The 57,671-nt window shown below is 35.2% G+C and carries 56 protein-coding genes, 3 pseudogenes and 3 riboswitches; of the genes and pseudogenes, 49 read left to right on the top strand and 10 right to left on the bottom strand.

The features are described from left to right. Positions 1–465 precede the first annotated feature (465 nt). The 5 genes from MHH85_RS10045 to MHH85_RS10025 all read left to right on the top strand — a co-directional run bounded on the left by MHH85_RS10045 (position 466) and on the right by MHH85_RS10025 (position 5,255). Complete coding sequence (locus MHH85_RS10045) at positions 466–2,100, top strand: spore germination protein (protein WP_340706931.1); 1,635 nt, start codon at positions 466–468, stop codon at positions 2,098–2,100. Next, complete coding sequence (locus MHH85_RS10040) at positions 2,090–3,298, top strand: Ger(x)C family spore germination protein (protein ID WP_340706930.1); 1,209 nt, start codon at positions 2,090–2,092, stop codon at positions 3,296–3,298. Before MHH85_RS10045 ends, MHH85_RS10040 begins: the two co-directional genes overlap by 11 nt. A 6-nt stretch (positions 3,299–3,304) precedes the next feature. Beyond that, a complete protein-coding gene (locus MHH85_RS10035) occupies positions 3,305–3,538 on the top strand; it encodes a hypothetical protein (RefSeq protein WP_193739488.1) in 234 nt (77 codons plus the stop codon). A gap of 36 nt (positions 3,539–3,574) precedes the next feature. Further along, on the top strand, positions 3,575–4,669 hold the full coding sequence (locus MHH85_RS10030) for a GerAB/ArcD/ProY family transporter (RefSeq protein WP_193739489.1): 1,095 nt from the start codon (positions 3,575–3,577) through the stop codon (positions 4,667–4,669). A 283-nt stretch (positions 4,670–4,952) separates the two neighbouring features. Next, positions 4,953–5,255 carry a DUF3784 domain-containing protein gene (locus tag MHH85_RS10025; RefSeq protein ID WP_340706929.1) on the top strand — a complete coding sequence of 101 codons (303 nt, stop codon included), beginning with the start codon at positions 4,953–4,955 and terminating at the stop codon, positions 5,253–5,255. 433 nt (positions 5,256–5,688) lie between these two features. Here the strand turns inward: MHH85_RS10025 and MHH85_RS10020 are convergent, their stop codons facing one another. From MHH85_RS10020 to msrA, 3 genes are all read right to left on the bottom strand, one after another. Then, positions 5,689–6,441, bottom strand: a complete 753-nt coding sequence (locus MHH85_RS10020) for a class I SAM-dependent methyltransferase (RefSeq protein WP_340706928.1) — start codon at positions 6,439–6,441, stop codon at positions 5,689–5,691. 438 nt (positions 6,442–6,879) lie between these two features. Continuing rightward, a complete protein-coding gene (locus MHH85_RS10015) occupies positions 6,880–7,749 on the bottom strand; it encodes an AEC family transporter (protein ID WP_445684124.1) in 870 nt (289 codons plus the stop codon). A gap of 170 nt (positions 7,750–7,919) precedes the next feature. Next, positions 7,920–8,447, bottom strand: a complete 528-nt coding sequence (gene msrA / locus MHH85_RS10010) for a peptide-methionine (S)-S-oxide reductase MsrA (RefSeq protein ID WP_340706926.1) — start codon at positions 8,445–8,447, stop codon at positions 7,920–7,922. Positions 8,448–8,559: 112 nt separating this feature from the next. On the opposite strand from msrA, the gene MHH85_RS10005 reads away from it, so the two are divergent. From MHH85_RS10005 to MHH85_RS09965, 9 genes are all read left to right on the top strand, one after another. Next, complete coding sequence (locus MHH85_RS10005; RefSeq protein ID WP_193739494.1) at positions 8,560–9,504, top strand: LCP family protein; 945 nt, start codon at positions 8,560–8,562, stop codon at positions 9,502–9,504. A gap of 87 nt (positions 9,505–9,591) precedes the next feature. Then, positions 9,592–10,797: an AI-2E family transporter gene (locus MHH85_RS10000; protein ID WP_193739495.1), complete on the top strand. Its 1,206-nt coding sequence runs from the start codon at positions 9,592–9,594 to the stop codon at positions 10,795–10,797. A 316-nt stretch (positions 10,798–11,113) separates the two neighbouring features. Then, positions 11,114–12,148, top strand: a complete 1,035-nt coding sequence (gene argC / locus MHH85_RS09995) for an N-acetyl-gamma-glutamyl-phosphate reductase (RefSeq protein WP_340706925.1) — start codon at positions 11,114–11,116, stop codon at positions 12,146–12,148. A 15-nt stretch (positions 12,149–12,163) separates the two neighbouring features. Then, positions 12,164–13,390, top strand: a complete 1,227-nt coding sequence (argJ, locus tag MHH85_RS09990) for a bifunctional glutamate N-acetyltransferase/amino-acid acetyltransferase ArgJ (RefSeq protein ID WP_340706924.1) — start codon at positions 12,164–12,166, stop codon at positions 13,388–13,390. Beyond that, a complete protein-coding gene (gene argB, locus MHH85_RS09985) occupies positions 13,353–14,132 on the top strand; it encodes an acetylglutamate kinase (RefSeq protein ID WP_340706923.1) in 780 nt (259 codons plus the stop codon). Before argJ ends, argB begins: the two co-directional genes overlap by 38 nt. Further along, positions 14,129–15,262: an acetylornithine transaminase gene (locus tag MHH85_RS09980; protein ID WP_340706922.1), complete on the top strand. Its 1,134-nt coding sequence runs from the start codon at positions 14,129–14,131 to the stop codon at positions 15,260–15,262. The genes argB and MHH85_RS09980 overlap by 4 nt, the downstream gene beginning before the upstream one ends. Positions 15,263–15,424: 162 nt before the next feature. Next, positions 15,425–15,928, top strand: coding sequence for a hypothetical protein (locus tag MHH85_RS09975; RefSeq protein WP_340706921.1), 504 nt, complete (start codon positions 15,425–15,427; stop codon positions 15,926–15,928). A gap of 218 nt (positions 15,929–16,146) precedes the next feature. After that, on the top strand, positions 16,147–17,082 hold the full coding sequence (locus MHH85_RS09970) for a nuclease-related domain-containing protein (RefSeq protein ID WP_340706920.1): 936 nt from the start codon (positions 16,147–16,149) through the stop codon (positions 17,080–17,082). Positions 17,083–17,145: 63 nt separating this feature from the next. Beyond that, positions 17,146–17,565, top strand: coding sequence for a hypothetical protein (locus MHH85_RS09965; protein ID WP_340706919.1), 420 nt, complete (start codon positions 17,146–17,148; stop codon positions 17,563–17,565). Between the two features lie 76 nt (positions 17,566–17,641). Here MHH85_RS09965 and MHH85_RS09960 read toward each other — a convergent pair whose 3' ends face one another. Then, a complete protein-coding gene (locus MHH85_RS09960; protein WP_340706918.1) occupies positions 17,642–18,817 on the bottom strand; it encodes an aminotransferase class I/II-fold pyridoxal phosphate-dependent enzyme in 1,176 nt (391 codons plus the stop codon). Positions 18,818–19,546: 729 nt separating this feature from the next. Between MHH85_RS09960 and MHH85_RS09955 the strand changes: the two genes are divergently transcribed. The 7 genes from MHH85_RS09955 (at position 19,547) to deoD (ending at position 27,497) form a co-directional block, all read left to right on the top strand. Then, positions 19,547–20,182: a sugar transferase gene (locus tag MHH85_RS09955; RefSeq protein ID WP_340706917.1), complete on the top strand. Its 636-nt coding sequence runs from the start codon at positions 19,547–19,549 to the stop codon at positions 20,180–20,182. A 317-nt stretch (positions 20,183–20,499) separates the two neighbouring features. After that, positions 20,500–21,630: a glycosyltransferase family 4 protein gene (locus MHH85_RS09950; protein ID WP_340706916.1), complete on the top strand. Its 1,131-nt coding sequence runs from the start codon at positions 20,500–20,502 to the stop codon at positions 21,628–21,630. Between the two features lie 148 nt (positions 21,631–21,778). Further along, entirely contained in the window at positions 21,779–22,834 is a 1,056-nt protein-coding gene (galE, locus tag MHH85_RS09945) for a UDP-glucose 4-epimerase GalE (RefSeq protein ID WP_340706915.1), read from the top strand. Between the two features lie 176 nt (positions 22,835–23,010). Continuing rightward, positions 23,011–23,118, top strand: a riboswitch (SAM riboswitch). A 96-nt stretch (positions 23,119–23,214) separates the two neighbouring features. Then, positions 23,215–24,123 (top strand): homoserine O-acetyltransferase MetA, encoded by a 909-nt coding sequence (gene metA, locus MHH85_RS09940; RefSeq protein ID WP_340706914.1) that lies wholly within the window; start codon positions 23,215–23,217, stop codon positions 24,121–24,123. A 169-nt stretch (positions 24,124–24,292) separates the two neighbouring features. Further along, positions 24,293–24,934 carry an alpha/beta hydrolase gene (locus tag MHH85_RS09935; protein ID WP_340706913.1) on the top strand — a complete coding sequence of 214 codons (642 nt, stop codon included), beginning with the start codon at positions 24,293–24,295 and terminating at the stop codon, positions 24,932–24,934. Positions 24,935–25,367: 433 nt separating this feature from the next. Continuing rightward, positions 25,368–26,741: a purine-cytosine permease family protein gene (locus tag MHH85_RS09930; protein ID WP_340706912.1), complete on the top strand. Its 1,374-nt coding sequence runs from the start codon at positions 25,368–25,370 to the stop codon at positions 26,739–26,741. A 45-nt stretch (positions 26,742–26,786) separates the two neighbouring features. Further along, complete coding sequence (gene deoD, locus MHH85_RS09925; protein WP_340706911.1) at positions 26,787–27,497, top strand: purine-nucleoside phosphorylase; 711 nt, start codon at positions 26,787–26,789, stop codon at positions 27,495–27,497. Between the two features lie 109 nt (positions 27,498–27,606). Here the strand turns inward: deoD and MHH85_RS09920 are convergent, their stop codons facing one another. Further along, the gene (locus tag MHH85_RS09920) at positions 27,607–28,215 is read right to left on the bottom strand and encodes a TetR/AcrR family transcriptional regulator (RefSeq protein WP_340706910.1); all 609 of its coding nucleotides are present in this window, start codon (positions 28,213–28,215) and stop codon (positions 27,607–27,609) included. A 194-nt stretch (positions 28,216–28,409) separates the two neighbouring features. Between MHH85_RS09920 and MHH85_RS09915 the strand changes: the two genes are divergently transcribed. Beyond that, entirely contained in the window at positions 28,410–29,597 is a 1,188-nt protein-coding gene (locus tag MHH85_RS09915; RefSeq protein WP_445684123.1) for a YhgE/Pip domain-containing protein, read from the top strand. A gap of 219 nt (positions 29,598–29,816) precedes the next feature. On the opposite strand, the gene MHH85_RS09910 is transcribed toward MHH85_RS09915, so the two are convergent. From MHH85_RS09910 to MHH85_RS09895, 4 genes are read right to left on the bottom strand one after another with little or no spacing between them, the layout of a single operon-like run. Beyond that, positions 29,817–30,665: an energy-coupling factor ABC transporter ATP-binding protein gene (locus MHH85_RS09910; RefSeq protein ID WP_340706908.1), complete on the bottom strand. Its 849-nt coding sequence runs from the start codon at positions 30,663–30,665 to the stop codon at positions 29,817–29,819. Beyond that, entirely contained in the window at positions 30,658–31,452 is a 795-nt protein-coding gene (cbiQ, locus tag MHH85_RS09905; RefSeq protein ID WP_340706907.1) for a cobalt ECF transporter T component CbiQ, read from the bottom strand. The genes MHH85_RS09910 and cbiQ overlap by 8 nt, the downstream gene beginning before the upstream one ends. Before the next feature lies 1 nt (position 31,453). After that, a complete protein-coding gene (locus tag MHH85_RS09900; RefSeq protein ID WP_038181494.1) occupies positions 31,454–31,756 on the bottom strand; it encodes an energy-coupling factor ABC transporter substrate-binding protein in 303 nt (100 codons plus the stop codon). After that, complete coding sequence (locus MHH85_RS09895; RefSeq protein ID WP_340706906.1) at positions 31,753–32,514, bottom strand: energy-coupling factor ABC transporter permease; 762 nt, start codon at positions 32,512–32,514, stop codon at positions 31,753–31,755. The genes MHH85_RS09900 and MHH85_RS09895 overlap by 4 nt, the downstream gene beginning before the upstream one ends. Before the next feature lie 201 nt (positions 32,515–32,715). Continuing rightward, positions 32,716–32,899: riboswitch (cobalamin riboswitch) on the bottom strand. Positions 32,900–33,142: 243 nt separating this feature from the next. Further along, positions 33,143–33,333, top strand: a riboswitch (cobalamin riboswitch). Between the two features lie 199 nt (positions 33,334–33,532). Here MHH85_RS09895 and MHH85_RS09890 point away from each other — a divergent pair. From MHH85_RS09890 to MHH85_RS09810, 17 genes and pseudogenes are all read left to right on the top strand, one after another. Continuing rightward, positions 33,533–33,898 carry a (2Fe-2S) ferredoxin domain-containing protein gene (locus tag MHH85_RS09890; RefSeq protein WP_340706905.1) on the top strand — a complete coding sequence of 122 codons (366 nt, stop codon included), beginning with the start codon at positions 33,533–33,535 and terminating at the stop codon, positions 33,896–33,898. A 28-nt stretch (positions 33,899–33,926) separates the two neighbouring features. Then, positions 33,927–35,600, top strand: coding sequence for a precorrin-3B C(17)-methyltransferase (cobJ, locus tag MHH85_RS09885; protein ID WP_340706904.1), 1,674 nt, complete (start codon positions 33,927–33,929; stop codon positions 35,598–35,600). Positions 35,601–35,621: 21 nt separating this feature from the next. After that, the gene (locus MHH85_RS09880) at positions 35,622–36,536 is read left to right on the top strand and encodes a sirohydrochlorin chelatase (RefSeq protein ID WP_340706903.1); all 915 of its coding nucleotides are present in this window, start codon (positions 35,622–35,624) and stop codon (positions 36,534–36,536) included. Beyond that, complete coding sequence (gene cobK / locus MHH85_RS09875; RefSeq protein WP_340706902.1) at positions 36,533–37,303, top strand: precorrin-6A reductase; 771 nt, start codon at positions 36,533–36,535, stop codon at positions 37,301–37,303. The genes MHH85_RS09880 and cobK overlap by 4 nt, the downstream gene beginning before the upstream one ends. Positions 37,304–37,315: 12 nt before the next feature. Beyond that, on the top strand, positions 37,316–37,966 hold the full coding sequence (locus MHH85_RS09870; RefSeq protein ID WP_193739518.1) for a precorrin-8X methylmutase: 651 nt from the start codon (positions 37,316–37,318) through the stop codon (positions 37,964–37,966). A 2-nt stretch (positions 37,967–37,968) separates the two neighbouring features. Beyond that, positions 37,969–39,081 (top strand): cobalt-precorrin-5B (C(1))-methyltransferase, encoded by a 1,113-nt coding sequence (locus MHH85_RS09865; RefSeq protein ID WP_340706901.1) that lies wholly within the window; start codon positions 37,969–37,971, stop codon positions 39,079–39,081. After that, a complete protein-coding gene (cbiE, locus tag MHH85_RS09860) occupies positions 39,059–40,279 on the top strand; it encodes a precorrin-6y C5,15-methyltransferase (decarboxylating) subunit CbiE (protein ID WP_340706900.1) in 1,221 nt (406 codons plus the stop codon). Before MHH85_RS09865 ends, cbiE begins: the two co-directional genes overlap by 23 nt. Further along, positions 40,272–40,979: a precorrin-2 C(20)-methyltransferase gene (gene cobI / locus MHH85_RS09855; RefSeq protein ID WP_340706899.1), complete on the top strand. Its 708-nt coding sequence runs from the start codon at positions 40,272–40,274 to the stop codon at positions 40,977–40,979. Before cbiE ends, cobI begins: the two co-directional genes overlap by 8 nt. Further along, on the top strand, positions 40,979–41,761 hold the full coding sequence (gene cobM / locus MHH85_RS09850) for a precorrin-4 C(11)-methyltransferase (protein WP_340706898.1): 783 nt from the start codon (positions 40,979–40,981) through the stop codon (positions 41,759–41,761). Before cobI ends, cobM begins: the two co-directional genes overlap by 1 nt. Further along, positions 41,758–42,885 (top strand): cobalt-precorrin 5A hydrolase, encoded by a 1,128-nt coding sequence (locus tag MHH85_RS09845; RefSeq protein ID WP_340706897.1) that lies wholly within the window; start codon positions 41,758–41,760, stop codon positions 42,883–42,885. Before cobM ends, MHH85_RS09845 begins: the two co-directional genes overlap by 4 nt. Before the next feature lie 65 nt (positions 42,886–42,950). Further along, complete coding sequence (locus tag MHH85_RS09840; RefSeq protein ID WP_340706896.1) at positions 42,951–44,321, top strand: cobyrinate a,c-diamide synthase; 1,371 nt, start codon at positions 42,951–42,953, stop codon at positions 44,319–44,321. Then, positions 44,297–44,965 (top strand): precorrin-2 dehydrogenase/sirohydrochlorin ferrochelatase family protein, encoded by a 669-nt coding sequence (locus MHH85_RS09835; RefSeq protein ID WP_340706895.1) that lies wholly within the window; start codon positions 44,297–44,299, stop codon positions 44,963–44,965. The genes MHH85_RS09840 and MHH85_RS09835 overlap by 25 nt, the downstream gene beginning before the upstream one ends. After that, positions 44,956–45,726 (top strand): uroporphyrinogen-III C-methyltransferase, encoded by a 771-nt coding sequence (cobA, locus tag MHH85_RS09830; RefSeq protein ID WP_340706894.1) that lies wholly within the window; start codon positions 44,956–44,958, stop codon positions 45,724–45,726. The genes MHH85_RS09835 and cobA overlap by 10 nt, the downstream gene beginning before the upstream one ends. Before the next feature lie 45 nt (positions 45,727–45,771). Then, complete coding sequence (locus MHH85_RS09825; RefSeq protein ID WP_340706893.1) at positions 45,772–46,335, top strand: nitroreductase family protein; 564 nt, start codon at positions 45,772–45,774, stop codon at positions 46,333–46,335. A 22-nt stretch (positions 46,336–46,357) separates the two neighbouring features. Next, on the top strand, positions 46,358–46,894 hold the full coding sequence (locus MHH85_RS09820) for a cob(I)yrinic acid a,c-diamide adenosyltransferase (protein ID WP_340706892.1): 537 nt from the start codon (positions 46,358–46,360) through the stop codon (positions 46,892–46,894). A gap of 11 nt (positions 46,895–46,905) precedes the next feature. Continuing rightward, the gene (locus tag MHH85_RS09815) at positions 46,906–48,405 is read left to right on the top strand and encodes a cobyric acid synthase (RefSeq protein ID WP_427772830.1); all 1,500 of its coding nucleotides are present in this window, start codon (positions 46,906–46,908) and stop codon (positions 48,403–48,405) included. Positions 48,406–48,802: 397 nt separating this feature from the next. After that, positions 48,803–48,985, top strand: a pseudogene (locus tag MHH85_RS09810) (peptide ABC transporter permease); the annotation flags it as partial. 117 nt (positions 48,986–49,102) lie between these two features. On the opposite strand, the gene MHH85_RS09805 reads toward MHH85_RS09810, so the two are convergent. Beyond that, the gene (locus tag MHH85_RS09805; RefSeq protein WP_340706890.1) at positions 49,103–51,145 is read right to left on the bottom strand and encodes a prolyl oligopeptidase family serine peptidase; all 2,043 of its coding nucleotides are present in this window, start codon (positions 51,143–51,145) and stop codon (positions 49,103–49,105) included. A gap of 300 nt (positions 51,146–51,445) precedes the next feature. Here MHH85_RS09805 and MHH85_RS09800 point away from each other — a divergent pair, with 300 nt between their 5' ends. The 10 genes and pseudogenes from MHH85_RS09800 (at position 51,446) to MHH85_RS09760 (ending at position 57,061) form a co-directional block, all read left to right on the top strand. After that, positions 51,446–51,904 carry a sodium:solute symporter family transporter gene (locus MHH85_RS09800; protein WP_340708149.1) on the top strand — a complete coding sequence of 153 codons (459 nt, stop codon included), beginning with the start codon at positions 51,446–51,448 and terminating at the stop codon, positions 51,902–51,904. 12 nt (positions 51,905–51,916) lie between these two features. Then, positions 51,917–52,084 (top strand): hypothetical protein, encoded by a 168-nt coding sequence (locus tag MHH85_RS09795; RefSeq protein WP_340706889.1) that lies wholly within the window; start codon positions 51,917–51,919, stop codon positions 52,082–52,084. Next, a pseudogene (locus MHH85_RS09790) lies at positions 52,050–52,298 on the top strand (AMP-binding enzyme); the annotation flags it as partial. The gene MHH85_RS09795 and the pseudogene MHH85_RS09790, both read left to right, overlap by 35 nt. Before the next feature lie 4 nt (positions 52,299–52,302). Beyond that, entirely contained in the window at positions 52,303–53,037 is a 735-nt protein-coding gene (fabG, locus tag MHH85_RS09785; RefSeq protein ID WP_340706887.1) for a 3-oxoacyl-ACP reductase FabG, read from the top strand. Positions 53,038–53,324: 287 nt separating this feature from the next. After that, positions 53,325–53,984 (top strand): hypothetical protein, encoded by a 660-nt coding sequence (locus MHH85_RS09780; RefSeq protein ID WP_340706886.1) that lies wholly within the window; start codon positions 53,325–53,327, stop codon positions 53,982–53,984. A 315-nt stretch (positions 53,985–54,299) separates the two neighbouring features. Then, positions 54,300–54,552, top strand: a pseudogene (locus MHH85_RS09775) (FadR/GntR family transcriptional regulator); the annotation flags it as partial. A 218-nt stretch (positions 54,553–54,770) separates the two neighbouring features. Then, positions 54,771–54,920, top strand: a complete 150-nt coding sequence (locus MHH85_RS09770) for a hypothetical protein (RefSeq protein WP_245639454.1) — start codon at positions 54,771–54,773, stop codon at positions 54,918–54,920. Next, positions 54,896–54,964: a hypothetical protein gene (locus MHH85_RS22275; protein ID WP_403979874.1), complete on the top strand. Its 69-nt coding sequence runs from the start codon at positions 54,896–54,898 to the stop codon at positions 54,962–54,964. Before MHH85_RS09770 ends, MHH85_RS22275 begins: the two co-directional genes overlap by 25 nt. A gap of 299 nt (positions 54,965–55,263) precedes the next feature. Continuing rightward, entirely contained in the window at positions 55,264–56,112 is an 849-nt protein-coding gene (gene accD, locus MHH85_RS09765; protein WP_340706885.1) for an acetyl-CoA carboxylase, carboxyltransferase subunit beta, read from the top strand. Then, positions 56,105–57,061 carry an acetyl-CoA carboxylase carboxyltransferase subunit alpha gene (locus MHH85_RS09760; RefSeq protein WP_340706884.1) on the top strand — a complete coding sequence of 319 codons (957 nt, stop codon included), beginning with the start codon at positions 56,105–56,107 and terminating at the stop codon, positions 57,059–57,061. The genes accD and MHH85_RS09760 overlap by 8 nt, the downstream gene beginning before the upstream one ends. Positions 57,062–57,671: the final 610 nt, after the last annotated feature.

Genomic DNA, 57,671 nt, shown 5'->3' with positions numbered 1-57,671 from the left:
TAGGAATTAAATCATTGTCCCAATATGTCCCTTCGTTTCGTTTTGTTTTCGGATATTTGTTAAGTGAACTAATTATCATAATAGCCAATTGTACATACTTTGGATTGAAATAAATATAATTATAAATTTCCTCACAGAATAGTGAACCAAAACGGAAATAGCTAATATATTATAATAAAGTTTCCTTAAGGAAATAAATTTTCTGTAAGGAATAAAAAGGGGAGTTGATATGTCATGAAGTGGATGGAAATATATATGCCAAAAACTTATGGGTTAATATCAATATGTGGCAAGCTTCTACCTCATAAGAACAGGAAACAACATCGGTAATGGATGATCGATTCAAAAAGTTTAGTAATAATAAAATGATGATTTTTAAATATTAAACCCCACTTTCACCAATTTTGATTGGTAGAAGTGGGGTTTTAAAGTTAATAAATTTTATTCAATAACAAATTTTGTTTAATGACTTGTAAACAAGTACATACTTTTTCTAATACTAATATCCAATTGAAAGGGGAATTCAAATTGAGCTTTTCAAAAAATAATAATTCAAATTCTCCTGAATCCAAAAAGAATAAATCTAAGGATCCGCTTCTTAAAAGTCTTGCTGATAATGTGAAAATCATCAAGAAAGCAATGGGGAACAGTAACGATATTATTATTCGAGAAGTAGACATTCTTAAAACAGATAAACAACGGATTGCAATTATTTATGCTGATGGTCTCGCAGATAAAACTGCAATTACAGATTTTATCATGGAATCACTTATGCTAGATATAGATTCGACACCCGAAACGCGTGAAGAAGATATCATTCAATATTTGAAGAATTTCTGCTTAACAGTAGGTGATGTGGAAGATGTAAATGATCTTCAGAGTGTATATCGTGCTGTTTTAAATGGAGAAACAGTCATTCTTTTAGAAGGCCAAACAAAAGGTATTGCTACAAGTACTAAAAGTTCAAAAGATCGAGCAATATCACAACCAAGTACGGAATCAGTAATTCGAGGACCACAGGAATCATTTACAGAAACACTCCGTACGAATACGGCACTTATTCGCCGTAAGATAAAAGACCCGAACCTTTGGATAAAATCAAGAGTTATTGGAGATATAACACAAACAGATGTTGCGATTATGTACATCAATGGAATAGCAAACGATAAAATCGTAAAAGAAGTTCTTGAAAGATTAGATCAAATTGAGATAGACGGCATACTGGATAGCGGCTATATAGAAGAGTTAATTCAAGATTCTCAATTCACCCCGTTCCCGACCGTTTATAATTCAGAGCGACCAGATGTTATTGCAGCAGCATTGTTAGAAGGAAAAGTGGCTATCATTGTTGATGGCTCTCCTTTTGTTCTTATTGTTCCAGCATTGTTTCCTGCGTTTTTACAAGCAGCAGAGGATTATTACCAACGATCGATTATAAGCTCATTAATTCGTATTTTACGATATGGCGGAATATTTGTTTCGTTAATAATTCCTTCTTTGTACATTTCAATCACTACATTCCATCAAGAAATGATACCAACTCCCATGTTGATTAGTATTGCACTTCAACGAGAAGGGGTTCCATTTCCAGCTTTTATCGAAGCAATTCTTATGGAAATAGCATTTGAAATATTAAGAGAAGCCGGCCTACGAATGCCAAGAGTCATTGGTCCAGCAGTATCCATAGTCGGGACATTAATCATTGGGCAAGCTGCAGTAGAGGCTGGGATTGTTTCAGCAGTAATGGTTATTATTGTGTCAATAACAGCCATTTGTAGTTTTTTATCACCAGCGTATGCAATGTCAAATTCAATTCGAATGCTAAGATTCCCTTTAATGATTTTAGCTGCGATGTTTGGTTTGTTCGGAGTAATGATGGGTGCCTTTGCAATTATCCTTCATGTTTGTAGTTTAAGGTCTTTTGGTATACCATATACAGCACCATTTGCACCATTAATTCCATCGGATCAAAAGGATACAATTCTTGTATTTTCACGAGGGTCACTTTTAACTAGGCCTCGTTTAGTAAATCAAAAAAATGCCACAAGAGAACAGAAGCCAGTACGAAAAAAGGGTAGGAGTGATCTAGGTGAAAGTTAGAAAAAAAATAACGTTTATCCTATTTCTACTTTCAATTACGCTTTTATTAACAGGGTGTTGGAGTAAACGTGAATTAAATGAACTAGCAATTGGAGTGGCGCTGGGTATAGATAGAGTAGACGATCAATATGAAGTTACTGTTCAAATTGTCGATCCTTCTGAACTTTCAATTAAACAATCAAGTAGTAGAACATCAATAGTAACATATACAACAAAGGGTAAAACAATTTTTGAGGCAATAAGAAAAATGACGTTAATATCTTCAAGGGCAATCTATTTATCTCATCTTCAAATAATGGTAATCGGTGAGGGAGTGGCAAATGATGGGATTAAACCGACGCTAGAACTCCTAGCGAGGGATCATGAAGTACGGAATAATTTTTATATAGTTGTTTCAAGTAAATCTACTGCAAGAGAAGTCTTGAATATTTTAACGCCTTTAGAAAAGATTCCAGCCAATAAATTGTTTTCTTCATTAGAGGTTTCTCAGAAAAAATGGGGTGTAACATCAAAGATGCGTTTAGATCAATTAATCAACCATCTAAGTAACGATATTAAAAGTGCTGCATTAACAACCGTAGAAATAATCGGGGACCAAAAAATCGGGAATGATCAAACAAATATGGAAATTGTTAACACTCCTGCATTATTGCAGTACAGTGGTTTATCAATTTTCAAAGAGGATAAGTTAGTTGGTATTTTAAATGAAGAAGAAAGTAAAAGTTATAATTACTTAAGAGATGAAATAGAAAGTACGATAGAAAGTGTCTCATGTCCAAAAAATGACGGGAATATTGCAACACAAGTAATTAATTCTAAAACAGAAATAAAAGTAAAATCAATAAAAGATATTCCTGAATTTGATGTCAATATTAATATTGAACAAAATATAGGAGAAGTGGAATGTCAAATTGACTTAACAGATTCCAAGACAATAAAGCAATTTAATGAAAAAGAAAGCAAACAGATTGAAAAGAGAATAAAAAGCTTAATTGAGAAATTACAAAACAAATACCAAGTTGATGTAGTAGGCTTTGGGGAAAAGATTTATCGTTCTCACCCAAAAGAATGGAAAAAGATAAAAGGTCAATGGGAAGAGGCGATTTTTCCTAAAGCAAAAATAAATGTAAAAGTGAATATTAAGACAAAGGGATTAGGAACATTGAGAAATTCACAGCTATATGAACAGAAGGAGTAATGGAGAATGTTTAAAACAATTGGAATTTTAATCATCTTTACTGCCATCTTGTTATTTCAATTACCAAAACTAAAGCAGAATGGTGAAAAAAAAGAGATTTGGACCTTTTCAATATTACTATTCTTCAGTACTACTTTATGTATAGCTGTAGCTTTAAAAGTAAAAGTACCAAATCCTTATGATTTAATCATTGTAATCTTTAAGCCAATGGGAGAATTAATTAAGATGGCACTTAAATGAAGTGGCATAATTTAACAGCAAAAGAGGAAATAGACTATGGGAAAAGAGATTATTAGTGTAAGACAATTCGCAATAATTGTAATGCTCTATTCTATAGGAGCAGCTATTTTAATTTTACCTGCAACCTTAACACAAGTTGTGAAGCAAGATGCATGGGTTGTAGCTGTATTAGGAGTATTGGTCGGTTTATTACTAGTGAAATTTTATATCACTGTTGGAAATATTTCTCCTAAATTATCTTTAGTTCAATTGATTGAAAAAATTCTTGGGAAATATGTTGGAAAGATAATTGTAATTTTCTTTCTAATATTTACGTATCTCTCTGGAACTGGACTTCTATATTTTTTAGGCGATTTCATGCGTACTGAAGTTATGCCTGAAACACCTCTCGTAGCATTTAGTGGGTTATTCATGATTGTGATCATGTTTGGTACTTATTTAGGAATAGAAACATTTGCACGATCTACGGAAATTCTCTTTCCCGTATTTTTTTTACTGTTAATATTCTTTGTGGTTTTTATTTCTCCACAAGTAGATATAGAGTATTTGGAGCCTGTTTTAAATTCTAATCCTAAATCAATAATCAACGGTATTTTGATTTTTATTAGTGAATTTGCATTTCCGTTGGTCGTATTGTTAATGGTATTCCCTGTTGCTATTAATGTTCCTAAATCTGGAACAAAAGGTTTTTATATAGGTGCTATAGCTGGCGGGATTATTTTAATAATCTTGATTACTTTATGTGTCTTAGTTCTTGGTCCTACTGATACGGCTCACCGGGTTTTCCCTAGTTATGCAATGGCACAAAGGATTTCTATAGGTAATTTTATTCAACGTATTGAAATCACTATGGCTCTCTTATGGATTATTACACTGTATGTTAGAATCTATCTTTATTTTCATGTGTCAGTTGTAGGGATTGCACAGTTACTTAAGCTAAAGAATTATAGGTCTCTAATATTACCTTTAGGGTTGAGTATGGTTGCTCTTTCTCAAATGATCCATCCTGATGTAATCCATCAACTAAAGTTTAATAAGGAAATCTGGATACCATATTCAGCTACATTTGCATTATTACTACCTTTAGTGTTATTAATTGTTGCCAAAATAAGAAAAATAAAAAGTGCGTAAAAATCCTTTATCTGCCTAAAGAGTTTTTATGTAAATACTTTGTGAAAATCTACTAGTTGCTCATTCAAATTCGATGAATAAGGATCAGTCCTAATTAGATACAAACCTTGAATATAAGCTACTTTTCAAGGATATTCTTAAATAATGTTAGATAAAAATAAACGAAAATTTACAAAACAATAAAATAACATTAACTTTTAGAAGATATAATTATAAAAGCAAGACATCTTCCATGCATAGATTTTATTAAATGAAATAAAATAAGCACTAAGGAGGAGTAAACTTGGCTACTTTAATCGACATTATGATTACAAGTTTGATCAGTCTTTGCTTTTTAGCCTTAGGATTATTTATCTATAAAAAAGAAGATGTTGAATTAGTTGCAGGATATAATGGTCAAAAATTCAAGGGCAATAAATCCAAATTTGCAAAAAACAACGGCTTATTCTGTATAGCCTTTGCATGTTTACTTTTTATTACCCCTTTTTTCAAATACTTTGGGCATGTATTTTTAAACTTAATCTCATTCATCATGGTGTTGTTATTAATCATTTTGGTCCTTTATACAAGAAGGCAACATCAATAAATTTAATAAAATCCGCTTGTTCCTAGGAATGAGCGGATTTTAGTTTATGCTGGATAAATAGACTTGTTTTTAATGTTAAGCTTCCTATTATAAGTGGATTAATTATGAATAAGCTGTATAAAATAGGGAAATGTACAGGTTGTAAAAAGGAAACGCCTCGAAAATTTTACAATTAGTAAAATCTTCGAGGCTTTTTTTAGTCTACTTCGTAGCCGTTGTTCTCCGCTACGGCGGACGCTTTCCGCGGGCACGGCTCCAGCCTTCTCCTTCGCTTCGCTCTGTCCGGGTGCTTCCGCTCGTGCTGTTCCCGCAGGAGTCGCCGCCTTCGCTCCGAACAACTAATGAAACACTTCTATATCAAATAAATCTATTCCGTATTATGCAATCTCGATTTACGCGAACTGAAACTATTTATGTTCCTGCCTCTTTTTCCTTATTTAGATTTAGAGACATCTTTAGTTGCAGCAATCATTAAAAACATTGGTCTACGGTTTTCATCGTGCATTTCAGGTATATTCTTTAACATTTCTTCAGAAGGTGTAGATTCTTTTACTGCACTAATACTAAAACCTGCATTAATCAAATCATTCATATAAGTAGAAATTGTACGATGATATTTTTGTACGCTTTCATTTAAAAAGGATGTTTCACGTAATCCTTCAAATTGATAATTGTCAACTGGCCAGTGTAAACGATTGCCTTTTTCATCGACATACCAATCTTGTTCACTTCTTGAAGTGAAAATTGGGTGCTCAACAGAAAAGACAAATGCCCCACCATTTTCTAAATAATCGTAGACCTTTTGGCAAATTATATCAAACGATTGAATATAGTGAAAAGCTAGCGAGCTTATGACTACATCAAATTGAGCATCTGAGAATTGAATATCTTCAATCGATTCTTGAATATAAGTGATGCTAGGATCGTCTGTTTTTTCACGCGCTTTTTCCAACATTTTTTCAGATAAATCTACGCCTATTACAGAACTCGCTTGTTGCTCTCTTGCAAATCGGCAATGCCAACCAAACCCGCAACCTAGATCTAGTACCCGCTTATTTTGCAAATCTGGTAGAAGTGTTTTTAAAATATGCCACTCACCAGCAGCTTCAAGTCCATCCACTGACCGGGGCATTTGTTCATAAGCAGAAAAGAACTTTGGTTCATCATATTTGTTTTGTTTTGTCATGTTATATCTAAACTCCTATCTATAGTATTAGAATATGGATTTTTGTATTAAAAATCAAATTATTCGAAGATTTCCTCTATTGTTTTTTCGCCTTTACTGTTATTGACTAATTGATTACAGTTGTTGTTCAAACAGATCTTTACAGGAAAAAGGATAGTAATATAATTGTACATACTGATATTGAAACAAAGAAGTTGAATTGTTCTTCCCATATTGTTTAACAAAAACTCCATCAAACAACGGCACAATAACGTTTAAAACTCCTTTGTTAAAGAAGAATGGTGTATTATACATCAAACCGTTGGATTTGATGTATAATACACCGATAAAAAAAGTGGTTATACCAATCAATCGATTTTTTCGGTAATCTTCATTTAAGAATAGAAAAATAATATGTAAATTACAGTGTTTGTTAACAAATTTATGCTTGGATAAAACTTAAATACCTAGGAAATAGAGTACAACCGGAATCGATATGATACTAATGATTGTAGTTACAAATGTAGTAAAGGATACTAAATCGGGTTCGGTATCAAACTGTAGTGCAATCATCGTAGTATTTGCAGCAGCGGGCATAGCAGATTGGATGATTAAAACGGTTTTAATAAGAGAGCTAAGGGGCATAAAAGATAAAATTACTGCTGCTAAGATCGGTGATAGAATTATACGGATAATAGATACAACCGAAACTAAGCGATAATCCACTTTTTTAGCTGAAATAGCAGCCAACTGCATCCCAAGAACGAGCATCACTGTTGGAATTGAAGCTTCAGCTACTAAACTAACACCATCCATTACTGTTTTGGGAATAGTAATATGGTAAAATTCTAAAGTAATACCCGCTAGTGCAGCGTAAATTAAGGGCATGCGTAAAACTTTTTGGATGGATTGTTGTATCGTTGCTTTTTGTGATCCACCTATTGAAGCAAAGAAAATGCCTAAGCTATTCATTAGAAGCGATTGAAGAACCATAATAATTACGGCTATATCAAAACCCGCAGCACCTAAAGCAAATAACACTACTGGTGCTCCGTAGTTGCCGCTATTCATAAATACGGCTCCGAGGATCATTGCAGAAAACTCTGATCGTGAAGCCTTGAGTAAAGTAGATATTCCCCAAGTACAAAGAAACAGAACAACCGTTAACGTTATTGTGAAAATCGCTATGTATAAATAATCTTTAGTTAAGGGTGTCGTATAAAATGTACGAAACGCGAGGAATGGTGACATTAAATATAGTGCAGCGGTAGAAATCGATTTTATATCAAAACCTATACATCTTTGGCCGATAAAACCTATAGAAAACACTATTAGAACGGGTAAAATAATAAGGAATAAAGACAAATAATCATCTCCGTTAGATTTATTAGATATTTCTTATTATTCCACTTTTGAAAATATAGACAATACTATTTTAAAAAAAGTTTTATTTTTTCAGAGAAAAAACACGTAGTATGTATACTACGTGTTAACTGTTGTTATTTCCAATTTGTATTTATAAATTCATCACGACCGGACTTAGCACGGTCTTCTTTATAGTGATTGGCACTTTTTTTGTAATAATCTTGATGGTAATCTTCAGCAGGATAGAATATACTTGCTTCACGAATCTCAGTGACAATCGGTTTAGTGAATCTTCCACTTTCAGCTATCGCTTGTTTGGAAGCTTCAGCAAACTGTTGTTGCAACGAATCATGATAGAAAATTGCTGCTTTATAAGATTCACCTCGGTCTTGGAATTGACCTCCGTCATCAGTTGGGTCGACTTGTGGCCAGTAGATTTCTAGTAATTTTTCGTATGAAAAGATCGCTGGATCGAATTCAATTTGGACGACTTCTAAATGTCCTGAGTGACCGGCTTTTACATCTTCATATGTCGGATTTTCTAAATGTCCACCCATGTAGCCTGAAGTTACTTTATGTATTCCGTCATATTCGGCAAATGGTTTGACCATGCACCAAAAACACCCACCAGCAAATGTAGCTATATTAGTAATTTGTTCCATGTTGTAACCTCCAATAGTATAAAGACGTCATTAATACGTGAAATCTTGTACATCTTTTAGTTTACAACATTGACTACTAGAAAAACATACTCACTTGAAAGGAGCATACATCATGCAAGAAAATCAACAAACACGAGTGCGTAAAAAAAGACGCAAACTTCGTAAAGGTCGTGTGTTCTTTACTTTTCTCGTACTTCTATTAGTAGGGGGAGGAGTATATGCATACACTGAATATAAAGCAGGTCTAGAACTTGCGAAAGGGCAAGAACAGATAAAAGAAAAATTTATTGGTGATAAAGCTTCATCAAAAAACATAGAAAATATTTTACTTTTAGGTGTCGATTCTCGCGGTGAAGCTAAATCGCGAACAGACTCTATGATTCTTGTTTCATGGAACAAAGATACGAATGACATTAAGATGGTATCATTCATGCGAGATATTTATGCAGATATCCCTGGCTATCAATCATATAAGTTGAATACGGCTTATTATTTAGAAGGTGTTCAATTATTAAAGGATACAATTAGCAATATGTTCGATGTAGAAATTAATCACTATGCATTAATTGATTTTAAAAGCTTTGAATCAATGGTAGATATTCTTGCACCGAATGGGGTAGAAGTTAATGTCGACAAAGATATGTCGAAAAACATAGGAGTTAAACTGAAAAAAGGAACACAACAGTTGAATGGTAAAGAATTATTAGGCTTTGCTCGATTCCGTTCTGATGCACAAGGTGACTTTGGACGTGTAGATCGACAACAAAAAGCTCTAGAAGCATTGAAAAAAGAAGTTGTATCACCTGGCAATTATAAAAATTTCCCTAAATTATTAGGAGCACTTCAAGGTTATGTTCAAACTGATATGACAGCTAAAGATGAATTATCATTAATGGCATCAATCATAAAAGGTGGAGATTTAAATATCGAAAAACTGACTATCCCAGTTGAACATGGCTATACATTTGCCAATTATTCTCATGCAGGGTCTGTCATTGAAATAGATCGTGCTTTAAATAATAAAGCTTTAGAGGAATTTCTTGATTTCGAACAGTAATATAGGGGTATAATAATATTATTAGCGCAAATTGAATGCTTCCTGTAAACTATTCATATAGCATTTTTGTCATAAAGGGGGGATTGGATGGAACCAGAGAAACCATCATTTTTTTCAACGAGATTTATTCGTTTCTTAGGGGGTAGAAATTTACTTTTTGGATTAATAACCTTATTAATTTTAGGTTGTATTATATTCATCTATGATAAAGTATCTTTTATTTTCTATCCCATTATTGTTTTTTTACAAACAGTAGTACTCCCGGTTATCTTAGCCGCGATTGCTTATTATCTATTAAGACCGATTCTGCGTATACTTGAGAAATGGAGAATACCGCGAGTATGGGGGATTCTGATTATTTATCTTGGGTTAGCAGGTATAATTACTTTGTTAGTTATACTAGTATTCCCATTTTTAAAAGGTCAGTTTACAAATTTAATTAATGAATTCCCACAATACTTTATGGAAATGCTTCATCAAATTCAATCTTTCGTACAAGGATCGACTTTCAATTCCTTCTTAGCTAAATACAATTTTGACTTAGATCAAGTAATGTCAAATATAACGAAAGATTTAAGTGATACAGTTAAGGATACAGCAGGTAAACTGGGTAGTGGTATTGCGACAGGTATTACAGGCTTGATTTCTACTCTAACTGGAATTCTTTTAGCAATCGTAACTGTTCCATTCATCTTATTCTACTTATTAAAAGATGGAGAAAAGCTTCCAAAATTTATTTTGAAAATGTTTCCTCCTCGTATGAGAGATGACGCTGCTCACCTTTTCCATAAAGCAGATCGCCAAATTAGCTCATATATTCAAGGGCAAATTATTGTTGCATTTTGTATCGGTGTCATGATTACAATTGGTTTCTTAATCATCGATATGGATTATGCAATCGTGCTAGGCTTCTTAGCGATGATAACAAGTGTTGTGCCTTACTTAGGACCTATTATAGCCATAACACCTGCTGCGATTATTGCTATCGTAACGTCACCAATTATGCTGGTCAAACTGGCAGTGGTATGGACTATAGTACAATTAGTGGAAGGGAAATTTATCTCACCACAAGTTATGGGAAAATCGTTACATGTACATCCCATTACCATCATATTTGTATTACTAACTGCGGGTTCATTATTCGGTGTACCAGGTGTTGTTCTAGGTATACCAGGTTACGCAGTACTGAAAGTGTTAGTTACACATTTGTTCTATCTATATAAGAAACGCTATAATAGACAAGAACCAGATCCTACTATGGAATATGAAGTGGAGAACTGGAAAGACGAATAATCGGTAGCTTTTGCTACCGATTTTTTTATAAGCAATAACAAAATGAATGATTTTTTAAATAAAAGGTATGATTTAAAAAGCAGAACAGCTATTCTTTCGATTTTATATTGAAGGAAATGCTGTTTTTTTATGTATAAAAATACTATTTATTTCGAAAAATCTCTTTTGAAAAAATATTTTTACAATATTAAATGCTTTAGTACCAATGATGGAAGCGTGTACATTCCCAATATAACGAAATGCAAATAAAAATACAATTGACTTTATATTTATACATACTTATAATAATTTGTAACATACATGTGGGGTGATTCAGTTGAAGGTCGGAATTATTGGTGCAACAGGATATGGCGGGTTAGAACTAATAAGATTATTACATAATCATCAAGAAGTCGAAAAAATTAAATTATTCACTTCTTCTGATGAAGGAGCCATTTTTTCACAAAAATATAGTCATCTAAAAAAACTATACGATCAACCATTAGAGAAAATTGATATAGATACATTAGCTGAATTAGATGTTGTATTTACAAGTACTCCATCAGGGGTTTCAAGCAAGTTACTACCACCTCTATTAAATGGCAAAACGAAATTCATAGATTTATCTGGTGATTTCCGACTTAAAAATTTAGAAGATTATGAAAAATGGTATAAAAAAGATCCGGCTCCTAGTGATGCTGTTGAGCAAAGTGTATATGGATTGTCTGAATGGAACAAAGAGGCCATCAAAGAAGCAAATCTTATTGCCAATCCAGGTTGTTATCCAACGGCAGTTTTGCTTTCTCTTTTACCATTACTAAAAGAAAATCTAATTCATGCAGATGGCTTAGTCATTGATGCAAAGAGCGGAATTTCAGGCGCGGGGAATAAGCCTAGTATGATGACTCACTTCAGTGAAACAAATGAAAATACAGCCATCTATAAAATACATGAACACCAGCATATTCCTGAAATTGAACAGGCTATGAAAATGTTCACAAATAGTGATTCACCAATTACATTTACAACAACATTAGTACCGATGACGAGAGGGATTCTGGCAACAAGCTATGCTCAAATCACTTCAGGGACAACAGAAGAACAACTATATAACTGTTTAGTTAAACAATATCAAAGCAATCCTTTTGTACGAATTATCAAGAAATCAGCAAAATTTGGAACGAACCAAGTTTATGGTTCTAATTTCTGTGATATCCATGTGAAAGTAGATTCAAGAACTAGTAAAGCTACTATAGTTTCTGTTATTGATAATTTAGTCAAAGGGGCAGCAGGGCAAGCCATTCAAAATATGAATATACAGTTTGGTTTTGATGAAACAGCGGGTCTTATGCAAGTGCCATTATACATTTAAAAAGGGAGTGTTTTTATGATAACAACATTTGAGAGCTTAAAAAGAATTTCAAGTAAAAATATCGTTTCACCAAAAGGGTTCACTGCAACAGGTATACATTGTGGCATCAAACATAAGAAAAAAGATTTGGCGATTTTAGTAAGTGAAGTACCTGCAAATGTAGCTGGTGTTTTTACAACAAACGTTATTAAAGCAGCTCCTCTTGTACTGACAAAGCAGGTTGTGAAAGAGTACGGCAAAATGCAAGCACTCATCGTCAATTCTGGGAATGCGAATGCGTGTACAGGAACACAAGGCTATAAAGATGCTGAAACAATGCAACAATTAACAGCAGAAAAATTAGGGATTGCAAAAGAACTAGTAGGAGTTTCATCGACAGGCGTAATCGGAGAAATCATGAACATGGAGCCGATTGCAAAAGGGATTGCTGAAATTACACCAAATGCAACATTAGAAGGAGCAATCGATTTCGCACAAGCAATACTAACTACTGATACGGTCACTAAAAATACAGCATATAGCGTAAGTATAGATGATAAAGAAGTTGTCATTGCCGGTGTAGCAAAGGGATCGGGTATGATCGAGCCAAATATGGCAACAATGCTTGCCTATGTCACTACTGATGCAGATATCGATCAACAAGCATTGCAACAACTATTAAAAGAAGTAACAGATGTGACATTTAATGCGATTACTGTAGATGGAGATACATCAACAAATGATACAGTTTTAGTATTAGCTAACGGATTAGCAGGCAATGCCACATTAACACCAGCACACCCAGAATGGGAAACTTTTAAAGCAGCTTTCCATGCTGTATCTCAAGATCTTTCAAAAATGATTGCAAAAGATGGTGAAGGTGCAACTAAATTAATCGAAGTTAAAGTTGAAGGTGCTGTAACTGATGAAGAGGCACGTAAAATTGCCAAAACAGTTGTAGGATCTCCATTGGTGAAAACGGCAATTTTTGGTTGTGATGCAAACTGGGGACGAATTATTTGTGCCGTCGGATACAGTGGTGCAACAGTTGACCCGACCGATGTGAAAATTCAAATTGGCTCAACTACAGTTGTTGAGAAAGGTGAACCAGTACCATTTTCTGAGGAAGAACTGATTGTCTATTTGAAACAAAATGAAGTGAAAATTGCAGTATCCTTAAATCAAGGTGAAGGATATGGTACTGCTTGGGGATGTGACCTAACGTATGACTACGTGCAAATTAACGCAACATACAGATCATAAAACGATTGTTATTAAACTAGGTGGCAGTATGCTAGAAGGTTTAACGACTGATTTTTTTGAAAACTTCAAAAAGATGCAGCAAAAAGGCATAGACATTATTATCGTCCATGGTGGTGGACCTGCTATTAATCAAGCATTAGCCAGCGCTAATATAGAGACTACTACTAAAAATGGAATTCGAATTACATCAATTGATGCGATTGAAATCGTACAATCGACATTAATTGGTAAAGTAAATCCAGCACTAACGCATCAATTGAATGGAGCTGGTATTAAAGCAATCGGTTTAAGTGGTTATGATGGAAGTTTATTTAATTGTACATTCTTAGACAAAAAAGAATACGGCTACGTAGGTAATATTGAAGCCGTTAACACGGCACTTCTAAAAACTCTACTTGCTGAAAAAATCATTCCAGTAGTATCTTGCTTTGGGGCCTCTTCTGATGGAATACCGCTTAATATTAATGGTGATACAGTTGCTAGTAAAGTAGCTTTAGCAATGAATGCTGATAGCCTGTTACTCGTGACGGATACACCTGGGGTAAAAATTGACGATGAAGTTCAAAACAGTGTAAATCCAGAACAAATCAAAGAATGGATTCAATCTGGTGATATTTATGGTGGTATGATTCCAAAAGTTCAAGCTGCCATCGACTGTTTAATTGAAGGAATACCAACTGTTCAAATCGTTGGTTCAAAATTAGTCGGTACAACGATCCAAAGAAAGGGAGTTATCGCATGAGTGCATTATTTGGGAATTATAGCAGACGCCCAATACATTTAGTAAAAGGGCAAGGAACGAAAGTCTATGATGAAGCGGGAAAAGAGTATTTGGATTTTACTAGTGGCATTGCAGTACTAAGTCTAGGGCATGCAAATCCTATTTTAGTAGAGGCAATTAAAGAGCAAAGTGAAAAATTATGGCATATTTCTAATCTGTTTGAAAGTCCTGAACAAGAGCAATTAGCAGCCACTCTTGTAAAAGATACGCATCTGGCACACGGATTTTTCTGTAATAGTGGAGCAGAAGCGAATGAAGCAGCGATAAAACTAGCTCGTAAGCATACGGGTAAACATACAATCATCACTTTTGAAAATTCATTCCACGGTAGAACATTCGGTGCGATGTCAGCTACAGGTCAAGCAAAAGTGCAACAAGGCTTTGGTCCCTTAGTAAATAAATTCATCCATGTTCCATTTAACGATGTCAAAGCTCTTGAAGCAGTAGTAAATGATGAAGTAGCAGCTATTATGCTAGAAGTCGTGCAAGGTGAGGGTGGCGTAAATTCTGTTTCCAAAGAATTTGGTGAAGCCATTTCTAAAATCTGTAAAGATCAAGGCATCTTACTCATTATTGATGAAGTACAAACAGGTATCGCTCGTACAGGTACACGTTATGCATATGAACAAACTGCATTGAAACCAGATATTTTAACACTTGCTAAAGGACTCGGTGGGGGCTTCCCAATTGGGGCGATGCTTGGAACAGCTGAAATGTACAACACATTCAGCCCAGGTACACACGGTACAACATTTGGTGGTAACCCACTAGCCATAGCCGTAGCGCAAACAGTTCTTAATCATGTGTTTAAAGAGTCATTTTTAGGGGAAGTACTTAAAAAATCAGAGTATTTCACAGAGCAATTAGAAATAATTCTACCAGCAGAGAAGTTTACAGTAAAAGGAATGGGATTACTGTTAGGTGTAAACTGCGGTAAAGCAGTAGCTCCATTGATTACAAAAGCTGAAAATGCAGGCTTACTATTAGTTGGTGCGGGTGAAGAAGTGATTCGTTTACTGCCACCACTAACGGTAACATATGAAGAAATTGATGCAGCTATTGCAATATTAGCAGATATAATAAACGATTAATAAGCTTGAATTAATGCGTTCAGAGAATCGCAATTCAATATTCTATACCTCTTTCAAAAGTGTTTTATATAAGCGGATCGGTTCACGGACCTGTTCGCTTATTGTTGAACACGAAACTTCCATGTATGTAATTCGTCAAAAGTAAAAAAGGGGGGTATTAACATGTCTAACTATATACATTTCAAAGGCATACTCACTGAACTCAACGAAACATCATCTCATTTCGCCTTAACTTGTCAAAAACAAGAGGACAACTCTACATTTATACTTAATATAACGAAAGAAACGCTCCTTTTTCATAGCACTTCATACGAGCACCTTCCAGTAAGTGAACTAAAGCAAGGCTTTTTTATTCATGCCTATGTCCATGAGCTTCAACCTGCTACGATGATCTTTCCACCGCAATTCTCTCCAACACTCGTGCTTGTAAATGAGGAAGATTTATTCTACGGCAACAAAGTTGGTACATACAATGCGGAAAAATCTTTAGTAGAAGCAGATATACGGTTAAACATTAGTTCAAATACGAAAATACTAAATGCAGCAGGGGAAAGTATAGCAGCTGAAATGCTTAATGAACAGGATATAGCTGTATTCTTTAAAATGAGTACACGTAGTATTCCACCACAAACTACACCGCAAAAGATTATATTATTGGGAGATTAAGTGCCTGGATAAAAAAGAATTCATTTTATTTGAATGGATTCTTTTTTACTTTATAATTTTATTTACTTTTGAATTAAACTACAATGTTTTCATTTAAAAGAAGCAATAATATATAGAGTGATATTGTTTGACTATTCTGTAAATAAAGTGGTATGAATAAAGGTGTGGTAGTTTAGGAGGTTAAGCCTATATTCATTAAGCGACAAGTACCAAGTGAAATGTATGCACATAAGCGACTCATTAAACGACTCTCCCCAAATCATCAAAAAATCGAAGCCATCATTCGCCAACTTGAAAATGTAACAGCTGGTTTTAATGGCGAATGTCGCGTAGATCAAATGGTACAAGAAGTACTGTTTAACAAACATTTTTATTACTTCCCAAACTTCGAGTGTCAACTCTCTCCAACTCGTATTGCCCAAATAGATTCGGTTTTGCTCACACAAAGTTATATTCTATTAATAGAAATCAAAAATATGCGAGGAACCTTACATTTCCAAGAACAGCCCTACCAACTCATACAAGAACTTGAAGGGCAATCCATTGCATATCATTGTCCACAAATGCAATTACTTCGTGCATCAGACACATTTGAGCGCTGGTTAAAAAACATGAAGTTTCAGCAATTACCTATTTATAAAACAATTATTATGCCTAATAACCGTACAGTAATTAAAACTGCGCCTACAACTGTACCGCTAATCATGTCGAAAGAAATCGTACTATTTATTCAAAAACTAAATGAACTTCCTGTAGTTATAAACGAAGCTCAATTAGAAGCATTGATTCATTCAATTAAAGTGAATAATAAAGCGTACAAACACAAACCGTTATGTGAAAAATACAACATACCTATTGAGCAAATAAAAAAGGGAGTCATATGTCATTGCGGAACGAGTGACATCCGTATCTCTGAACGGACATGGCATTGTTCAAAATGCCATGTAGTTATTCCCAATGCAATCGAACAAACTTTATACGATTGGTTCATTATTTGTGCTGAAGAAATTACAATAACCGAATGCATCGATTTTCTAAGCTGTAATAGTAGAACGCTAATCTCAAGAGTATTGAACAACAGCAACTATATAGCTTTAGGAAAGACTAGATCTAGGAGATTTAAGTTAAAAAATGAAGAAACATTTTATCAATAGTTAAAACTATAGCCCATAAACTTCATTTTGTATGAAGTTTTTGGGTTTTTGGTTTGAAAAAAAGTGAGTAGGTTAAAAGTAGAGCCGAGTAGGTTAAAAGAAAGCTCGAGTAGGATAAAAGGAGAGCTGAATAGGTTAAAAGAGCGCTCGAGTAGAACAAAAGGAAGCCCAAAAAGAGCGAATAGGTTAAAAGAAAGCTCGAATAGGATAAAAGGAGAGCCGAATAGATTAAAAGAGAGCTCGAATAGAACAAAAGGAAACCAAAAAAGACTGAGTAGGATAAAAGTAGAGCCGAGTAGGTTAAAAGAAAGCTCGAATAGGATAAAAGGAGAGCTGAATAGGTTAAAAGAGAGCTCGAGTAGAACAAAAGGAAACCCAAAAAGAGCGAATAGGTTAAAAGAAAGCTCGAATAGGATAAAAGGAGAGCCGAATAGATTAAAAGACAGCTCAACTAGAACAAATGAAGCTAAACAAGTCAAATAAACTCACATGGAAATTCCCCATCAGGTTCACCACAAAAAAACCGCAAAAGGAATCACCCTCTTGCGGTAAAAATCTATTAAGCGTGCACTACAGATAATGTTGCTAGTCGCTGAACAGCTTCAGCAATTAATTCTTCTTTTTGAACAAGTGCTAAGCGTACATAACCAGCTCCAGCATCACCGAAGATGATACCTGGTACCATTACTACGCCTGTTTCTTTAATTGCATGATATACAAAGTCAGTATCGTTCATTTCTTGATTAGGGTATTTAGCCCAGACGAACATACCACCCTTTGAAGGTGTTACATTCCAACCAATTTTAGTTAATCCATCCATTAAAATATGGTGTCGTTTTGAGAATGTAGCACGAAGACGATCTGTTATTTCTTCAGCATTGTCTAAAGCAACAATACCAGCCTCTTGGATTGGCTCAAAAGTTCCGTAATCCAAATTAGATTTTAATTCGTTGATAATTGAGATCATCTCAGCGTTTCCTGCTATGTACGCAATACGTGCACCAGCTAAACTAAAGCTTTTAGAAAGAGAGTTGATTTCCATGCCGACATCTTTTGCTCCTGGTGTAGCAAGGAAGCTTGATGGACGGTCACCTTCAAAATAGAATTCTGAATAGGCAGCATCGTGTAAAATAATGACATTATATTTACGACCAAATGCAACTGCTTTTGCGAAAAACTCTTCGTTAGGCATTGCAGGAACTGGATTTCCTGGTAAGTTTAGAATCATCAGTTTTGCTTTTTCAGCAACCTCTACTGGAATTGCATCGAAATCTGGTAAGAAATTATTTTCTTCTAATAAAGGCATATAGTAAGGAATAGCTTCTGCAAGATGAATACCGGCATCAAAGGCTACGTAGGCTGGGTTCGTCGTTAGTACATAGTCACCTTTATTACAGAAGGCCATCGGTAAATGGACAAGTCCTTCTTGTGAACCCATTGTTTGAATAATTTCCGTATTTGGATCTAGGTCTACATTAGTACGACGTTTGTAATAACGGGCTACCGCTTCGTAGAATCGTTTCGTACCACTTAGTGTATAGCCATATGAGCTAGCTAATGCACTTCGTTCAGACAATACTTTACGTACCTTTTCGTCTGGTGGAAGATCCGGGCTTCCTAAGCTTAAATCGATTAATTTAACGCCTTCAGCTGCTTTCGCATTGGCTGCCGCTTTCAAATCACCGAATATTGCTTTTGGAAACATAGCCATTTTTTTTGATTTTTCGATTTTCACATGCAAGCACTCCTTAGTTGCAAAAGTAATTTTAAGAAATATTTTAACATACTAAAGCTATTATGTAACAGATAAACTTCAGTAATTTCATATAATTTGATAAAAATTCACTGAATGCTCATGTTTTAAGTGTTTTTTAAACAAATAAGCATTCCTGGTTCATCTTTACTAGTGAAATATATATAATTAGGTGATATTTATATTTACGCACCCTTTAAAATAAGCTAGATATCATTCATAAGCATCAAAGGAGTTTGCAAATATTAGTGAACATTTTACTAGCTCATTAATTAAGTTAAAATACAATTTCGTATGGTAAACCAAATGTCTTTAGTAGGCATTTGGTTTTTTTGTGAAAAATAAAAAGTGTTTTCTATTAAATACTAATATAAAAAGTGTTTTTACTATGCAAATGTTGCAAAACTAATTAAATTTTAAAAAATCTATAACAATTGACTTATTCTTTGTGTTTTTCTATCAATAAAATAGAAAAATTTTGAAAATAAATATACTCAACTTAGATTTCATCATAAAAGAAGAGTAATGTTCATATATTTCTTAATGATAAGACCGAGAAAATAAGGTTTAGAATGAACTTGACGTAAATTTGTTCTTTTATATAATAATTTTATTTCTAAAAAATGGTACTCATATTCTAATACAAGTAAAAGACTCAATACGTTTGTCATAGGGGTAGTGCATAATTAACGGTAAAAAAGGAGGTTTGATATGCAAGTGAACCTAATAGATAGACCTAGTTTTTACGCTAAATATGGCAAAAGACTATTAGATATATTTATTTCTAGTATTATTTTGCCTATCGTTGTACTTTTCATGCTAATAATAGCTATTTCATTACTAATTGTATCAGGAAGACCTATTTTCTTTATACAAGAGAGAACTGGATTAAATTATTCAAACTTTCAAATTTGGAAGTTCAGAACGATGCGTATTGATCAAATTCAGAAGAGCAAAGTGAATGACTGGGAAGGTGGGGTACCTGAACAGTTCGTCTTTAAGAATTCGCAGGATACGCGTATGACTGGAATCGGGAAATTACTAAGAAAACTAAGCTTAGATGAATTACCACAAATTATTAATGTTTTAAAAGGTGAAATGAGTTTAGTAGGGCCAAGACCTGAAGTACCTGAAATTACAGCTTATTATAATCTAGAACAGTCTAAAAGATTGTATATGAAACCAGGAATTACAGGTTTGGCGCAAATTAATGGACGTTCTAATATTCCTCATGGAAGAAAAATAAATTATGACATAGATTACGTAGAGAATTGCTCATTTCTACTCGATATCAAAATATTAATGCGTACTATAAGTGTAGTTTTTAGTAGAGAGGGAGCTTATTGATAAGGACTTCAAGTCATATTTCATCCATATATATGGCGATGTGTGTAAGTCGAGAATTAATGGTGTTTGATCATCATTAATAGATTAAAAACAATAGGAATGACATTCAGTAAGCTAGATAAGTCATACATGGAGTAAAAAGAAAGAATAGCTTATTTAAACTTTACATAATAGATTCCTAGAAGATTTTTTTGTATTTGTGTAATTATGGGCTTTCGATGTTTTAGTATTCAAAGTAAATAAATTGTGCAGATTGATAAGTTACATTAATTATGGGCTAAATCAGAATAATACAAAGATCTAAGAAAGGTGAGGTAATGAAGATTGTTCAAATAATTACGAAATTAGATACAACTGGTGGCGCACAAACACATGTAATAGCTCTTACAAAACAACTAGCTCTAGATGGACATGAAATAACAATCCTCACTTCAAAAGGGGCACTTATTTATCAGCCGTTAAATGAAAAGAATATAAGCATTATACAACTTCAACATTTGAAATGGGCTATTAACCTTGTAGCGGATATACGTGCATTTTTTGAAATACGTTCTATATTACGCAGTATTAATCCAGATGTTGTAGCTCTTCATTCATCTAAAGCAGGTGCAGTCGGAAGGTTATCAGCTTTTTCTTTAAAGTTACCGACTGTCTTTACTGCACATGGTTGGGCATTTACGGAAGGAGTCAAACCAATAAAACGTTGGATTTATCAACAAATTGAGAAGGCATTTGCCCGAAAAACAACCAAAATAATTACTGTTTCAAATTATGATTATTCACTTGCTATCGAAAAAAAAGTTGCCAAAAAAGAAAAAATGCTGACGATTCATAATGGTATTCAGTGTAATATCAAACAGCGCCTTTCTCAAAACAAAATACCAAAAATCGTCATGGTAGCAAGATTTGAGCAACCTAAGCGTCAAGATTTGTTGGTCGAGGTACTTTCCTTAATGAAAGAGCAGGAGTGGCAGCTAGTATTCATAGGTGATGGCAAAGAGATGGAAGCTGCGAAAGCGTTATCGCTACAACATGATATTGCTCATCGCGTTAAATTTCTAGGTTCTCGTGATGATATCGAAACACAATTACAACAGGCTGATCTATTTGTCCTGCTGTCTAATTTTGAAGGACTACCTATCTCTATTTTAGAGGCAATGAGGGCTCAATTACCGGTTATCGCTTCAAATGTAGGGGGGGTATCAGAACTCATTATCGATGGTAAAACAGGGTATATAGTAAATCATGATATTCAAGTAATTAAAGACCGCTTGATTCAATTACTAGAGAATCGCGACTTAAGGCTAAAACTAGGACATGCAGGTTACCGTTATTTCGAAGATAGATTCTCATTTCATTCTATGTATGATAAAACAGTGAGCCAGTATTTACAGGCTCACAATGAAAAGAAAGAAATAATTGATGTAACCATACTTGATCATCACTAACTTTCTATAAATAATTCTTCTCTTGTTCTTTAATTAGACAAGTTACAAAATGATTTGTAATAAAGGGGGCGATTATCCAAAAGACATCTCGTACCATAAGAAAGAAGGTAATTCGTAATACAAAGAAGTTAAGAAATGGAGAGAAGCTTTGAACATACTAGTAACTGGTGGAGCAGGATATATTGGCTCACATATTTGTATCGAGTTAATACAAGCTGGACATGAAATCATTATTGTAGATAATTTTAGCAATAGTAATATTGAAGTAATCAATCGTATGCAAGCGATCACTAAGAAAAAAATAACATGTCTCTCCGTAGATATTAGTCATAAAGAAGATTTAGAAAAGGTGTTTCAGAACTACCCAATCGATAGTGTCATTCATTTAGCAGGCTCCAAATCTGTTCCAGAATCCCTCTATAATCCTATCAAATACTACTCGCAGAATTTGGTAAGCACAATCCAGTTAGTCGAATTAATGAATAAATATAAAGTGCGTCAACTTGTTTTCAGTTCATCAGCAACTGTCTATGGTACTCCAGAACAATGTCCTATCCCTGAAACTGCATCCTTAAATACAACGAATCCTTATGGTACAACAAAACTTGCTGTTGAAAAGTTCTTATATGAATTTGCTCAATCAAATCCTTCTTTTTCAATAATTTCATTACGATATTTTAATCCAATTGGAGCACATGTTAGTGGAATGATAGGGGAAGATCCTTTTTCTATACCGAATAATTTGATGCCTTATATAACACAAGTGGCAACGGGTAAATTACCTTATTTAAATATATACGGAAATGATTATCCAACGCTTGATGGGACCGGTATTCGTGATTATATTCATGTAGTTGATTTAGCAAAAGGTCATGTCAAAGCGTTAGAAAGTTTAAAAAGAAAGAATGGATGGAAAGTATTTAATCTAGGTACAGGTGAAGGATATAGCGTCTTACAAGTTGTAAAAACATTCGAATATGTATCAGGTATCCCCATTAAATACCATATTAGCGATCGTCGTGAAGGTGATGTTGCCATTAGCTATGCAGATGCTACAAAAGCAAAGCTACAACTCGATTGGGTGGCAGAAAAAACACTAGAAGATATGTGTAGAGATGCTTGGAGATGGCAAAGGAATAATCCAAATGGTTATAAAGTAAGGAATTTAGAAGAAAATCAGTTGTTATATATAACTGATTTGTAATTGTTGCATAAAACTGGAATATGTTTTATACTATATTAAACATACTTAATTACTATGATTTAAAATACTTTTCTGAAGCCCTGTAGGAAAACTAAGAGGGCTTATTTCCTATGGTTAAATTGACAGAAATGTTTGCTTATCTGACAATTTAATGATAGGATTAAATCAATTAAATATTCTTATCAAGAGAAGCTGAGGGATAAGGCCCTGTGAAGCTTCAGCAACCTCTGATTCAATCAGAAAGGTGCTAAGTCCTACAAGACAAAAGTCTTGGAAGATAAGAAACGAGCGTGTTAAGTTAGCCCTCATTCTTATCTAGAGAATGAGGGCTTTTTATATGCGTGTACATAATAAAAAAAGAAAAAAGGAGAGAAATAGCAATGCCAATTAATATTCCAAAAAACCTTCCGGCAACGGAATTACTAAAAGAGGAAAAAATCTTCGTAATGGAAGAGGACCGTTCAAAAAGCCAAAATATTCGACCTTTAAATATACTGATTTTAAATTTGATGCCAGAAAAGGAGAAAACCGAGCTTCAATTATTGCGTCTCCTTGGTAATACACCTCTACAAGTGAACGTAACGTTTTTAAATACTGCGACATATGTTTCTAAAAATGTTAGTAAAACACATTTAGAATCGTTTTATACGACGTTTGAACATGTTAAACACCGTCGATTTGACGGTATGATTATAACTGGTGCACCGATTGAATTAATGGAGTTTGAAGATGTTGATTTCTGGGAAGAAATTGTTAGTATTATGGATTGGACCAAAACAAATGTCACATCTGTTTTACATATCTGTTGGGGTGCACAAGCAGCACTTTATCATCATTATGGTATTGGGAAATTCCCACTGGCGAAGAAATGCTCAGGAATTTATGATCATACAATCACAGATCCAACTGTGAAGCTTGTTCGCGGTTTTAATGATATATTTACTGCTCCTCATTCACGGAATACATCAGTATCTATAGAAGAAGTTGAAGCTCATCCAAAGCTTAAACTATTGTCAGCCTCTAATGATGCTGGAGTATTTATTGTCATGTCAGAAGATGAAAAGCACATTATGATTACCGGGCATTTAGAATACGATGCACATACTTTGGCAGATGAATATTCTCGTGACGTTGCTAAAGGGTTGAATATAGAAGTTCCACATAATTATTTTCCAAATGATGATCCATCAAAGCAACCATATAATACTTGGCGTTCACATACCCATTTATTGTTCTCCAACTGGTTGAACTACTATGTATACCAAGAAACACCATTTGAGTGGGAATGATATAAAGAAATAATCTATTCTATTAGTTAAATGGAATAGAGCTTTTTCTGTTGAGTGTAGATACTTCTTATAAGTAAAGAACATTTTCTATTAAAATCAAAAGGTAAGCACCTTCGAAGCATACTTTATGCTATGATAAATGTAGTTTATCTCGAAGGGAAGACAATCAATGAACTCACCTTTTACATTTATTCATACAGAACCAAAAAATATGGATCCAGCTAAAAAATACCCTGCTATTTTCTTATTACATGGGATGGGGAGTAATGAGCAAGATTTACCTGGATTAGTAGCTGATTTTAAAGATAGTTGTCATATCTTTAGTTTACGGGGTCCTATTACACAAAAACCTGGTTATGCTTTCTTTACAATACAAGATATAGGGAAACCGGATCGTCCAGTTTTTGATAAAGTAGTGCATTTTATCCGAGAATTTATAGATGAAGCTTCTTTCATTTATAATATTGATGTAGAAAAAGTTGTATTAATGGGCTTTAGCCAAGGTGCTATTTTAGCGCAATCACTAGCATTTGTATTAGGTGATAAGTTAACAGCTGTTGTCGCTTTAAGTGGTTATATCCCTGATTTTGTGAAAAACGAGTATCATAAACAATCGGTAGAACATATGCCAATTTTCATCTCACATGGTGAATATGATTATGTTATTCCTCATCAATGGGGAGTTGAAAGTAAAGATTTCTTTGAATCATTAGGTGCAGCTGTCACTTTTAAGAGCTATTCAGACGGACATGGTGTTACACCAGCTAATCACTTAGATTTAGTTACTTTTCTAAAAGAACAAATTTCTTAACTAAACTATAAAAGAGACAAACAAAATTATGCACTAACCTATAAATATGAGACAAATAAAAACACCTTTCGTTGAAAAAGGGGATCCTACCTTTAAAAATCAACGTGAAGGTGTTTTTTTGTAAGTCATAAGTAAGTTAACCTTGAAGGGCAGTCGAGTTAACTGTCAAAAAAATGTCACAACACAAATTTTTTTTGCACAAAGTATTTCAAAAATAAATTATGTGATGTTATTATACATGTGTAATGTGATGTAAGTGTTTTCAAGGAGAGTGAAAACATGATTTTTTTTAAATGAAGAGGTCTGACGTCAGGCAAATATTATTGGGTGGAAATGTAAGTTAATAATATACATTACTAAAAAAATCATGAATTACTCATAATTTACTATGTTTTAGGGAAAATAACTTTAAACAAGAAAGAGGTTGAAGGAAATGAGTCAAAAACACCCTGATTTAATTCTAGAAAGCGAAAGAATTGGACAACCTAAGCAATTGTTTTGGATATGGTTTTCGTTAAATATAGGGATAATGGGACTGGTTTACGGTGGAATTATCGTAAGTTATGGTCTCAACTTCATACAATCAATCGTAGCTGCGTTCTTAGGTGCAGCATCGTTTGCACTTATCGGGTATCTTAGTTTACCGGGTAAGCTAGGAAAGGCACCGACATTTGTATTATCCCGTGCGCCTTTTGGAACAAAGGGAAACTTGATTCCAGCTGTTCTAGCATGGATTTGTTTGATTGGTTGGCTGAGTGTCGGTAATGTTCCAACGGGTATTTTCTCAATTAATGCAATTGTTACTGCGATAGGATTTGAAGTAACAACAACAACACAAATAATCGGGTTAATCGGTCTTACAATTGCGATTATGGCGTTATCTCTTGTAAAACAAGAAACGCTTGTTAAAGCTCAAACGATATTTACTTATATTTTTGGTGCTTTAACAGTAGTTGTATTGGCTATTTTAGTACCACAAACAGATTGGTCAGCACTTGTGAATATGCCAAATGGAGACTGGGTTGGAGGAGTATTGCCTGCTATTTCCATTATTATTGCTGGTTCAGCTCTTAGTTGGGCAATGTGTGCGAGTGATTACTCTTGTTATCAAAGTCCTCAATCTTCGAATAGATCCATTTTCTGGACAACAACGTTCGCATCAGCTTCACCACTATTTGTCATTATGTTCTTAGGTATTTTAATGAATGCAACGAATCCTGAACTGGTTAGTTCTGCGGATCCAATTGCTGCATTAGCGTTACAAATGCCTAAATGGATGGTTATTCCATACTTTATTACAGCACTGGGCGGAATTATTCCACCTGCAGTTATTTCACTACGTTCCGGACGTAATGCTTTAGAAGCTACAAATATAAAAATTTCAGATCGAACATCGATTATTTTCCACGGTGCAATCATGGTATTGCTTCCGACTTATGTGTTATTCATTAATGGTGACTTTTTAGGTTCATTCCAAATGTTCTTAGGAGTTGTCGGTATTGGTTTGGCAGCTTGGACAGCTGTATTCGTAGCAGATTACGTTATTCTTCGCAAAAAGCAAGGTTATGATCCTGATATCATTTCAGGTGATAAAAATATTGCTGTAAACAAAGGGAATGTAATTATATGGTTTGTAAGTGTTATTGTTGGACTTCTGTTCACTTCAAATCCAATATTCCCTGCTCCATTTGCAAAAGGTATTTTTGAAGGAAATAGCCTTGGAGTATTATTAACATTTGCGGTTGGATTAGTCTTAAGCTGGATTTATTCTTCAGCACAGTTGAAGAATCAAACAGTAAATAAATAAGAAAAATCAATTTAACATATCAATTATTCGGAGGTAAGAAGTATTATGAGTATCCATTTAAATGCAAAAGAAGGTCAAATTTCTGAAAAAGTATTGATGCCAGGAGATCCACTTCGTGCAAAATATATTGCAGATACTTTTTTAGAGAATGTTGAGTGTCATAATACAGTCCGTGGAATGTATGGTTATACGGGGACATATAAAGGGCAGAAGATTTCTATTCAATCATCAGGAATGGGCGCCCCTTCAATGAGTATTTATGCTACTGAGCTTATTAAAGATTACGGTGTGAAAAATATTATTCGTATTGGTACAATCGGAGCTATGAAGCGTGAAGTGAAAATCCGAGACATCGTCATGGCAATGGCGGCAACAAATGATTCAAAAATGCAAAACATCATTTTCCCGCAAATTAATTATGCACCAAACGCAAGTTTTACTCTTCTCGAGAGAGCATATCGTTTATCTAAACAAAATGACGGTTTGAAAGTTCACGTAGGTAATGTATACACTGGCGATGCATTCTATGAAGACGATGATACAATGATTCATAAGTTAGCTGATTACGGTGTACTAGGTGTGGATATGGAGACTGCAGCTCTTTATACACTTGGAGCTAAATATGACATCGACGTCTTAAGTATTATGACAGTTAGTGACCATGTAATTACAGGTGAAGAAACAACAGCGGAAGAACGTCAAACAACGTTTAATGACATGATTACAGTAGCGTTAGAGACTCTTGTTAATGAATAATTTTTTGCGGTAGAAAATAACTTATTTTGCAGCCAGTTGACGGTATAATACCGGCGACTGGCTTTTTGATGTTGATAAAAGATTGAAAATTAATATTCCTGACTGCAATTCAGAGACCAATAGAAGCTCTAGGTCCTTGTACCGTCAAATTGAAAAGTATTAATGATATTTCATAAGGTGTTTGTTTCATACCACTATTTAACCATTGTTGAATGACACCTAAATGGGCAGAAGTAACGTAAGCAATGAACATTTCAACTGGAACTAGCATGTCTTCTTTTTTTAACTTAATAAATAGATTTTGAATTATGTTTTGTCTAATTACCTCTTTAATTTTCACTTGAAATGAAGGGTCGCCCTTTGGACCAAGAATGACATTCATGAAGTCGGAATTTTCTTGTAAATATTCAAATAATTCTATTAAAAATGGTGCTGGCTGATTCTGAGTATAAAAAAATTGAATATCATTAAGATTTAAATTTTTGAGATTTAGTCCTATTTCTTTTAATTTCAACAGCACTTCTTCTTCACTTTGAGCTAATAAATCGTATTTATCTTGGTAGTGCAAATAGAATGTACCACGATTGATATCCGCTTTTTCAGTTAGATCTCTTACTGTTATCGCATCAAATCCTTTATCAGCCATTAATTCTGTAAGTGCATTTCTAATGACTTTTTTAGTTTTAATAACTCTTCTATCAACTTTTATATCTGACAACGCAAAAACCTCCAAAATTATTGATGAATAATGAACACAAATTAAACATCTGTTGATTAATCATCAGACCTCTATTTATTGTTTATTGTATTTTCAATGATACTAATTATAATAAACATTACGACCGATATTCAACACTGTGTTCAATAAAATTATTAACGGTCATGAAAGTCTGAGGAGGAAAATAAGTGAATATTTTCAAAAATAAAATGTTACTATCGGTGCCAGTTATTGCTTTAGTTGTTCTTTTTATCTTTGCAATTACTCAAATACCATCAGTAAAACAATCACCAAAAAATTTACCGATTGCTATTGTTAATGAAGATGAGGGGGTTGAAATTCCACAAAAAGGGACATTGAATTTAGGAGCAACAATTGAAAAGAACATTAAAAAATCATCAAGCGTAAATTCAAATGATGATGAAGCAGCTATTAAATGGGTAACAGTTTCTAGTTTTAAAGAAGTGAAAGAAGGAATGAACGACAAGCGATACTATGGTGCAATAGTAATTCCGAAAGACTATAGTGCAAAACAAGCTTCATTACAATCACCAAAACCAGTATCTCCAGAAATACAATTGTTTGTAAATCAAGGTATGAATGCAATAGCATCTAATACCGTATCACAGATGTTTAATAGTATTTATGACAAGCTAAGCGAGAATACGAGTTTAGAACTATTAAAAGGTTATAAAAAACAAGGAAATATGATCACAACTGAACAAGCTTCCTTCATAGCATCGCCAATTAAAAAAGTAGTCACTAATGTTAATTCGTCGGGGACTCAGGGGAATGCACCCGTTTCTTTATTCCAACCATTATGGATGGCGAGCATAGTTGCATCTGTTATTCTTTGGAACTCAACGAAAAAATTACAGCAAAAAACAAGAAAGAAAAGGTTAGTTATAAAATTAATTCAAGTTCTAGTTGCAGCAATATGTGCTATCCTTATAGGGTTTACACTAACTTGGATAGCGGACGTTATGCTTGGATTTGAAATACCAAAATTTATGGATACAGCACTGTTCTTAGCCATTACAAATTTTAGTTTCATATTAATGATTTCAGCTATTCTTTCTTGGTTAGGGTTTGCCGGTGTACCAATTTTTGTGCTGATGTTATTCTTTGGAGCACCATTATTAGCAATGGCACCCGAATTTATGCCTTCTTTTTATCATGATTGGATATTCCCTTGGCTACCTATGCGTTTTATGGTAGATGGGCTAAGAGAGTTATTTTTCTTTAGTAAAACATTAAGTTGGAATCAACCAACCTCTGTTTTATGTTGGATAGGTTTAGGCAGCTTAGTAGTATTCTTTATGTCTATCCTCAAAGAGGAAACTAAAAATGAAAACACCACTTTAGAACATTCGGACAACTAAATAGTAGAAATTAAACAAAGCCATGAGCAAAAAGTCGCTCATGGCTTTGTTTTTTTCTATATTAAATGTAAAAAGCAATAACATTATAAATAATATATGACTAAATATTGATTATTTACAAACCTCTCTAGTCTATATAATGAAGATCAAAATCCAGCATCTAAGAGAAAATAAAAACCATACTAGCAAAAATCTAGTACGGTTTTAGAATCATAATTGTTACTTAACAGTTATGTCTGCCTTAAAATGCTGAAATAATTGCTCCTTATTTCTAGGAAAGAGGGCATCAATTGCTAACACTCCGTTTTGTTGTAATTGCTCTACCGTTTCAAATATCCAAGGCTTCTCAAGATGAGCTTTTGATAGTAAGTTAGGTTGTTTGAAAACGGAGACTGGATCACCATGATATAGAATTTGTCCTTCACTCATGACGATGATCTCATCAGCCCATTCATATGCAAAATGCACATCATGTGTCGACAATATAATGGTTTTATGCGGTTTATGAATCGTATTTAAAAGTGACATGATTTGCTTAGAATAATATGCATCAAGACCAGCAGATGGCTCATCTAAGATAAAGACATCGGGATCCATAGCCAAAACTCCAGCAATAGCGACACGTTTTTTTTGTCCTAAACTTAAAAAATGAATTGGTTTTTGTTGTAGGGGGATAACTTCAGTTTCTTGCATCGCCCAGTTTACTTGTTTAACTACTTTTCCTTTAGACCATCCAAGATTTATAGGTCCAAACGAGATATCTTGTTTTACAGTACCAGAAAATAACTGAGAATCCGGATCTTGAAAGACAATGCCAACTTGCTCTCTTAACTTTAATAAAGATTTGCGTCCATATTCCATCCGATACCCTTTAAAATATATCTCACCTGAAGAAGGTTGTAATATCCCATTTAAATGCTGAAATAATGTAGATTTACCAGCACCGTTATTACCGAGTAATGCAATTTTCTTGCCCTTTTTTATAGAAAGAGAAAGGTCGTTTAATGCAATTGTGCCATCTTGATAGCTATGAGTAAGGTGTTGTATGTCAAAAAATAGCTCATCCATTTAGACTTCCTCCAAACTGAATATAAACAGAGACAATGCTAATAAAAATAAGTGCAATGAATACCCAATTTTTTTTAGAAAATGAATAATCATTCTCTAATAATGTTATATCGTCCTTATAGCATCGAGAATTCATCGCAATAATTAACTCTTTTGAACGTTGAAACACATGAACAAATAAAGATGAAACAAGTAACCCTAACGAATGAATACTTTGTTTCACAGTTAAATAACCAAGACGAGAATTTTGAGCTTGATGAATTTTAAGTGATGTTTCTAAAAAAACGAAAATGAAGCGATATGTGATTTCAGTTAATTCAATTAATAAAGAGGGAACTCTCAGTCTACGTAAGACATGTAAAATATCATGTACAGGTGTAGTCAACGTTAAGAAGTATAAGCAACTAATACTACTTAGCACTGTGAAAAATAATTGAATTGCCGTCTCAACACTATTTTCCGTAATAAAAATATGCAATCCTAACAATTTAGTTGTCCAAAGTGAAGAAGTGATTAATGAATCATTACTTGAAAATGAAATCAATATAGTCAGCATACTCGATAATAGGAAAAAACTAGGCACTAATAATAACTTGAAATAATATTTAAAAGGAATTTTCGCACCTAAAATTGTAAAAGCACTCATCACAGTGAATGTGATGAGTGATACAAGTGTATCTTTCACAGTTAACGAAAATAACATGAGAAAAAAGGTGAATACCATTTTTTCTATTGGATGAATATGCTGCCAACGATTCATATAAGCATATTTATCAATAAGAAGCATCTTATATTTGACCTTCTTTGTTATTAACATTATCTTTGCGTTTGTATTTACCTCTTGTTAGACCAACAAAATAACCGATAAAACCAGCACCAATGGCTGCTTGAAGGCAGAATAATAGACTTTCAATTTCACCACTTGGTGGCTCCCAAATACTTGAGAACCAAGGCTCATATGAAGCATTTATTTCACCAATGGCAGCTTCAGCTTCACCATCAGCTCCTCCAAATTCAGCCCCTTTTTGAATGAAAAGAGGGAAGATTGCAAGAATGACAACGATTGAGATTAATATTAGATTTTTTTTCATCGTTGTTCAGCTCCTTTCGAGAAGACGTGCAGCGCTTTTAACTCAGCTACGTTGTATTTTTTTAAGAAATTCATAATGACTACAGTTAAAATACCTTCAGAAATAGCTAAAGGAATTTGCGTTAATGCAAAAATACTACTGAATTTCGTGAAAGAAGCAAAGAATCCACCGACTTCAGAAGGGAATGCAAGTGCTAATTGAATAGAAGTGACTAGGTAAGTGCCAAGATCACCTAAAGTTGCAGCCAAAAATACAGCAATTGCAAAAGATAAGCCTGCTTTAGAAGCCCCTTTGTATACACCGTAAGCAATTAGAGGACCAACGACTGCCATTGAAAAGGCATTTGCACCAAGTGTTGTTAAGCCACCGTGAGCTAAAAGCAATGATTGAAATAAAAGAACAATAAAACCTACAATACTCATTGCAAATGGACCGAATAAAACAGTTCCTAAACCTACACCAGTAGGGTGAGAACAACTACCTGTTACAGATGGAATTTTAAGTGCAGATAAAACAAAAGCAAAAGCCCCAGATAAGCCAAGCATCATTTTAGTATCTGGATTTTCCTTAATTGTTTTACGTATTGATCGGAATCCAAGAATCAAAAATGGAATTGTTACTGCCCACCAAAAGATAGCCCATTCAACAGGTAAGAACCCCTCCATAATATGCATGGCAAATGCTTGTTTTGGAACAATCATGACAAATGCTAAAAAGTATATCATTTTCCAGTTAACTATTGATTTTAACTTATTCATATTATTCTCCCTTTTGTTTATGTATTTTTACTAGATATACATTTATATATAAATAACACCTCCTATGAAATACCTCTCAGGGTAGGGCGTACAGCGATTTTTTGAATAAAAAAGCACCTCTTTCATAGAAAGAAGTGCGTGAAGGAAAAGTCATCAAAAAATAAGACTTACTCACTTTCACACCCATCCTCGTAGGTTGAAACAGTTCCTCACTTTATGGCAGGTCTCCTGGCTTAGAATCATCATTTTGCTACAGCCTTCCCGTCATTTGACAGTGACATTATGTAGCAAAACTCCTCAACACAGTGGCGGGACCGCGTCGGATTAACACCGACTTCCCTTTTAAGTTAAAAGCTAATTTAACACCATAAAGTTTATTGAATTGTTTGATTTCAGAATATAGTGTATCATGAGAATTTTCTTTCTACTATATTTTTTTATAGAATTTTCAAAAATATTGAAATTAAGTAGTAAGGTAGATATAACCTTTCTGAACGACATTATATAGGTGAAAATGCAAGTTCTAAATTATGTCAAGATAATATTCATAAAAAAATCTATTTGAATCTAGTAAAATTTAGTATATGATAGTTACAGATTTAGAATTTACTGAATAATACAATTGAATATCAAATTTAAAAGTGCCGACATGTTTGGTTTATTGAGCATGTTGGATAATAGGGAAATCGGTTAGAATCCGATGCAGCCCCCGCTACTGTAACGCTGATGAAATGATAATACTCACTGGTGAAATACTGGGAAGAGATCAAAGTAAAGTGACGCGTAAGCCAGGAAACCTGCTTTTATAATTATGAACGATACTTTTCGGAGGGAAAGGTGAAGGCTACAGTGGATGACGCTTGTTTTTTTTGGTGTGTTGTCTGAATAATCTAGTTTTTAAACCTTAATTCTTTGAATTAAGGTTTTTTTATTTGCAAAATTGATGACTAGTTGCCAATTCACCTTATTTCCATAGACTTTTCTTAAAAAATGATGAACACCATATGGGAGGATCACTATGACAACTTGGAATTTAGAAAGTATGAAAAGTCATTTGCTTATTTGCAATGGCAGTAGTTGTTTGAAGAAAGGCGGGGAAGAGGTAACGCTGGCAGTGAGAGATGAGATTACTAGGCTTGGGATTGACGAGCAAATACATACTACTCGAACTCGCTGTAATGGTCGTTGTAAAGATGCCTGTGTCGTAATTGCATATCCACAAGGGACTTGGTATAAAGCTGAATCTCCTGAAATTGGCCGTCAAATTGTTCGTGATTGTATGGATCAGCAAGTTGCCCCGCATGTCGTCTACCAAACAATTAATGGTAGCATGACGAAAAACCCGACATCAGGAGCGATTAAAGGTATTTCGAAAAACAAATAGTTAGATGTATTGAAAAGGAGATGTTTGAATGTCGCAACTTGGCAAACTTTATGTAGTTGGTTTTGGTCCAGGGGATTTTAAACATATTACAACTAGAGCAGTTGAAGCATTGCAAGAAAGTGATTTCATAATCGGTTATAAAACGTACGTTGAACTCATTCAAGATTTAATTGATAGTAATACATCAGTCATCAGTACAGGTATGACTGAAGAAGTTTCTCGGGCTCAAGAAGCTGTAAGACAAGCTGAAAACGGCAAAAAAGTGGCGGTTATTTCAAGTGGAGATTCCGGTGTCTACGGTATGGCCGGACTAGTTTATGAAGTGTTAATAGAAAAGGGATGGACAGAAGCAACCGGTGTTGAAATTGAAGTTATTCCTGGTATTTCGGCAATTAACTCCTGTGCTTCTTTACTGGGTGCACCAGTCATGCATGATTCATGCACGATTAGCTTAAGTGATCATCTAACTCCTTGGGATTTAATAGCAAAACGTGTAGAAGCTGCGGCTATGGCGGATTTTGTAATTGCTCTTTACAATCCACGTAGTGGCCGTCGTACTCGACAAATTGTTGAAACACAACGTATTTTACTACAGTATCGTTCGCCAGAAACACCAGTAGGGTTAGTAAAAAGCGCCTATCGTGATAGACAAAATATCATTATCACTAATTTAAAAGATATGTTGAATCATGATATTGGCATGTTAACGACCGTTGTCATCGGCAATTCATCGACATTTTTGTATGACAATAAAATGATTACACCTCGTGGTTACCAAAGAAAGTACACATTGAATGCCGAAAAACAACCACTTAAACCACATCAACGCTTGAAGGAAGAGGCAGAGCCGTGGGCAATGGACCAAGAAACTGGCATTCAGCGTAGTCAAAACATTGATAGTGCACCTGCTTTAGTAAGAGCTAAGGAACCGTCAGTTGTAAAAACAGAACCAAAACCTAAAATTAGCTCATTTGAAATGGCATTAGATGCATTAACTCGTGTAACGGGTAAACAAGTGGAAACTCAAACTACTTTTGTACAACAAGAAATGGAAGCTATTTTCGAATTAGCCGTAAGCCCTGGGGTTGCCAATAAAAGATTTACACCAAAACAAATGATGACATTAGCTGAAGTAGTTGGAGAAAAAGGGACTATGGAATATACACCAAATCATAATATTCTTTTGAAAATCCCAACAACAACACCAGATATCATTACAGCTAAACTGCAAGAAGCAAACTTTATTCTGTCACCAGTTGGTGATGTTGTCACAATTAAAGCATGTGATTTTTGTGATGGTGAGAAAACTGGCGGTATTCCATATGCAGAGGAACTTCAAGAAAAACTTGGCGGTCTGAACATGCCTAAAGAATTTAATATCGGTTTTAATGGCTGTGGTATGGCATGTTACAAAGCTGTGATGGAGGATGTTGGAATCGTCTATCGAAAGGGTAAATTTGATCTTTTTGTTGGTGCGAAACCAGTTGGTAGAACGGCTCACCCAGGACAACCGGTAGCAGAGGGCATTGAGCCCGAGAAAATTGTAGAAGTTGTCAGCAATATTGTTGAAGAATATCGTCAAAACGCACATCCGAACGAGCGCTTGTTCAAATACTTCAAACGTGTGAAGCGAATTCAAGGATTTAACTATCAGGATATGTCACCAAAAATTGAAATTGAACCTGCACCTTGCGGGGATTAAAACTTAGGGGGAATTGTATTTATGAAAGCTATATTATTCGTAGGTCATGGTAGTCGTTTAGCTGAAGGTAATGCAGAGGTTAACAAGTTTATAGAGCAATTAAAGCCAACTTTAGATGACCAACTACTAGTCGAATCTTGTTTTTTAGAATTCGCATCACCAAACATTGCACAGGGAATTGATAATTGTGTCGCTAAAGGTGCAACAGACATCCATGTTATTCCGATTATTTTATTACAAGCGGGACATTCGAAAATTCATATTCCAGCAGCGATTGATGAAGGTAAAGCAAAATATCCTACTGTAGAAATTACATATGGTCGTCCACTAGGTGTGCATGAATCCATTTTCTCAATTTTAAAAGAGCGTTTAACAGAAGCTGGTTTCAATCATGAAGAGGAAAATAAAGATACAGCTATTTTATTAATCGCACGTGGTGGTAGTGACCCCGATGCTAATAGCGACTTTTATAAAATTGCCCGTATGCTATGGGAACAATTAAATGTTCGTACAGTGGAATGTGCATTCATGGGTGTAACTTACCCAACAGTTGAGGAAGGTATTGAAAGATGTCAGCAACTCGGAGCGAAAAAAGTAATTATGCTTCCTTACTTCCTATTCACAGGTATTCTGATGGAACGTATGGAAAAAATGGTCTTAAGTTACCAAACTACGTACCCTGAATTAGAAGTGAAATTAGCGGCTTACTTCGGTTATCATGCTGAACTAAAAACAGTATTAGCAGATCGAGTTGAAGAATCACTTCAAGGTGATGTGAAAATGAACTGTGATACTTGCCAATACCGTATCAATGCAATGGAATTTGTAGATCATCATCACCATCATGACCATGATCACGACCACGACCATCATCACCACGATCACGACCATCACCACCATGAACACGATCACGAACATGCAGGTACTGCAAAATGATTTTGTTTTTAGCAGGTACGAGCGATGCCCGAGCATTGGCAATAGAGTTACAACAAACTGGGTATCCAGTTTTAGCAACTGTTGTCACTGAATCAGCCGCAAAAAGTTTAGTTGAAGCAAAAATAGAAACGCATATTGGACGTCTAACAGCTGAAAATATGGCTCAATTTATTCAATCAAAAAATCTACAAGCTGTAGTTGATGCATCACATCCATTTGCAGAAGAGGCATCAAAAAACGCGCTAGAGGGTGCAAGATTAGCAAGTGTACCATATATCCGTTATGAACGTGAAAGTCAGCAATTCGAAAATGACAAATTAATCTTAGTAACAGACTACGAGGAAGCAGCGAATTTGGCGGCCAAAAAACGGGGTGTCATCATGCTAACAACTGGTAGTAAAACACTTGGTACATTTACTGAAAAGTTACTAGATTTAGAAGATACAAGAGTCATTGCCCGTATGCTACCACGTTTAGACAATATGGAAAAATGCGCAGAGCTTGGTGTAGAACAAAAGAATATTGTTGCTATTCAAGGCCCATTTTCAAAAGAGCTTAATATAGCTCTTTATAAGCAATACGGTGTCACTTTAATGATTACAAAAGAAAGTGGCAAAGTAGGTTCAGTTGATGAGAAATTAACAGCAGCTCTGGAATGTGGTATTGAAACAATTATGATTGCAAGACCGAAAGTGGCTTATGAAAATGTGCATTCTACTTTTATTGATGTTATTCAAGCATTACAAACTCAACTTTCCCAAATTTAGGAGGTAACAAGTATGGATTTCAGAACAGATTTTAAACCTTTAACAGTTGATCCAGATAAAATTTATGAACATAGTTTTGCTACTATTTTAGAGGAATATGGTCCACATGATTTTACAGAAGATGAATGGAAAATCATTCGTCGTATTATACATGCTTCAGCCGATTTTGATTTAGGTCGTTCAGTAATTATTCATCCAGATGCGATTGAAGCAGGTATTAGAGCTATTCGGGCTGGTAAAGCAGTTATCGCTGATGTGCAAATGATTGAAAGTGGTACAGGACATAAACGTTTCCAAAAACACGGTGGAGATGTATATTGCTATATTTCTGATGAAGATGTTTCGAAAGCAGCAAAAGAAGCAGGTGCTACACGTGCTATTATGTCAATGCAAAAAGCTGCACATTTACATGAGGGTGGTATTTACGCAATTGGAAATGCACCAACTGCATTATTAGAATTGATTCGCTTAATTAAAGAAGGTGTAGTAAAACCTGATTTAATTATAGGAATGCCTGTAGGTTTTGTATCTGCTGCAGAATCGAAAGAAGAATTAGCTAAAATCACGGAAGTACCGTTTATTACAAACCTTGGACGTAAAGGTGGTAGTACCGTAACTGTTGCGGCACTTAATGCAATCTCTCTATTAGCTGACCAGGCTTAACGATGCAAAAGAAAGAGAAAAAAGATCCATCGCAAATGCGTCATGGCTATACAACAGGCGCTTGTGCAACGGCCGTAACGAAAGCAGCTTTAACGGCACTGATTACTGGTGAAGCACAAGAAACAGCAACGATCCATTTGCCGGTGGGCCGAGATGCGACATTTACTATAGAAAAAAATACCTTTGAAGAAAACTCAGTAAGTTGCGAGACGATAAAGGATGCTGGAGATGATCCAGATGCAACACATAAAGCATTGATTATTTCTACTGTCAGTTGGGGAGATCAACCTGGAATTATTTTAGACGGAGGAGTCGGCGTGGGACGAGTGACCAAGCCGGGTCTTCCTGTTCCTGTTGGAGAAGCAGCTATCAATCCTGTACCAAGGAAAATGTTGAACACTACTGTCCAAGAAACGCTAGATGAATTTCAAATTGATCGCGGCGTTAAAGTTGTCATTTCTGTACCAGATGGAGAAGAAATTGCTAAAAAAACGTTAAACGGTCGATTGGGAATTATCGGGGGCATTTCGATATTAGGTACTAGAGGAACTGTTGTACCGTTTTCTAGTTCAGCCTATATGGCAAGTATAGTTCAGGCAATTAGTGTGGCAGTAGCCATGGGTTGCGAACATGTCGTGTTAACAACAGGTGGTCGAAGTGAAAAATATGGCATGCAACAATATGAAGGTCTTTCTGAGGAAGCTTTCATTGAGATGGGTGATTTTGTTGGTTTTGCACTAAAGCATTGTAAACGTTTAGGTATTAAAAGAGTGTCATTAGTTGGCATGATGGGGAAATTTTCTAAAGTTGCCCAAGGTGTCATGATGGTCCACTCGAAAAGTGCTGCTATCAATTTTGAATTCATGGCACAACTTGCAAAAGACGTAGGAGCACCAGACGACCTAGTGCAAGAAGTGGTAGGAGCAAATACAGCTTCTCAAGTAGGTGAGATGATGATGGAAGCAGGTTACGATCTATTCTTCAATCATTTATGTGAAGCTTGTTGTACAGCTTCTCTCAATCATGTACGGGGTGGACTTATCATGGACACTGCAATTTATTCCATGAAAGGACAATTATTAGGAAGGGCTGATGGCATTGATTCAATCAATTAAATTGATCGGAATAGGTGATAATGGACAAGAGAGTTTATTACCTCAATACATATCGTGGATTGAAGAAAGTGAAGTATTGGTAGGTGGAGAAAGATTACTTGAATTCTTTCCTTATTATATAGGAGAAAAAATTGTTGTAAAAGGTGGGTTACAACCTCTAGTAGAACAATTAAAAAATGAAAAGCGCAAAACGGTCATTTTAGCATCAGGAGATCCTTTGTTTTACGGTCTAGGTGGTTATTTAGCAAGCAAAATAGATGTCGAAGTATATCCCTATTTTAGTTCTATTCAATTAGCTTTCTCAAAAATGGGTGAGAGTTGGCAAGATGCTTATTTAATAAGTGTTCATGGACGAAGTATGAAGGGCTTAGCACAAAAAATCGATGGCAAATCGAAAATCGCATTATTAACAGATACAGATAATAGCCCGAGTAAAATTGCTGAATATTTATTATCCTTTGGCATGACAGAATACCGCGCTTTTGTTGCAGAAAACATACAAGGTGAAAGCGAAAAATACGGTTGGTATGAATTAGAGGATATGGAAAATCTCGAATTCTCTCCATTAAATGTTGTCATTCTTAAAAAAGTTGGAGAAAATCCAAAATGGACATTAGGCATTGATGACGAAGAATTTTCACAACGTAAACCCGATAAAGGGTTGATTACAAAAAAAGAAATTCGTGTTCTAAGTTTATATGCCATGCAATTGACGAGTAGCAGTATCGTTTGGGATATCGGTACATGTACGGGTTCAATGGCTATTGAATCTGCGAAGTTGGCACCAGAAGGACAAGTATTTGCGATTGAAAAAAATGAAGGTGATCTTGAAAATTGCCTACAAAATCAACGAAAATTCCGTACAGATTTAACAGCGATTCACGGCAAAGCGCCTGAAGGACTTGAAACATTCCCGAATCCAGATGCCATTTTCATTGGTGGTACAGGTGGTAACATGAAGGATCTATTGAAAGTATGTTGTGAGCGTTTAACTCAAGGTGGAAGAATTGTTTTAAATGCTGCGACCATTGAAAATTTATACCGCGCGAATGAAGCATTTGAGGAGTTTGGTTTTGAAACATCTATTATGCATGCCCAAATTTCTAGAAGTAAACCAATTTTAGGTATGAAACGATTCGTACCATTGAATCCAATCTATATAATTACGGCTAAACGAAAGGAAGAAATCCATGAGTAATTTAGGTACTTTATACGGTCTAGGAGTAGGTCCTGGAGATCCTGAACTAATAACAGTTAAAGCATTCCGTGTGATTCAGGAATCGCCAGTTATCGCTTATCCGCGAAAACGCAAAGGAAGTAAAAGTTATGCACAACGTATTGTTGATGTATATATCCGTCCAGGTGAAAAGGATATGCTTGGTCTTGTTTTCCCTATGACGAAGGACCAAGCGATTCTGGATAGAGAGTGGAATAAAGCAGTTGAACTAGTATATGAAAAATTACAAGAGGGCAAAGATGTTGCTTTTGTAACTGAAGGAGATCCACTACTCTATAGCACATTTATCCATATGATGAAGTTGATGCAAGAATTGCACCCAGAAATAGAGATTAAAACAGTTCCGGGTATATCATCTTTCAACGGTTCAGCATCACGTTTAGGTATTGCACTTGCTGATGGGGATGACCATGTTGCGATTATTCCAGCTACCGATGATTATGCTGTTATGAAAAAAGCACTTGAAGATCATGATGCTGTCGTATTCATTAAAGTGGCAAAGGTAATGGATTTAATGATTCAAGTTTTAAAAGAATTAAACCTATATGACAAGGCTTCTGTCGTTACAAAAGTTACCTCTGATGAGGAAGTCATTTGGACAATGGATGAATTAGAAGATGCAGAGCTAGAATACTTAACTCTAATGGTGGTGCGTAAATAATGAAGAAAATATACATAGTTGGGGCAGGTCCTGGAGATCCAGATTTAATCACAGTGAAAGGCTTAAACATTTTACAAACGGCAGATGTAGTGATGTATACAGATTCACTAGTAAATGATGAGCTTATTGCAAAAGCAAAACCAGAAGCTGAAGTAATTAAAACTGCAGGTATGCATTTAGAAGAAATGGTCGGTGTTATTGTTGACCGAGTAAATGCTGGAAAAACCGTAGCTCGCATCCATACAGGTGACCCTGCAATGTATGGTGCGACAATGGAACAACTTGCATTACTTAAGAAGGAAGATATTCATGCAGAAGTCATACCAGGTGTCAGTTCGGTTTTCGCTTCAGCAGCTGCTATTGGTGCTGAGCTAACAATTCCAGATTTAACACAAACACTTATTTTGACTCGAGCAGAAGGCCGTACTCCAGTACCTGAATTTGAAAAACTTCGTGATTTAGCAAGTCACCATTGTACAATTGCATTATTTTTGAGCGCTACTTTAACTAAGAAAATTGTCAAAGAACTACAAGCAGCAGGTTGGAGCGATGATACGCCAATTGCCGTAATTCAAAGAGCTTCTTGGCCAGATCAAAAAATCGTACGTACGACATTGATAAATTTAGATGAAGATATGCGTAAAAATGGTATTCGTAAGCATGCAATGATTTTAGCAGGATGGGCGCTTGATCCTAATATTCATGACAAAGATGAATACCGTTCAAAATTATATGATGCAACATTCACTCATGGATTCCGTAAAGGTGTGAAACCGCAATGATTGAATTACAAGAAGGTATTGAACCGGTTGTAGATCAACATAATCAATATGCTATTGTCGCTATAACGAAGCATGGTGTACAAACAGCACGTAATTTGCATCGATCATTTGTACACTCAGACGTTTACTATATGAGTAAGTTTGAACAAGGTGATGAACAACAAAAGCATATTCAACTATTTACAGGAAGTGTACGTATGTTGTTACCGACACTGTTCAAACAGTATAAAGGTATCATTATGATAATTTCACTTGGTGCTGTAGTACGTATGATTGCACCTATTTTAGTGGATAAAAAGACAGATCCTGCAGTTGTTGTTATTGATGACCGTGCGGAAAACGTCATCAGTGTTCTGTCAGGTCATTTAGGTGGAGCAAATGAATTAACACACGAAGTAGCTTCTGCTTTAAATGCTCGTGCGATTATTACAACTGCATCAGATGTCCAAAAAACAATTCCAGTAGACCTTTTCGGTTCTCGCTTTGGCTGGGTTTGGGACTCTGCAGATAAGTTAACACCTGTAAGTGCCTCCGTAGTAAATGAAGAACCTGTTGCAATCGTACAAGAGTCAGGTGAAAAAAACTGGTGGCATCTGAAAACACCATTACCAGAAAATATCAAACAATATCCTAGTATTTCAAAGGCTCTAGAGGCAAAGCCAAAAGGGGCATTAATCATTACGCATCGATTGCTAACAAAAGCTGAAGAAGCCATTTTAGAAAATGGTGTTGTGTATCGTCCGCAAAATGTCGTAATCGGTATGGGGTGTAATCGCGGTACATCTGCAGATGAGATTGAGCAAGTTATTCTGGATACACTGCAAGAACTTCAGTTTTCGATTAAAAGTGTCAAGGCACTATGTACAATCGATTTAAAAAAAGATGAACAAGGTTTTCTCCAAACTGTTGCGAAATACGGGTGGGATTTTAAGTACTACACACCATCTGAATTGAATATAGCCACAATTGAAGCACCATCTGATACTGTATTTAAATATACAGGGGCTTATGGTGTAAGTGAACCAGCAGTTCGCCTATATACTGGTTCAGATGATTTAGCTTTAGTTAAGAAAAAATCAGGTAACACAACTATTTCAGTTGCCGTTATTTTACATAATGAATAGTATCAATTGCTAATTAAAACCGGTTGTTTATACCGGTTTTAATTGCAATCTCGGGGGGATAAGTGATGAGTTCAAGAAGACTAGTAATTGCAGGTACAGGAAGTGGCGTTGGTAAAACGACTTTTACAATCGGCATAATGGCTGCATTGCAAAAGAAAGGTTACCAAGTACAAGGATTCAAATGCGGTCCGGATTATATTGATCCCTCATACCATACTGCGGTAACTGGCCGTGTTTCTCGTAATCTAGATAGCTGGATGTTTGATCATGAAACGGTGAAAGAATTGCTAGTCCGTGCGAGTACAGGTGCAGATATCTCTATTATTGAAGGAGTAATGGGATTCTATGATGGTAAAAGCCCGTTAAATGATGCAGGTTCTACAGCTGAAATCAGTGTCATAACGGATAGTCCTGTATTACTTATCGTCAATTGTGCTAGCATGGCCCGTAGTGTAGCAGCCATCGTTAAAGGATTCCAAATACTTTCGGATAAACCAAATATTATTGGAGTTATTGCCAATCAAGTTGGTAGTGTAAATCACTATAAAATAGTCAAAGCTGCGATCGAACAAGAGTGTGGTATTCCCGTACTAGGATATTTAAAACGTGAAAATGGTATTGATATTCCTAGTCGACAATTAGGTTTGATTCCTGCTATTGAACGTGGTGAATTGAATCCTTTTTTTGATCAGCTTGCATCGCTCATTTCAGAAACAGTCGAGATAGATCGCATTTATGAATTGGCAAAAACCTCTGAAATTGTGCATTTCTCAAGTGGATTATTTGACCAACGGCCTGATAGAGGTGTAACAATTGCTGTGGCAAAGGATGCTGCTTTTAATTTTTATTATGAAGAAAATCTAGAGTTATTAAGAGCATACGGTGCAACACTAGTTTTCTTCTCACCACTAAACGGTGAGGTAGTACCAGAAAATGTAGATGGTCTTTACATAGGAGGGGGATTCCCCGAAGAATTTGCGGCAGAGCTTTCAAAACAAGATGCTGTCAAACATTCAATACGACATGCAGTGAACAGTGGTATGCCAACCTTAGCAGAATGTGGTGGATTTATGTATTTAACAGATTCTATTACAGATACAAAAGGCAATACATATGCAATGACTGGTATCATTCCTGGAGCTGTACGAATGCAAGAAAAGATTGCTGCACTAGGATATCGTGATATTTCTGGCACTCCAGGTAACTTCATAATTGATGAAAATCAAATGGCTAAAGGGCATGAGTTCCATTACTCCACTTTTACAGCTTCAGAGGAAATTCAACCAGCTTATGAAACAACGGGGCGTTTTGGTAAAAAGGCAGAAGGTTATTTAAACGGGAATTTAGTTGCTGGATATACTCATTTCCACTTCGCATCAAATCCTGATTTAGTAGAGCAGTGGGTGAATGCATGTGTGAGACATCAACAACAATGACAACATATTATCCAATCATGCTTCAGTTGAAAGGTAAATATTGTGTCGTTATTGGTGGAGGCAAAGTGGCAAATCGGAAAGTAACGTCACTATTAAATGCCGGAGCCATTGTTACTGTCATTAGCCCAGTTCTACATGAGAAACTGCAAGAAAAATGGAGAAATCATCTCATTACATGGTTTGAAAAGTCATTTGAAACTTCTGATTTAGAAGATGCTTTTTGCATTATTGCTGCTACGAATCATTCAGCTGTTAATGCAAAAGTAAAAGAATGTACTATGTCACATCAACTTTTGAATATAGTCGATGACGCAAGTGCAAGTAATTTTATAGTACCTGCTACATTGAGACGAGGAGATTTAACAATTGCAGTTTCAACGTCAGGTACCAATCCTGGCTTAGCAAAGAAACTAAAAGACGATCTAACTCTTCAATTTGATGACTATTACGGAGAGTACGTGGCATTTTTGCAAAACGCTCGTACGGAAGTATTAACGAATGTGATAGATGAAATTAGTAAGAAACAACTATTAGAAGCTCTATTACGGCCAGAATTTTTAACCTTAACAAAAGAAGGTAAAATAGCCGAACGTGAGGAGCTATTTCAACATTATTTAAAAAGGGGGATTGCGCCATGGCAGTAGGAAAAGTGTATTTAGTCGGTGCAGGTCCAGGCGATCCAAGACTAATAACAGTCTATGGATTGGAATGTATTCAAAAAGCAGATGTTATTGCATACGATAGACTCGTTAATCCGAAATTACTTGAACATGCAAAAAAGGATGCTGAACTGATTTTCTGTGGAAAGTCACCAGGGAAGCATCACCTAATTCAGGATCAAATTCATGATTTATTAGTTTTAAAAGCATCAGAGGGAAAAACGGTTACGAGATTAAAAGGTGGAGATCCTTGTGTTTTTGGGCGAGGAGCAGAAGAAGCAGAAGTATTAGCTGAACACGGTATTGAATACGAGATTATACCAGGAATTACTGCTGGAATAGCAGCACCTGCCTATGCAGGTATACCGGTTACACATCGTGAATATGCATCAAGCTTTGCAATTGTCACTGGTCATGGTAGAGATGATAAAGGACAAGATCATTTAAACTGGGATGCTTTGGCTAAAGGAATCGATACGATTGCCTTCTATATGAGCGTCGGTAATTTAGCTTATATAAGCGCTCAATTAATTGCCCATGGAAAAGAGGCAAAAACACCTGTGGCAGTTATAGAATGGGGAACAACAGAACAACAAAGAACATTAACAGGGACATTAGATAATATTCATGATTTAGTAGTTAGCGAAGAATATATTAACCCATCGATGGTATTAGTTGGTGAGGTTGTTCAAATGCGAGATAAAATTAAATGGTATGAAAAACAACTTTCTACTGTTCTGCAATAAGAAAAAGTGAACTGTTATTGATAATAACGAAAAGGAGATAAATAAATGTCTATTTTAGAAGTATTAAAAGAGCGACGTGCGATACGTAACTATGAGGACAAGCCTGTTGAAAAAGAGAAAATTGAACAATTGTTAGAAGCTGCAACATTTGCTCCAAATGATCGCTTACGCGAACCTTGGAATTTTTATGTTATCCAAGGTGAAGCAATGACTCGCTATGAAGAAATGGCAGAAGCTTATTTACAAGAACGTTTCCCTACAAAACCTCATTTAGTTGAGAGCTCTTTAAAAGTCGTTACAACAACACCTGTTGCCATAGTTGTAACAGCGGATCAAATACCAGATAAACCTGATGATTCAGAGGATAATGTTTTTGCCGTGTCATGTGCTATTCATTCGATGTGGTTAGCTGCAAAAGAATTAGGGCTTGGATTTGTATGGCGTACACGAGGTGTGGGTTTAGTACATGATGAACGTATGTTGAATTTTATCGGTTCTCCAGAAAATGAAAAAGTGATTGGTACAGTTTTCATTGGTTACCCAGAAGAAGGTCGTGAAGTCTCACCGACTAAACGTACTTCTTATGAAGAAAAAACTACGTGGTTATAAAAGAATGTTAGGGGGAATTTAAATGGCACGACAAGGTCTATTTTTGGTGTATACTGGTGATGGTAAAGGTAAAACAACTGCATCACTAGGTGTTACATTACGAGCAGTAGGTCGGGGTTTAAACGTCAGGTACATGCAATTTATAAAATCTCCAGAACGTACTTATGGAGAGGCTTTGGCCCTTCGAAAATTGGGTGTTGAAATGGAGCAAATGGGTATTGGTTTTACATGGACTAAAACACCCGATGAACATAGAGAAGCGTTACAATTAGCTTGGACAAAAGCAAAAGAAGCTCTTGCGGATCCAACAATTGATTTACTCGTGTTAGATGAGCTCAATAATGCATTAGCAATAACGAAATTCCCAATCGACGATGTATTACCGCTTCAAGAAGTGGTTGAAGCGATTCAAAATCGACCAAAAACAATGCATCTTGTTGTAACAGGGCGAAGTGCAAAAGAAGAACTAATTCAACTAGCGGATTTAGTTTCTACAATTGAAGCCACTAAACATTATTACGAAGAAGGTATACCGGCAGTTAAAGGTTTAGAATTTTAAGGAAAGAGGGAATGGAATTGACCTCAAAGGCGTTAATGATACAAGGAACAGCATCTGACGTTGGGAAAAGTATGATTTGTACTGCTTTTTGTCGTATTTTTTCAGATGAAGGATACAAAGTTGTTCCATTTAAATCACAGAATATGGCGCTGAATTCTTTTGTCACAATTGATGGAGGAGAAATTGGTCGAGCACAAGGCGTGCAGGCTGAAGCAGCAAGAGTCATTGCAACGACAGATATGAATCCAATATTATTAAAACCAAAGCAAAATATGGTATCTGAGGTTATTGTGCATGGTAAACATTTACTAGACATGACAGCTACTAAATATCGCAACGACTTTGTTCAAGAAGCAATGCCAATCGTTGAAAAATCAGTACGTAAACTTCAAGACGAATACGAAATAATCGTTTTAGAAGGAGCGGGTAGCCCAGCTGAGATTAATCTAAAAGATCGAGACATTGCTAATATGCGTATGGCCCATCTAGCAGACGCAGCTGTTATTCTTGTTGCTGATATTGATCGTGGTGGTGTATTTGCATCCATTATAGGCACACTCACATTATTAGATGAAGATGAGCGCAAACGTGTAAAAGGGATTATTATTAATAAATTTAGAGGCATGCGCGAGTTATTAGATGATGGGATTGAATGGTTAGAAAAAGCAACTGGTATTCCAGTATTAGCAGTGGTGCCTTACATAGAAATTAATATTGAAGCAGAGGATTCCTTGGCTTTATCATCACTTCGGTTTAAAAAACCAAAACAACAAGAGTTTGCTATCGATGTAGCGATGATTCGTTTACCAAGGATTTCGAACTTCACCGATGTAGACCCATTTTTTGATGAACCCGAAGTAGGCGTTCGTTTAGTTCGTTCAATAAGTGAATTAGGAACACCAGATTTACTTATTTTACCGGGCACGAAAAATACTGTAGATGATTTACAATGGCTTCGAGATGAAGGTTTTGTAGAAGAAATTCAAAAGCTTCGTGCAAAAGGAACACGTATTTTCGGTATTTGTGGTGGATTCCAAATGTTGGGGAATCAATTATCAGATCCTGAAGCTGTTGAAGGTGATGGACGTAATTCGGAAGGAATAGGGTTATTACCGGTCACAACGGTTTTCAATACTTCAAAGAAAACAGAACAAATGACTGGCAATTTATTGTCTAATGGTCAAGAGCTCACAGGCTTTGAAATACATCTAGGTCAAACTGAAATACAAGATTCCAATACAAAAGCCTTTTTAAAACTACATGATGGTCGTTTAGATGGGGCAGTAACATCGGATGGCCGTGTTATCGGCACATATTTCCATGGGATTTTTAATAACCGAGAATTTACTCGTGAAATAGTAAATGTCTTAAGAATTGAAAAGGGTTTACCTGCTATTTCAGATGCAGTAAAAACCGATGCACAACGTCGTGAGGATGCTTATCAGTTACTTGCGGAACATGTGAAAAAGCATACCGATATGGAAAAAGTGTATGAAATTATGAACCTTTAAATGGTTCAAATCTACAATCTAAAAAGCAACATCTTCTTATATATAAGAAGATGTTGCTTTTTTTATAACCTGACAGAATCCTACTATATTATGAAAAGAGCTAAATTTCAGAAGATAATTAATTAAAAATGAAGTAGATTGAAGTAATTTTAATGAAAGAAATAAAATTAGGGTTTTTAAGGAGGATAGATTTTAAATATAGAAAAGTAATGGTGACTAACAACTAAACTAAAAGTGTGAAGTATAGGGTAATGATTCAATACTTCGAATCGTTTAAATATAGGTAGTCTTTTTAAGGTCAAATAAAGCTAGTTGGCATTGAAATTGTATTAGGAAAAATATGTGATGAATACTAACTATTATATTGGCGGAGGCGGCATTCAGCTAACTTTGACTTGGTATCCAACCGCCAACCCCAAGTTGGGGAAATATGTTGCAACGTGCACAGAACCCTCAAATCATGCTTGGAGCATGGTGGTATCTACTTTTACCAGGTTTTATGATACTGATTACGGTCTTGGCATTTAACTTTGTTGAGGATGGATTACGTGATGCATTCTACCCGAAAATAAGTGAATAGTAGAATGAAAAAGAAGGCATTTCCTTAAATTGGAATCGTCTTCTTTTTCATATAGAGAAGATTGTTAATCATAATTTCTGTTGTAGTTAGGTTGTATCTTTTGAATAAAAAAACTATTTATTTAAATAGTTTTAGACAGTTGTACAGAAATGTATACATATCTGTATGTTCTTCGATAATTTTTACAATAGGTTTTCCAAGTCCGTGTCCAGCATTTTTTTCAATTCGTAAAAGAATAGGTGCTTCACCTTCTTGAGCTTCTTGAAGAGTTGCTACATATTTATAAGAATGCAGTGGTACAACCCGATCATCTGAATCAGCGGTTGTAACTAGAGTAGCTGGATATCTTTGTTTGGTAATGTTATGGAGCGGTGAATAAGCATAAATGTCTTTGAAGTGCTCCGCATTTTTTTCTGCATTGCCAAATTCAGATGTCCAAAAGCGGCCAACTGTGAAGTGTTGATACCGTAGCATATCTATTACAGGCACTTGGCAAATAATCGCTGCAAATAGTTCGGGATGTTGGTTCATACAGGCTGAAACCAACAGACCGCCATTACTTCCACCTATAATTGCGAGTTTCGAAGGATTTGTATAGTCGTGTTGAATGAGCCATTCCCCTGCAGCAATAAAATCATCGAATACTTGCTGTTTCCTATTAAATGTCCCTGCTTGGTGCCATGCTTCACCGTACTCGCCACCACCTCGGATATTTGCTACTGCAAAAATACCACCATCTTCAATAAACGTTGCATTCGAAGCAGAATAGGTAGGTGTTAAACTAATATTAAAGCCTCCGTATCCATGTAAGAGGACAGGATGGTTTCCGGATAATTCAATCCCTTTTTTATGTGTGATAAACATTGGTATTTTGGTACCGTCTGTTGATGGATAGAAAACTTGTGTCGTTTGAAATAGAGAGCTATCTAACCCTTTTTGAGAAGCGAAGATTGTATCAAGGTCGCCTGTATTAATATCATAGCGTACTATTGTTGCGGGACTTAAATAAGACGTGTAGCTTATAAAGATTTCTTGTTGTTTTTTATTCGTGGAGATGTCCGTAATTGTAATCATATTTGGTAATTCAATCGTTTTTATAAGTGTCCCTTCTAGAGAGAACAGATTTAAATGATGTCTTGCGTGTCGCATATAAGAAATGGCAAAATAATCGCCAGTCATTTTTGAAATGTACATGACATCTTGATGTTCGGGAATGATCTCTTTCCATTGTTCTTTTTCAGGATTCTCAACGTCGATAGCAATAATTTTTCCATTTGGTGCGTCTTTATTGGTGTAGACGTAGAAGACGTTATTTACATTTCCAAGGAATGAGTAATAAGCGTCCCCTTCAATAGCTAAAGGGATAAATTCAATTTCACTGTCAATCGGGCGGTAGTGAAGGCGACTTATATTTTCTGTTCCTTTCCAAGATTCAAGAATCAGAAAACGGTAGTCATCTGATAATGTAGCGTTAAACGCTAACTCTTTGTCGTCGGTTCTCTCATGCACAAGTTTGTCCTCAGATTGTGGTGTACTTAATGTATGAAAGTAGAGACGGTTGTAATTGCTTTCATCTTCTGGCACTACAGAGCCAGGTTCCGGAAAACGACTATAATAAAAGCCGGACCCATTTTCTACCCAAGCGATAGTGCTGAATTTACACCAACTAATTTTTTCAGGGTAATCAATGCCTGTATCCATATTGCGAATTTTGAATTCTTGCCAGTCACTGCCGTTTTCAGAAATGGCATAAGCCATTAAATTTCCATCTTTATTGAAGGTAATGTTTGTAAGGGCAGTAGTACCTTCGGAGTTCAATTTATTTGGATCGATGACAATTTCTTGCAAAGAATCAGAAAGTGTTTTACTTCGATAGAAAACAGGTTGATTTTGCAATCCATTATTTTTATGATAGTAATAATATTTCCCCTTTTTTTGTGGAATGAAATATTTTTCATAATTCCAGCGATTGGTTAGTCGTTCTTTTAGCGCCTCTCTTTGTGGAATAGCATTTATATATGTTCGTGTCTTATCTTGTTGTTGCTCCGTCCATTTTATTGTATCTGGACTATTTGCGTCTTCTAACCATCTAAAAGGATCTTTTACTTTTGTACCGTGGTAATTGTCTACTACGATTGTTTTTTCGGTTTCCATCTTCATTTTGTAAACACTCCCTAATATTAATGTTGTAATATGTGTTTGGAAACTCATATTGTCATATATACATGCAAGTTAGATGCCAATTAGTGTTGATTCGGCGTAACTACTTTCATTAAAATCTGTGTCCATACAACTATACTAACTCCAAGAATATAATAATAAATAATTTAATAAACTATATTATTTGCTATGCTGCTAACTACTGAGATTTATCAACCTTGAATAAGTTATTTAATGAGCATCAAAAATACTCAACCGTAAATTATTTAGAATTAGAACGACTTCGCGAAAACCTTACAAATATCGAAACTTAAAATACAAAAAATTGCAGATGGTGTTTTAATTCGAATAACTCAAGTTCTATTAATTATTATTTCTATTATTGCATTTGTATTTTCCATTTATCCACCGGCATTTATTGCATTTGTGGCGGCGTATGTTTTTGGATTCTTTGGGTGTGCATTCATAGGTCCAATATTCTTCGGATTATATTGGAAGAGAGCTAATAGACAGTCAGCTTATGCAGGCAGTATTATTGGCGCACTTTCATATATAATTTTTAGTTTCTTAAATACGAAGAGAATTCTTGTTTTACCGATACCAGCTGTTGCAATTGGTATGGGGCTTTCAGCAGTAAGTATATTGATTTGTACATTGATTTTCCCAGCTACACCACGTGTTGCTTGGGAGCCATACTTTGAGGGAGAAATTTTTGAAGAGACAAAAGAAGTCGTGAAATTGGCGATGAGAAATGTATAAAGGATGATAACGATGATGCAAAATGCAATTTGGTATAAAAGTTATCCAGAAAATGTAAAGACATCAATTGAAATTGATCAACGAACAATGGTTGATGTGTTTTATGAAGCCGTAAAAGATAATCCAGATCACCTTGCATTAAGTTGTAGCAATTGGTGTACCTCATTCATATCGAGGTAAAACAGTGAAAATATTCGTAGTTCCAAAAGATGGTGAACAACTAGATGAAAAGGAAATTATAGAGTTTTGCAAAGGAAAGCTTGCTAAATATAAACTGCCAACTATAGTGGAAGTTCGTGATGAATTACCAAAAACAGCAGTAGGTAAGATATTACGACGAACTTTAGTAGAAGAAGAATTAAAGAAACTACAAATGAATCAATTAGGGAGTTGATCAAATGCGATTAGAAGGAAAAGTAGCCATTGTTACTGGTGGTGCGAATGGAATTGGTTATGCAACAGTAACACGATTTCTTGAAGAAGGTGCATCGGTGGTAATAGCAGATTATGCCAAAGAAGCTGGTGAAGAAGTAGTAAAAACGCTTGATCCAAAGCGAGTACTATTTATAGAAGTTGATGTTAGTAATCGAGAGAGTGTAAAGGCAATGGTTCAAAAAACGGTAGATCAATTTGGGCGTATAGATATCTTAATAAATAATGCAGGTATCACGAGAGATGCGATGCTGACAAAAATGACTGAAACCGACTTCCAAGAAGTATTAAATGTAAATTTAAATGGGGTGTTTCATTGTACGCAGGAAGTAGCATTGCATATGGTAGCGAATCAGTATGGGAAAATTATTAATACGACTTCCGTTAGTGGTGTGTATGGCAATGTTGGACAAACAAATTATGCAGCTGCTAAAGCGGGTATTATCGGCATGACGAAATCTTGGGCAAAGGAACTTGGGCGTAAAGGTATAAACGTCAATGCTGTCGCTCCTGGTTTTACATTAACGGAAATGGTGAAAAAAATGCCAAAAGAAATCATTGAAAGAATGACAGCAACTATTCCTTTGCAAAGGATGGGGAAGCCTGAGGATATTGCAAATGCTTATCTATTTTTAGCATCAGAGGAAGCATCTTATGTTCATGGTCATGTACTTCATGTAGATGGAGCGATCATGATGTAAGGGGAATATACGTTTAAAGTATAGCAAATAAAGAATGAAATAAGAAAGAAACACTTACTCTGTAAGATTAAGTACAAGTAATTGTATTTTACATCTTATTAGATAGCGTTTTGTTTATAATGTTTCACATTTAATAAAAAATGCACACTACTAAATTTGATTTTAGTAGTGTGCATTTTTATTTTGAATAAATTTTTTATAGATTTATTAAAAGATTAAACAATTTACAATTACGAAGAAAAACAATAAGATATGAACTTTAGTTCTTGTTTAAAGGAGGTTAGTAATTGTATTGGTTTGAGTTTTGTCCAAAGCATATTGAAAACAAATATGAGTTACTAGTATTTAAAGATAACCAACCTTTTCTTCCTTTAACAGATTATTATCATGATTGTTTAGGGAGAATTGATAAAAGCTCTGCTTTATCCTATTTGAAATGTTTGCTTCCATTTTTTAAATGGTTAGAGAAAGAGAGTCACTATCAAGGGAACAGGGTGCTATGGAATGATCCTCAGGAAAAGGTACGTGTCGCAATTGAAGATTATTTGATGCATGAGATGAAATGTAAGGTTCGTGATAAAATCACTTTTCGTTTTGTAAATTTAACTAATAAGAGTCCGAATACAATTAGTCGATTTTTATCAGCGTTAAAATCCTACTATAAATCTATGATACGTTTAAAACAGTATCTACACAGTAATCCATTAATAGATGGTCAAGCTATTTTACACAGCTATAAAGAAGAAATAAAAGGTGTTCGAGATGATAAGCCTAGAATACCCTCTGTTGCAGGTACAGAAGAAGCCATTCTCCATCGAAGATTAACAGATTTTTATTTTAAAATTATCAATGAAGAATGGCAGCCACAAATTATAGATGATGTAGATTTACCTTATCAAGTATATCAGGCTGGTAAAAAAGTAAATTGGTCACTTCGTGAATGGTGATAGCACGTATGTTATTCGAAACTGACGTTAGAAACTGCATAAATTTTTATGCAGTTTTTCCTTTACTTTCAAATAATTATTTTGTAAGATAAAGCCAACTTCAAAAGTGGCCAGACCACTTTTGAATTCATTCAGTAAGAGACGCCATCATCTGAAGGTAGTGGATTTTGTTTCTTTTTTGTAGGTATCCAAACACCTACTGAATGAAGATACTGAATGAAGATAAAGCCTTTGGATGCATTGTTTATCTGCGCGAAAGGAAAGCGACAGCAATAATTATTCCAAGGCGAATAGATTGACCGTGGAGTTGATCGTATGGATAAAAAAACCGAACAAAAGAAAGTGTTTTTAGATATCTTCCAACAATTACGACAACTTATTAAAATAGAAAAAATACAGGCTGGTGAAAAGTTTCCTTCCGAAAGAGTCCTTTCAGAACGTCTAGGTGTCGGGCGACCCTCTGTGAGAGAGGCATTGCGAAGTTTAGAGTTATTAGGTCTTATTGAAACGAGACATGGGGAAGGTACGTTTCTAGCTTCTACAAATGCATCAGCTCGTAGAAATTTTGTAAGATAAAGCCAACTTCAAAAGTGGCCAGACCACTTTTGAATTCATTCAGTAAGAGACGCCATCATCTGAAGGTGGTGGATTTTGTTTCTTTATAGTAGGTATCCAAACACCTACTGAATGAAGATAAAGCCTTTGGATGCATTGTTTATCTGCGCGAAAGGAAAGCGACAGCAATAATTATTCAAAGGCGAATAGATTGACCCAGGAGTTGATCGTATGGATAAAAAAACCGAACAAAAGAAAGTGTTTTTAGATATCGTCCAACAATTACGACAACTTATAAAAATGGAAAAAATACAGGCTGGTGAAAAGTACCTTCCGAACGAGCCCTTTCAGAACGTCTGGGTGTCGGGCGATCCTCTGTGAGAGAGGCATTGCGAAGTTTAGAGTTGTTAGTTAGGTCTTATTAAAACGAGACATAGGTGAGGTACGTTTCTAGCTTCTACACAAAAGCATCAGCTCGTAGAAATTTTGTGGATGTTTTACGAGAAATAATCATCACGTCAGAAATCGTTTTTCACTAAAAGTCTGGTTTTAATTAGCAGTTTATGCCGGTGACCGTTTAAATCGAAACTCAACAGAAGAAGAAAAATTAATGATTCAAACTATGTTGAAATCGATGCAGCTTGGCTATGAAAAAGAAGCATTAAAAGCTCTTACGAACCAAATGCTGAACAAGGCATTTAGACAAACATAGGGGGAGTAAAACATGGCAATACGTAGCTTATTTAGTAAAAAGAAAGAGGACGGACAGGAAAAGGGATTTCCAGAAGGACTTATAACAAAATGTCCAGAATGCCGTCACATTCAGTTAACAAAGGAATTAGAAAAAAATCATAAAGTGTGTACAAAATGCGACCATCATTTCAAAATGACTGCACAGGAGCGCGTAACATATTTCTTAGATGAAGGTTCATTTGTTTCAATGGATGATCATTTACAAACAAGTAATCCACTAAATTTCCCTGATTATGTAGAAAAAATTTCAGTGGCTAAACAACAAACGGGATTAAGCGAAGCTGTACTGACTGGGTTAGGTACTCTTGATGGAGAAGAAATTGTTGTAGCAATTATGGATTCTCATTTCCGTATGGGCTCAATGGGCTCCGTTGTAGGAGAAAAAATCACACGTGCCGTTGAAAAAGCTATTGAATTACGTGTACCTGTTATTATCTTTACTGCTAGTGGTGGAGCGCGCATGCAAGAAGGTATTCTATCATTAATGCAAATGGTAAAAACGAGTGTGGAATTAAAACGTCATAGTGAAGAAGGACTATTATTTATTTCGATCATGACGCACCCTACATACGGTGGCGTTTCAGCAAGTTTTGCTTCTGTTGGAGATATTAATATTGCAGAACCACAAGCATTGATTGGCTTTGCTGGTCGCCGTGTAATCGAACAAACATTAAGAGAAAAATTACCAAATGATTTCCAAAAGTCAGAGTTTTTACTAGCGCATGGTCAGCTTGATGCAATATTCCATCGAAAAGATTTACGAAACCAAGTAGCAATGCTTGTAAAAATGCATACAAAAGGCGGTGTGCAACATGTCTAAAAATTTAGCTTTTGAAGAACCAGTAGTACAATTACGAGAAAAAATTGATGAATTAAAAACGATTGCTACAGAGGCAGATGTAGATATGACAAGCGAAATCGAAAAGCTTGAAACACGTCTAACACAGCTAGAACAATCTATTTATGCCAATATGAAGCCATGGGATCGTGTACAGGTTGCTAGACATCCAGAACGACCAACTACTTTAGAATATATAGAAGCTATGTGTGAAAACTTTATTGAGTTACATGGAGATCGTACATTTGGTGATGATGCAGCTATTCTTGGAGGAATTGCTCTCTTTGAAGAACAGCCCGTAACAATTGTTGGACATCAACGCGGAAAATCAACTAAAGAAAATATTCGACGAAATTTTGGTATGCCACACCCTGAAGGATATCGTAAGGCATTACGCTTAATGAAGCAAGCTGAGAAATTTAAGCGCCCAATTATTTGTTTTATTGATACAAAAGGAGCCTATCCGGGTAAGGCAGCCGAGGAACGCGGCCCAAGTGAAGCCATTGCTAGAACTCTCTCTGAAATGGCGATTCTAACAGTACCAGTTATTAGTATTGTTATTGGGGAAGGCGGAAGTGGGGGTGCCATTGCATTAGGGGTAGCTAATCGCGTCTTTATGTTAGAGAACTCAACGTATTCGGTTATCTCGCCTGAAGGGGCTGCATCGATCTTATGGCGAGATGGTAGCCTAGGGAAGCAAGCTGCAGAAGCAATGCGTATAACAGCACCTGACTTAAAAGAGCTCGACGTTATTGATGGTATAATCCCTGAAATAACTGGTGGAGCACACCGCAATGTTGCGAAGCAAGCATCTTATATAAAAGAATGTATAAGCGTCACACTAAAAGCATTAAATTCTCTAAATGGCGAACAATTAATTGAAGATCGCTATGAGAAATTCAGAAAGATTGGACAATATACAGAAGTTTAAATTCATTTTTAGGTTATTGGACATGTGAATTTGTTCGTAAAGAGATAAAAAATGTTTCTTAAATAAATTAATAGAAAAAAGAGTTGTAGTTTGTAAAAATGATTGATCATTTATAATAAAGTTCGATTATTTATAATATAGTTTGATAAAAATAACTTCGCATTTAAATAAAACCCACGCATTTTGATCAAACTTTTTTCAAAATGCGTGGGTTTCTTCTATTATAAAATCAACGATTGCAACAAACTTTATTCCAAACCAACATCAACAATTGATGTCGATTCCGTTTTATAATTTCATTTTATAATGTGTAACATTCTATTAATAAATTAATAGATTAATTATTATAAATCATTTCTTGACTTTTAATTAAATATATATATAGGCTACTTACAATTGATTCTTCAGAATGTAAGCAAGCCCTTTTTTGTCTATAAAATGAGCCTTAAAATACATTAATTTAGTGTAGAACTTTATTGAATTTTTAATAATAGATAAAAATTTCAAGAGATTTATACTTTAAAATCAGAAAATGTAAGACGTTGAATTCAAAATAAATATTTAATTTGGACCAAGGGCATAAAATCGCTCTTGGTCTTATTTTTTTCTA

Source organism: Viridibacillus sp. FSL E2-0187, assembly GCF_038006425.1.
GTDB classification, from domain to species: domain Bacteria; phylum Bacillota; class Bacilli; order Bacillales_A; family Planococcaceae; genus Viridibacillus; species Viridibacillus arvi.
This window is presented reverse-complemented; position numbering and strand designations above follow the sequence as displayed.

Coding starts and splice junctions, on each gene's coding strand:
- MHH85_RS10045 (WP_340706931.1), top strand. CDS start 466: ATGACTTGTAAACAAGTACATACTTTTTCTAATACTAATATCCAATTG.
- MHH85_RS10035 (WP_193739488.1), top strand. CDS start 3,305: ATGTTTAAAACAATTGGAATTTTAATCATCTTTACTGCCATCTTGTTA.
- MHH85_RS10030 (WP_193739489.1), top strand. CDS start 3,575: ATGGGAAAAGAGATTATTAGTGTAAGACAATTCGCAATAATTGTAATG.
- MHH85_RS10020 (WP_340706928.1), bottom strand. CDS start 6,441: ATGACAAAACAAAACAAATATGATGAACCAAAGTTCTTTTCTGCTTAT.
- msrA (WP_340706926.1), bottom strand. CDS start 8,447: ATGGAACAAATTACTAATATAGCTACATTTGCTGGTGGGTGTTTTTGG.
- MHH85_RS10005 (WP_193739494.1), top strand. CDS start 8,560: ATGCAAGAAAATCAACAAACACGAGTGCGTAAAAAAAGACGCAAACTT.
- MHH85_RS10000 (WP_193739495.1), top strand. CDS start 9,592: ATGGAACCAGAGAAACCATCATTTTTTTCAACGAGATTTATTCGTTTC.
- argJ (WP_340706924.1), top strand. CDS start 12,164: ATGATAACAACATTTGAGAGCTTAAAAAGAATTTCAAGTAAAAATATC.
- argB (WP_340706923.1), top strand. CDS start 13,353: ATGACTACGTGCAAATTAACGCAACATACAGATCATAAAACGATTGTT.
- MHH85_RS09980 (WP_340706922.1), top strand. CDS start 14,129: ATGAGTGCATTATTTGGGAATTATAGCAGACGCCCAATACATTTAGTA.
- MHH85_RS09975 (WP_340706921.1), top strand. CDS start 15,425: ATGTCTAACTATATACATTTCAAAGGCATACTCACTGAACTCAACGAA.
- MHH85_RS09970 (WP_340706920.1), top strand. CDS start 16,147: ATGTATGCACATAAGCGACTCATTAAACGACTCTCCCCAAATCATCAA.
- MHH85_RS09955 (WP_340706917.1), top strand. CDS start 19,547: ATGCAAGTGAACCTAATAGATAGACCTAGTTTTTACGCTAAATATGGC.
- MHH85_RS09950 (WP_340706916.1), top strand. CDS start 20,500: ATGAAGATTGTTCAAATAATTACGAAATTAGATACAACTGGTGGCGCA.
- metA (WP_340706914.1), top strand. CDS start 23,215: ATGCCAATTAATATTCCAAAAAACCTTCCGGCAACGGAATTACTAAAA.
- MHH85_RS09935 (WP_340706913.1), top strand. CDS start 24,293: ATGAACTCACCTTTTACATTTATTCATACAGAACCAAAAAATATGGAT.
- MHH85_RS09930 (WP_340706912.1), top strand. CDS start 25,368: ATGAGTCAAAAACACCCTGATTTAATTCTAGAAAGCGAAAGAATTGGA.
- deoD (WP_340706911.1), top strand. CDS start 26,787: ATGAGTATCCATTTAAATGCAAAAGAAGGTCAAATTTCTGAAAAAGTA.
- MHH85_RS09910 (WP_340706908.1), bottom strand. CDS start 30,665: ATGGATGAGCTATTTTTTGACATACAACACCTTACTCATAGCTATCAA.
- cbiQ (WP_340706907.1), bottom strand. CDS start 31,452: ATGCTTCTTATTGATAAATATGCTTATATGAATCGTTGGCAGCATATT.
- MHH85_RS09900 (WP_038181494.1), bottom strand. CDS start 31,756: ATGAAAAAAAATCTAATATTAATCTCAATCGTTGTCATTCTTGCAATC.
- MHH85_RS09895 (WP_340706906.1), bottom strand. CDS start 32,514: ATGAATAAGTTAAAATCAATAGTTAACTGGAAAATGATATACTTTTTA.
- MHH85_RS09890 (WP_340706905.1), top strand. CDS start 33,533: ATGACAACTTGGAATTTAGAAAGTATGAAAAGTCATTTGCTTATTTGC.
- cobJ (WP_340706904.1), top strand. CDS start 33,927: ATGTCGCAACTTGGCAAACTTTATGTAGTTGGTTTTGGTCCAGGGGAT.
- MHH85_RS09880 (WP_340706903.1), top strand. CDS start 35,622: ATGAAAGCTATATTATTCGTAGGTCATGGTAGTCGTTTAGCTGAAGGT.
- cobK (WP_340706902.1), top strand. CDS start 36,533: ATGATTTTGTTTTTAGCAGGTACGAGCGATGCCCGAGCATTGGCAATA.
- MHH85_RS09870 (WP_193739518.1), top strand. CDS start 37,316: ATGGATTTCAGAACAGATTTTAAACCTTTAACAGTTGATCCAGATAAA.
- MHH85_RS09865 (WP_340706901.1), top strand. CDS start 37,969: ATGCAAAAGAAAGAGAAAAAAGATCCATCGCAAATGCGTCATGGCTAT.
- cbiE (WP_340706900.1), top strand. CDS start 39,059: ATGGCATTGATTCAATCAATTAAATTGATCGGAATAGGTGATAATGGA.
- cobI (WP_340706899.1), top strand. CDS start 40,272: ATGAGTAATTTAGGTACTTTATACGGTCTAGGAGTAGGTCCTGGAGAT.
- cobM (WP_340706898.1), top strand. CDS start 40,979: ATGAAGAAAATATACATAGTTGGGGCAGGTCCTGGAGATCCAGATTTA.
- MHH85_RS09845 (WP_340706897.1), top strand. CDS start 41,758: ATGATTGAATTACAAGAAGGTATTGAACCGGTTGTAGATCAACATAAT.
- MHH85_RS09840 (WP_340706896.1), top strand. CDS start 42,951: ATGAGTTCAAGAAGACTAGTAATTGCAGGTACAGGAAGTGGCGTTGGT.
- MHH85_RS09835 (WP_340706895.1), top strand. CDS start 44,297: ATGTGTGAGACATCAACAACAATGACAACATATTATCCAATCATGCTT.
- cobA (WP_340706894.1), top strand. CDS start 44,956: ATGGCAGTAGGAAAAGTGTATTTAGTCGGTGCAGGTCCAGGCGATCCA.
- MHH85_RS09825 (WP_340706893.1), top strand. CDS start 45,772: ATGTCTATTTTAGAAGTATTAAAAGAGCGACGTGCGATACGTAACTAT.
- MHH85_RS09820 (WP_340706892.1), top strand. CDS start 46,358: ATGGCACGACAAGGTCTATTTTTGGTGTATACTGGTGATGGTAAAGGT.
- MHH85_RS09815 (WP_427772830.1), top strand. CDS start 46,906: ATGGAATTGACCTCAAAGGCGTTAATGATACAAGGAACAGCATCTGAC.
- MHH85_RS09805 (WP_340706890.1), bottom strand. CDS start 51,145: ATGAAGATGGAAACCGAAAAAACAATCGTAGTAGACAATTACCACGGT.
- MHH85_RS09795 (WP_340706889.1), top strand. CDS start 51,917: ATGATGCAAAATGCAATTTGGTATAAAAGTTATCCAGAAAATGTAAAG.
- fabG (WP_340706887.1), top strand. CDS start 52,303: ATGCGATTAGAAGGAAAAGTAGCCATTGTTACTGGTGGTGCGAATGGA.
- MHH85_RS09770 (WP_245639454.1), top strand. CDS start 54,771: ATGGATAAAAAAACCGAACAAAAGAAAGTGTTTTTAGATATCGTCCAA.
- accD (WP_340706885.1), top strand. CDS start 55,264: ATGGCAATACGTAGCTTATTTAGTAAAAAGAAAGAGGACGGACAGGAA.
- MHH85_RS09760 (WP_340706884.1), top strand. CDS start 56,105: ATGTCTAAAAATTTAGCTTTTGAAGAACCAGTAGTACAATTACGAGAA.